The organism is Pseudomonas sp. UV AK001 (assembly GCF_046097675.1).
Taxonomy (GTDB): domain Bacteria; phylum Pseudomonadota; class Gammaproteobacteria; order Pseudomonadales; family Pseudomonadaceae; genus Aquipseudomonas; species Aquipseudomonas kribbensis.
The window spans coordinates 226,814-283,801 of sequence record NZ_JBJUVZ010000006.1 but is presented as its reverse complement, the minus strand read 5'-3'; the positions used below and the strand labels follow the sequence as shown (position 1 = coordinate 283,801).

General features: G+C 60.4%; 50 protein-coding genes and 1 pseudogene (2 of these 51 only partly in view). 22 read left to right on the top strand and 29 right to left on the bottom strand.

The features are described from left to right. From ACKLNA_RS18485 to ACKLNA_RS18460, 6 genes are all read left to right on the top strand, one after another. Positions 1 to 835, top strand: the 3' portion of a protein-coding gene (locus tag ACKLNA_RS18485) for an alginate O-acetyltransferase (protein ID WP_134825555.1). 341 nt of this gene lie to the left of the window's left edge; the window shows 835 of its 1,176 coding nt (coding positions 342-1,176); the start codon falls outside the window, past its left edge; it ends in the stop codon at positions 833 to 835. A 14-nt stretch (positions 836 to 849) separates the two neighbouring features. Next, the gene (locus ACKLNA_RS18480) at positions 850 to 1,506 is read left to right on the top strand and encodes an alginate O-acetyltransferase AlgF (RefSeq protein WP_085711707.1); all 657 of its coding nucleotides are present in this window, start codon (positions 850 to 852) and stop codon (positions 1,504 to 1,506) included. A gap of 105 nt (positions 1,507 to 1,611) precedes the next feature. After that, on the top strand, positions 1,612 to 3,063 hold the full coding sequence (locus tag ACKLNA_RS18475; RefSeq protein ID WP_408986682.1) for a mannose-1-phosphate guanylyltransferase/mannose-6-phosphate isomerase: 1,452 nt from the start codon (positions 1,612 to 1,614) through the stop codon (positions 3,061 to 3,063). A gap of 420 nt (positions 3,064 to 3,483) precedes the next feature. Continuing rightward, positions 3,484 to 4,116: a hypothetical protein gene (locus ACKLNA_RS18470; RefSeq protein WP_408986681.1), complete on the top strand. Its 633-nt coding sequence runs from the start codon at positions 3,484 to 3,486 to the stop codon at positions 4,114 to 4,116. A 239-nt stretch (positions 4,117 to 4,355) separates the two neighbouring features. Beyond that, complete coding sequence (locus ACKLNA_RS18465) at positions 4,356 to 4,820, top strand: multidrug transporter (protein WP_408986680.1); 465 nt, start codon at positions 4,356 to 4,358, stop codon at positions 4,818 to 4,820. 35 nt (positions 4,821 to 4,855) lie between these two features. Next, entirely contained in the window at positions 4,856 to 5,680 is an 825-nt protein-coding gene (locus ACKLNA_RS18460; RefSeq protein ID WP_408986679.1) for an SDR family oxidoreductase, read from the top strand. An 81-nt stretch (positions 5,681 to 5,761) separates the two neighbouring features. On the opposite strand, the gene ACKLNA_RS18455 is transcribed toward ACKLNA_RS18460, so the two are convergent. Genes ACKLNA_RS18455 through ACKLNA_RS18440 form a run of 4 tightly spaced genes read right to left on the bottom strand, consistent with a single transcriptional unit; the run spans position 5,762 to position 10,543 of the window. After that, positions 5,762 to 6,628, bottom strand: coding sequence for an HlyD family secretion protein (locus ACKLNA_RS18455; RefSeq protein ID WP_085698530.1), 867 nt, complete (start codon positions 6,626 to 6,628; stop codon positions 5,762 to 5,764). A 10-nt stretch (positions 6,629 to 6,638) separates the two neighbouring features. Beyond that, positions 6,639 to 6,839, bottom strand: coding sequence for a DUF1656 domain-containing protein (locus ACKLNA_RS18450; RefSeq protein WP_003221811.1), 201 nt, complete (start codon positions 6,837 to 6,839; stop codon positions 6,639 to 6,641). Next, entirely contained in the window at positions 6,829 to 9,021 is a 2,193-nt protein-coding gene (locus tag ACKLNA_RS18445) for an FUSC family protein (RefSeq protein WP_408986678.1), read from the bottom strand. The genes ACKLNA_RS18450 and ACKLNA_RS18445 overlap by 11 nt, the downstream gene beginning before the upstream one ends. A gap of 10 nt (positions 9,022 to 9,031) precedes the next feature. Further along, the gene (locus ACKLNA_RS18440; RefSeq protein ID WP_408986677.1) at positions 9,032 to 10,543 is read right to left on the bottom strand and encodes an efflux transporter outer membrane subunit; all 1,512 of its coding nucleotides are present in this window, start codon (positions 10,541 to 10,543) and stop codon (positions 9,032 to 9,034) included. Between the two features lie 182 nt (positions 10,544 to 10,725). Here ACKLNA_RS18440 and ACKLNA_RS18435 point away from each other — a divergent pair, with 182 nt between their 5' ends. The 3 genes from ACKLNA_RS18435 (at position 10,726) to ACKLNA_RS18425 (ending at position 13,903) form a co-directional block, all read left to right on the top strand. After that, positions 10,726 to 11,694, top strand: coding sequence for a LysR family transcriptional regulator (locus ACKLNA_RS18435; protein WP_085711718.1), 969 nt, complete (start codon positions 10,726 to 10,728; stop codon positions 11,692 to 11,694). A 588-nt stretch (positions 11,695 to 12,282) separates the two neighbouring features. Continuing rightward, complete coding sequence (locus ACKLNA_RS18430; protein WP_408986676.1) at positions 12,283 to 13,257, top strand: 2-hydroxyacid dehydrogenase; 975 nt, start codon at positions 12,283 to 12,285, stop codon at positions 13,255 to 13,257. Positions 13,258 to 13,393: 136 nt separating this feature from the next. Further along, complete coding sequence (locus tag ACKLNA_RS18425) at positions 13,394 to 13,903, top strand: DUF2165 family protein (protein WP_408986675.1); 510 nt, start codon at positions 13,394 to 13,396, stop codon at positions 13,901 to 13,903. A gap of 20 nt (positions 13,904 to 13,923) precedes the next feature. On the opposite strand, the gene ACKLNA_RS18420 is transcribed toward ACKLNA_RS18425, so the two are convergent. Then, entirely contained in the window at positions 13,924 to 14,826 is a 903-nt protein-coding gene (locus ACKLNA_RS18420; protein ID WP_408986674.1) for a DMT family transporter, read from the bottom strand. Positions 14,827 to 14,969: 143 nt separating this feature from the next. On the opposite strand from ACKLNA_RS18420, the gene ACKLNA_RS18415 reads away from it, so the two are divergent. Further along, positions 14,970 to 15,845 (top strand): AraC family transcriptional regulator, encoded by an 876-nt coding sequence (locus tag ACKLNA_RS18415; protein ID WP_265815071.1) that lies wholly within the window; start codon positions 14,970 to 14,972, stop codon positions 15,843 to 15,845. Here the strand turns inward: ACKLNA_RS18415 and ACKLNA_RS18410 are convergent, their stop codons facing one another. The 6 genes from ACKLNA_RS18410 to ACKLNA_RS18385 form a co-directional block, all read right to left on the bottom strand. After that, on the bottom strand, positions 15,846 to 18,275 hold the full coding sequence (locus ACKLNA_RS18410; RefSeq protein ID WP_408986673.1) for a TonB-dependent siderophore receptor: 2,430 nt from the start codon (positions 18,273 to 18,275) through the stop codon (positions 15,846 to 15,848). It lies immediately after the preceding gene. Between the two features lie 104 nt (positions 18,276 to 18,379). Continuing rightward, on the bottom strand, positions 18,380 to 19,369 hold the full coding sequence (locus tag ACKLNA_RS18405; protein ID WP_408986672.1) for a FecR family protein: 990 nt from the start codon (positions 19,367 to 19,369) through the stop codon (positions 18,380 to 18,382). Beyond that, positions 19,366 to 19,932, bottom strand: coding sequence for an RNA polymerase sigma factor (locus ACKLNA_RS18400; RefSeq protein ID WP_119426751.1), 567 nt, complete (start codon positions 19,930 to 19,932; stop codon positions 19,366 to 19,368). Before ACKLNA_RS18400 ends, ACKLNA_RS18405 begins: the two co-directional genes overlap by 4 nt. A gap of 1 nt (position 19,933) precedes the next feature. Beyond that, complete coding sequence (locus ACKLNA_RS18395; RefSeq protein ID WP_408986671.1) at positions 19,934 to 20,260, bottom strand: DUF3325 domain-containing protein; 327 nt, start codon at positions 20,258 to 20,260, stop codon at positions 19,934 to 19,936. Continuing rightward, positions 20,261 to 21,850, bottom strand: coding sequence for a PepSY-associated TM helix domain-containing protein (locus ACKLNA_RS18390; protein ID WP_408986670.1), 1,590 nt, complete (start codon positions 21,848 to 21,850; stop codon positions 20,261 to 20,263). Beyond that, positions 21,847 to 22,152, bottom strand: coding sequence for a DUF3649 domain-containing protein (locus tag ACKLNA_RS18385; protein WP_169428931.1), 306 nt, complete (start codon positions 22,150 to 22,152; stop codon positions 21,847 to 21,849). The genes ACKLNA_RS18390 and ACKLNA_RS18385 overlap by 4 nt, the downstream gene beginning before the upstream one ends. 175 nt (positions 22,153 to 22,327) lie before the next feature. On the opposite strand from ACKLNA_RS18385, the gene ACKLNA_RS18380 reads away from it, so the two are divergent. The 3 genes from ACKLNA_RS18380 to fecA all read left to right on the top strand — a co-directional run bounded on the left by ACKLNA_RS18380 (position 22,328) and on the right by fecA (position 26,168). Further along, entirely contained in the window at positions 22,328 to 22,816 is a 489-nt protein-coding gene (locus ACKLNA_RS18380; RefSeq protein WP_085730110.1) for a sigma-70 family RNA polymerase sigma factor, read from the top strand. Next, positions 22,813 to 23,742 carry a DUF4880 domain-containing protein gene (locus tag ACKLNA_RS18375; protein ID WP_408986669.1) on the top strand — a complete coding sequence of 310 codons (930 nt, stop codon included), beginning with the start codon at positions 22,813 to 22,815 and terminating at the stop codon, positions 23,740 to 23,742. Before ACKLNA_RS18380 ends, ACKLNA_RS18375 begins: the two co-directional genes overlap by 4 nt. A gap of 92 nt (positions 23,743 to 23,834) precedes the next feature. Beyond that, positions 23,835 to 26,168, top strand: coding sequence for a TonB-dependent Fe(3+) dicitrate receptor FecA (fecA, locus tag ACKLNA_RS18370; RefSeq protein WP_408986668.1), 2,334 nt, complete (start codon positions 23,835 to 23,837; stop codon positions 26,166 to 26,168). A 116-nt stretch (positions 26,169 to 26,284) separates the two neighbouring features. On the opposite strand, the gene ACKLNA_RS18365 is transcribed toward fecA, so the two are convergent. Beyond that, complete coding sequence (locus tag ACKLNA_RS18365; RefSeq protein WP_085711730.1) at positions 26,285 to 26,692, bottom strand: HPF/RaiA family ribosome-associated protein; 408 nt, start codon at positions 26,690 to 26,692, stop codon at positions 26,285 to 26,287. Between the two features lie 200 nt (positions 26,693 to 26,892). After that, the gene (locus tag ACKLNA_RS18360) at positions 26,893 to 27,840 is read right to left on the bottom strand and encodes a LysR substrate-binding domain-containing protein (RefSeq protein ID WP_408986667.1); all 948 of its coding nucleotides are present in this window, start codon (positions 27,838 to 27,840) and stop codon (positions 26,893 to 26,895) included. A gap of 135 nt (positions 27,841 to 27,975) precedes the next feature. Between ACKLNA_RS18360 and ACKLNA_RS18355 the strand changes: the two genes are divergently transcribed. The 3 genes from ACKLNA_RS18355 (at position 27,976) to ACKLNA_RS18345 (ending at position 31,234) form a co-directional block, all read left to right on the top strand. Beyond that, a complete protein-coding gene (locus ACKLNA_RS18355) occupies positions 27,976 to 29,352 on the top strand; it encodes an L-serine ammonia-lyase (RefSeq protein WP_408986666.1) in 1,377 nt (458 codons plus the stop codon). A 63-nt stretch (positions 29,353 to 29,415) separates the two neighbouring features. Continuing rightward, positions 29,416 to 30,717 (top strand): HAAAP family serine/threonine permease, encoded by a 1,302-nt coding sequence (locus ACKLNA_RS18350; RefSeq protein ID WP_408986665.1) that lies wholly within the window; start codon positions 29,416 to 29,418, stop codon positions 30,715 to 30,717. A 199-nt stretch (positions 30,718 to 30,916) separates the two neighbouring features. After that, positions 30,917 to 31,234, top strand: a complete 318-nt coding sequence (locus ACKLNA_RS18345) for a DUF3509 domain-containing protein (protein ID WP_408986664.1) — start codon at positions 30,917 to 30,919, stop codon at positions 31,232 to 31,234. Here the strand turns inward: ACKLNA_RS18345 and ACKLNA_RS18340 are convergent. After that, positions 31,231 to 31,731 carry a phosphate-starvation-inducible protein PsiE gene (locus ACKLNA_RS18340; RefSeq protein ID WP_003221775.1) on the bottom strand — a complete coding sequence of 167 codons (501 nt, stop codon included), beginning with the start codon at positions 31,729 to 31,731 and terminating at the stop codon, positions 31,231 to 31,233. The two genes, ACKLNA_RS18345 and ACKLNA_RS18340, sit on opposite strands and share 4 nt — an antisense overlap. 293 nt (positions 31,732 to 32,024) lie before the next feature. On the opposite strand from ACKLNA_RS18340, the pseudogene ACKLNA_RS18335 reads away from it, so the two are divergent. Continuing rightward, positions 32,025 to 32,282, top strand: a pseudogene (locus tag ACKLNA_RS18335) (YebG family protein); the annotation flags it as partial. Between the two features lie 167 nt (positions 32,283 to 32,449). On the opposite strand, the gene ACKLNA_RS18330 reads toward ACKLNA_RS18335, so the two are convergent. Beyond that, entirely contained in the window at positions 32,450 to 33,469 is a 1,020-nt protein-coding gene (locus tag ACKLNA_RS18330) for a Glu/Leu/Phe/Val dehydrogenase dimerization domain-containing protein (protein WP_085711736.1), read from the bottom strand. A 184-nt stretch (positions 33,470 to 33,653) separates the two neighbouring features. On the opposite strand from ACKLNA_RS18330, the gene ACKLNA_RS18325 reads away from it, so the two are divergent. Continuing rightward, positions 33,654 to 34,457, top strand: coding sequence for a SirB1 family protein (locus tag ACKLNA_RS18325; RefSeq protein ID WP_085711737.1), 804 nt, complete (start codon positions 33,654 to 33,656; stop codon positions 34,455 to 34,457). Here ACKLNA_RS18325 and ACKLNA_RS18320 read toward each other — a convergent pair. The 4 genes from ACKLNA_RS18320 to hmgA all read right to left on the bottom strand — a co-directional run bounded on the left by ACKLNA_RS18320 (position 34,381) and on the right by hmgA (position 39,175). Beyond that, on the bottom strand, positions 34,381 to 35,778 hold the full coding sequence (locus tag ACKLNA_RS18320) for an MFS transporter (RefSeq protein WP_408986663.1): 1,398 nt from the start codon (positions 35,776 to 35,778) through the stop codon (positions 34,381 to 34,383). The two genes, ACKLNA_RS18325 and ACKLNA_RS18320, sit on opposite strands and share 77 nt — an antisense overlap. Positions 35,779 to 35,923: 145 nt before the next feature. After that, entirely contained in the window at positions 35,924 to 36,559 is a 636-nt protein-coding gene (gene maiA, locus ACKLNA_RS18315; RefSeq protein ID WP_408986662.1) for a maleylacetoacetate isomerase, read from the bottom strand. A gap of 12 nt (positions 36,560 to 36,571) precedes the next feature. Then, on the bottom strand, positions 36,572 to 37,876 hold the full coding sequence (gene fahA, locus ACKLNA_RS18310; RefSeq protein WP_408986661.1) for a fumarylacetoacetase: 1,305 nt from the start codon (positions 37,874 to 37,876) through the stop codon (positions 36,572 to 36,574). Positions 37,877 to 37,879: 3 nt separating this feature from the next. Beyond that, positions 37,880 to 39,175: a homogentisate 1,2-dioxygenase gene (gene hmgA / locus ACKLNA_RS18305; protein ID WP_119426737.1), complete on the bottom strand. Its 1,296-nt coding sequence runs from the start codon at positions 39,173 to 39,175 to the stop codon at positions 37,880 to 37,882. A gap of 163 nt (positions 39,176 to 39,338) precedes the next feature. On the opposite strand from hmgA, the gene ACKLNA_RS18300 reads away from it, so the two are divergent. Next, entirely contained in the window at positions 39,339 to 40,124 is a 786-nt protein-coding gene (locus ACKLNA_RS18300; protein WP_408986660.1) for an IclR family transcriptional regulator, read from the top strand. Positions 40,125 to 40,147: 23 nt separating this feature from the next. Here ACKLNA_RS18300 and ACKLNA_RS18295 read toward each other — a convergent pair whose 3' ends face one another. From ACKLNA_RS18295 to ACKLNA_RS18280, 4 genes are all read right to left on the bottom strand, one after another. Further along, positions 40,148 to 43,579, bottom strand: coding sequence for a hypothetical protein (locus tag ACKLNA_RS18295; RefSeq protein ID WP_408986659.1), 3,432 nt, complete (start codon positions 43,577 to 43,579; stop codon positions 40,148 to 40,150). 143 nt (positions 43,580 to 43,722) lie between these two features. After that, on the bottom strand, positions 43,723 to 46,275 hold the full coding sequence (locus ACKLNA_RS18290) for a LuxR C-terminal-related transcriptional regulator (RefSeq protein ID WP_408986658.1): 2,553 nt from the start codon (positions 46,273 to 46,275) through the stop codon (positions 43,723 to 43,725). Positions 46,276 to 46,414: 139 nt separating this feature from the next. Then, positions 46,415 to 47,782 carry a DUF1329 domain-containing protein gene (locus ACKLNA_RS18285; protein WP_085711744.1) on the bottom strand — a complete coding sequence of 456 codons (1,368 nt, stop codon included), beginning with the start codon at positions 47,780 to 47,782 and terminating at the stop codon, positions 46,415 to 46,417. Positions 47,783 to 47,805: 23 nt separating this feature from the next. Next, the gene (locus ACKLNA_RS18280) at positions 47,806 to 49,599 is read right to left on the bottom strand and encodes a DUF1302 domain-containing protein (RefSeq protein ID WP_408986657.1); all 1,794 of its coding nucleotides are present in this window, start codon (positions 49,597 to 49,599) and stop codon (positions 47,806 to 47,808) included. 645 nt (positions 49,600 to 50,244) lie between these two features. Between ACKLNA_RS18280 and ACKLNA_RS18275 the strand changes: the two genes are divergently transcribed. Further along, a complete protein-coding gene (locus tag ACKLNA_RS18275; protein WP_408986656.1) occupies positions 50,245 to 51,012 on the top strand; it encodes an N-acetylmuramoyl-L-alanine amidase in 768 nt (255 codons plus the stop codon). A gap of 45 nt (positions 51,013 to 51,057) precedes the next feature. Here ACKLNA_RS18275 and ACKLNA_RS18270 read toward each other — a convergent pair whose 3' ends face one another. The 5 genes from ACKLNA_RS18270 to ACKLNA_RS18250 all read right to left on the bottom strand — a co-directional run bounded on the left by ACKLNA_RS18270 (position 51,058) and on the right by ACKLNA_RS18250 (position 55,000). After that, positions 51,058 to 51,969 (bottom strand): SDR family oxidoreductase, encoded by a 912-nt coding sequence (locus tag ACKLNA_RS18270; RefSeq protein WP_011332507.1) that lies wholly within the window; start codon positions 51,967 to 51,969, stop codon positions 51,058 to 51,060. A gap of 152 nt (positions 51,970 to 52,121) precedes the next feature. Next, a complete protein-coding gene (locus tag ACKLNA_RS18265; protein WP_408986655.1) occupies positions 52,122 to 53,024 on the bottom strand; it encodes an alpha/beta fold hydrolase in 903 nt (300 codons plus the stop codon). Then, the gene (locus tag ACKLNA_RS18260; protein WP_408986654.1) at positions 53,024 to 53,806 is read right to left on the bottom strand and encodes a class II aldolase/adducin family protein; all 783 of its coding nucleotides are present in this window, start codon (positions 53,804 to 53,806) and stop codon (positions 53,024 to 53,026) included. The genes ACKLNA_RS18265 and ACKLNA_RS18260 overlap by 1 nt, the downstream gene beginning before the upstream one ends. A gap of 131 nt (positions 53,807 to 53,937) precedes the next feature. Further along, complete coding sequence (locus ACKLNA_RS18255) at positions 53,938 to 54,624, bottom strand: LrgB family protein (protein ID WP_119426728.1); 687 nt, start codon at positions 54,622 to 54,624, stop codon at positions 53,938 to 53,940. After that, entirely contained in the window at positions 54,614 to 55,000 is a 387-nt protein-coding gene (locus ACKLNA_RS18250; RefSeq protein ID WP_265812297.1) for a CidA/LrgA family protein, read from the bottom strand. The genes ACKLNA_RS18255 and ACKLNA_RS18250 overlap by 11 nt, the downstream gene beginning before the upstream one ends. A 95-nt stretch (positions 55,001 to 55,095) precedes the next feature. Here ACKLNA_RS18250 and ACKLNA_RS18245 point away from each other — a divergent pair, with 95 nt between their 5' ends. Next, on the top strand, positions 55,096 to 55,983 hold the full coding sequence (locus tag ACKLNA_RS18245) for a LysR family transcriptional regulator (RefSeq protein WP_408986653.1): 888 nt from the start codon (positions 55,096 to 55,098) through the stop codon (positions 55,981 to 55,983). Here ACKLNA_RS18245 and ACKLNA_RS18240 read toward each other — a convergent pair. Further along, on the bottom strand, positions 55,973 to 56,428 hold the full coding sequence (locus ACKLNA_RS18240; RefSeq protein WP_408986652.1) for a flavodoxin: 456 nt from the start codon (positions 56,426 to 56,428) through the stop codon (positions 55,973 to 55,975). The genes ACKLNA_RS18245 and ACKLNA_RS18240 overlap by 11 nt on opposite strands. A gap of 150 nt (positions 56,429 to 56,578) precedes the next feature. Between ACKLNA_RS18240 and ACKLNA_RS18235 the strand changes: the two genes are divergently transcribed. Continuing rightward, a protein-coding gene (locus tag ACKLNA_RS18235; RefSeq protein ID WP_408986651.1) for a PAS domain-containing protein crosses the window boundary here: on the top strand, positions 56,579 to 56,988 show its 5' portion. The gene runs 67 nt beyond the window's last position; only the first 410 of its 477 coding nucleotides appear in the window; its start codon is at positions 56,579 to 56,581; its stop codon lies beyond the right edge, outside the window.

Below are 56,988 nucleotides of genomic sequence, written 5' to 3'. Positions count from 1 at the left end.
CGTGCGCCAGACCCTGAAAGAGAAAGGCGTGAAACTGGTGATGGCGATCGTGCCGGCCAAGGTTCGCCTGTACCCGGAACACCTGGGTGAAGTGAAACCAGCCAGCATCCACGCCAACCTCTATCAGGACTTCCACGCCCGTGTCGCGGCCGACAAGATTCTCGCCCCCGACCTGCTCGGCCCGCTGCAAAAGGCCAAGCAGAACGGTCAGCAAGTGTTCCTGCGCACCGATACCCACTGGACCCCGGAAGGCGCGGAAATCGCCGCCAACACCCTGGCGAAAACCATCGCCGACAAATTCCCGCTGAGCGGCGAGCCGCAGCGCTTCGTCACAACGCCAGCCGAGAAGGTCACGCACAAGGGCGACCTGCGTCTGTTCCTGCCGCTGGATCCGCTGTTCGAAAACCTGATGCCGGCCAAGGAGCCGCTGCAAAAGCGCAACACCGTGGCCGCCGCCGAGCAGCCTGCCGGTGACGACGCACTGTTCGCCAACAGCGAAGTGCCGGTCGCGCTGATCGGCACCAGCTACAGCGCCAACCCCAACTGGAACTTCGTCGGTGCGCTCAAGCAAGCGCTGCACAGCGACGTCGTGAATTACGCCGAAGACGGCCACGGCCCGATCCTGCCAATGCTCAGCTACCTGAAAAGCGATGACTTCAAGAACAGCCCGCCTCAGGTGCTGATCTGGGAGTTTCCTGAACGATATCTGCCTGTGAACAACGAAATCGGCGACGCCGACCCGCAGTGGGTCGCAGAGCTTAAACAAGCCGGCGCGCGCCAACAAAACGTAGCGGTAAACACTAAATCCGAGACGCCCGATCGGGCGCAAAACTGAAAGAGAGGTACACCATGACTTTCACTACAACTCCTCGTCGTCTCGCCAAACGCATCGCTCTGGTCGCTGGCCTCAGCGTGCTGTCGGTCCAGGCCTTTGCCGGTGGCGACGCCGCGCTGTACGGCCCGACCGCACCCAAAGGCTCAACCTTCGTGCGGGTCTACAACGCCAGCAACGCTGAAGTCAGCGCCACCGTCGGCAGCACCAACCTGAGCGACGTCGCGCCGCTGGCCAGCAGCGACTTCAGTTTCATGCCGGGCGGTGACTACAGCGCCAAGGTCGGCAGCCAGACCCTGCCGGTGAAACTCGCCGGTGACCACTACTACACCCTGGTCAACAACGCTTCCGGTGCGCCGCAACTGATCGAAGAACCGCCGTTCAAGAACAAGCAGAAATCCCTGGTGCGCGTGCAGAACCTCAGCGACAAGCCGCTGACCCTGAAGACTGCCGACGGCAAGACCGACGTGGTGCCGAACGTGGCCGCCAAGGGCCGTGGCGAGCGTGAAATCAACCCGGTGAAAGTCAGCCTGGCGCTGTACGAGGGCGACAAGAAAGTCGGCGACGTGAAACCGGTCGCCCTGGAGCGCGGTGAGGCAGCAGTGCTGTACGTCACCGGCAACGGCAGCAACCTGTCGCCGGTCTGGGTGAAGCGCCCAGTGTCGACCCGCTAAGCACATGAGACCGGGCAGCCGACGCTGCCCGGCACGGAATAACAACAAGAGTGAAACGACACAGGCTCGTGGCTCTAACCCAATCGATTTTATGGAGTAAACAATATGATTCCGGTGATCTTGTCAGGTGGTAGCGGTTCACGTCTTTGGCCGCTTTCGCGCAAGCAGTTTCCCAAGCAGTTCCTCGCCCTGACCGGCGAACACACGCTGTTCCAGCAAACCCTCGAGCGTCTGGTGTTCGAAGGCATGGACACCCCGATCGTGGTCTGCAACAAGGATCACCGCTTCATCGTCAACGAACAGCTGAGCACCCGAAACCTCGAATGCCAGCGCATCCTGATGGAACCGTTCGGTCGCAACACCGCGCCGGCCGTGGCGCTGACCGCGATGATGCTGGTCAATGAAGGTCGCGACGAACTGATGCTGGTGCTGCCGGCCGACCACGTTCTCGAAGACCAGAAAGCCCTGCAACGCGCCCTCGCCCTGGCCACCGTGGCAGCAGAAAACGGCGAGATGGTACTGTTCGGCGTACCGGCCACCAAACCGGAAACCGGTTACGGCTACATCAAATCCACCGGTGATTCATTGCTGCCGGAAGGTGTGAGCCGCGTCTCGCACTTCGTGGAAAAACCCGACGTCAAACGCGCCACCGAGTACGTCGAATCCGGCGGTTACTACTGGAACAGCGGCATGTTCCTGTTCCGCGCCAGCCGCTTCCTCGAAGAGCTGAAAAAGCACGATCCGGACATCTACGACACCTGCCTGCTGACCCTGGAACGCAGCACTCAGGACCCGGACACCATCACCTTCGACGAAGCCACTTTCGCTTGCTGCCCGGACAACTCCATCGACTACTCCGTGATGGAAAAGACCCAGCGCGCCTGCGTGGTGCCGCTGACCGCCGGCTGGAGCGATGTCGGCTGCTGGTCGTCGCTGTGGGAAGTCAACGAGAAGGACGCCAACGGCAACGTCAGCAAGGGCGATGTGGTGATCCAGGACAGCAAGAACTGCATGATCCACGGCAACGGCAAACTGGTGTCGGTGATCGGTCTGGAAAACATCGTGGTGGTCGAAACCAAGGACGCCATGATGATCGCCCACAAGGACAAGGTTCAGGGCGTCAAGCAGATGGTCAACACCCTCAACGAGCAGGGCCGCAGCGAAACCCAGAACCATTGCGAGGTCTACCGTCCGTGGGGTTCCTACGACTCGGTGGACATGGGCGGTCGCTTCCAGGTCAAGCACATCTCGGTCAAACCGGGCGCGTGCCTGTCGCTGCAGATGCACCACCACCGCGCCGAACACTGGATCGTGGTCAGCGGCACGGCTGAAGTGACCTGCGATGAAAACGTGTTCCTGCTCTGCGAGAACCAGTCGACCTACATCCCGATCGCCTCGGTGCATCGCCTGCGCAACCCGGGCAAGATCCCGCTGGAAATCATCGAAGTGCAGTCGGGCTCGTACCTGGGTGAAGACGATATCGAGCGCTTCGAGGATATCTACGGTCGCTCCACCCCGATCGAACGCGGCGTGTCGGTGAAAACCATCGCGCAGTAAGCGTTCCGCAAAACAAGAAGCCCCCGTCCAGCCCACTGCGTCCCCTATCCGCAGCGGGTTGGGCGGGGGCTTTTTTTGGCTGCTTCAAAATTTTTAATCGTGAAATTGTTGCTCCGATCCCAGGCTCCGGCCTCCCTTAACAATCCCACAGAGCACACGAGAACAACGAGCACAGCGAGTACGGGAGGACCAACGAGTACACCAAAAACATTTAACTCATTGAAAAACAACATTTTTAAACAAAAAAACGCGTTATATGGCGCATATTCACCTATTTCCACCTTGGTGATATAGCGCAAATTTAACTGCACAAAAAACGCTTTGACACACCTTTGCTTGCATTAAAACGTGCGTAAAGACGGTTCGTTTTTTCGTTCGGGATGGGCAATAGTTCACCCATCAACGACGGTAGGGCTGATCATGATCAACGTAAAACAGAGCAAAGCCAAGAAAGTGAAAATGGCCGAACGTGCAGCGGCCCAAATGGATATCCACTTCCCCGACTACCCAGAGGTATTGGTGTGGCGAAGGGGCTCTAACAACGGTTTTACCACCCTACCCAGATCTCTCCCCATTGCAATGCAGGCCGTTGATGCTCTAACGAAGGGCAAACCAGCAGGGCATACGCTATTTTGCCTATGGGCGCGCTCGCCAGATCATCCCTTAATAGTGATCGAAAATCAGGCAACTTTTGCTGGAGAAGCTGGCTTTACTGGCGCCCGGGCCGTTGATACATGGCGTCGCAGGATGAAAATCCTAAAACAACATCGGTTTATCGACACAAAACCTGGCACATCTGGAGAGTTCCATTACGTCTTGCTTCTCAACCCCAACGTGGCTGTAGAGAACATGCGTCAGCAGAAAATAATCCAGGATGAGCTTTACGGGCGATTCATTGATCGTGTCGCAGAAATCGGAGCATCTGCGGACTTGAGCTCCGCGAAAGATTATTGGCTTGCGGAGGAAAAGAAAAAGCTTCCTGAAAAGGCGAAAGCTAAAACTAAAAGCCCGGGCGGCTCTGGATCAAAGCCCAAGAAGGTTTCTATTACGTAGTTCTTTCAATTAAAAGCCAGTAAATCAGTTTCGCCAGCAACTCAAGGGGTACTAACTATGTCTCGCTTTATAGCCGACTTTCTAATCGAAGTATTTGTACAAATCTTTGCGAGCTTATTACTTCAGATTCTAGAAAAGATTGCTCCAGGCCCTTGGCTTCACTGACCTAGTTGAGTGTGCTTTGGCCTTTTAACAACGCTTAGGTAGGATACCTTTCTACTCCATCGAGGTTTCGCGACATGTTCATCGGTGTCTTGCTGGTCATCACCTGGCTGATCCTGCTGTTGCGCTACCCGGCAAAAGCGTTGCCGGTGTCCATGGCTGCTGCGGTCGGCCTCGGGCTGGTGGCCATGTGGGTGGTGTGGCTGGACAACCGTGAGGTCAAGCAACTGGCGCGGCTCGAGTTGCGCATCACCTATGCCCCCGGGCAGTGCCCGGCGGACCGTCCGCTGCAATTGAAGATGAACAACGGCAACGACGTGCCGTTGACCGAACTGCGCTGGCGCATCGCGGCCTACGCGCCGGGCGACACGGTGAATCTGGCCGACAATCAATACGCGGCTCCACGTTATCGCGGTCCCGGCGAACTGCAGGCGGGCGGCAATTGGGAAGACTGCTTGCCGCTGCCACCGCTGCGCCCCGGCTATCGCCCGCAAACTCTGGAGTTTCGCGCCGAGCGATTGCAGGGTAGTTTCTCCGACTGAGCCCCTCCCCTCACACTTTGCACAAGGAATGCGCCATGCCCGTTGCGTTGATTACCGGTTGTTCCAGCGGCATCGGCCGCGCCCTCGCCGATGCATTCAAGAGCGCTGGCTACGTGGTCTGGGCCAGCGCGCGCAAGGCTGAAGATGTCGTGGCGCTCAGCGGCGCCGGATTCACCGCTGTGCAGCTCGATGTCAACAACAACGCGGCGCTGGAGCAACTCGCCGAGCGAATCAACCAGCAACACGGCGGCCTCGATGTGCTGATCAACAATGCCGGTTACGGCGCCATGGGGCCGCTGCTCGACGGCGGCGTGGCGGCCATGCAGCGTCAGTTCGAAACCAACGTGTTTTCGATTGTCGGCGTGACCCGCGCCCTGTTCCCTGTGTTGCGAAGGGCGAAGGGACTGGTGGTTAACATCGGTAGTGTTTCCGGGGTTCTGGTCACACCGTTCGCTGGTGCGTATTGCGCGTCAAAAGCGGCGGTGCATGCGTTGAGCGATGCCTTGCGCATGGAGCTGGCACCGTTCGGAATTCGCGTGATGGAGGTGCAGCCGGGGGCGATTCAATCCAGCTTCGCCAAGAATGCCGGGCATGAGGCCGAACAACTGATCAACGAACAATCGCCGTGGTTTCCGTTGCGCGAAGGCATCCGGGCGCGGGCCAAGGCCTCACAAGACAAGCCGACCCCGGCCAGCGAATTTGCCGCCGAGTTGCTCAAGGCCGTGCAGCAAAGCAAGCCGCCGCGGCTGATCCGCATCGGCAATGGCAGCCGGGCGTTGCCGTTGCTGGCGACGTTGTTGCCGAAGGGGTTGCTGGAGTCGACATTGATGAAACGCTTCGGGTTGCGCGGACAGCTTTGAAATACATGTCGTGACGCAGAGCGTCACAGGATGCATTCCCACGCAGAGCGTGGGAACGATCAATGAAGGCGTTGCGGTCCGTCAGTTATCCACAGCGCCCTGCTTCACCACCACCGTGCAGGTAATCCCCGCCGCCAGCAGCACACCCTCAGGCACCTCATCAATGTGAATCCGCACCGGCACCCGTTGCGCCAGGCGCACCCAGTTGAAGGTCGGGTTCACATCGGCGATCAGTTCACGGCTTTCCGGGTTGTCACGGTCGTAGATGCCACGGGAAATGCTTTCCACGTGGCCCTTGAGGACTTCGCCACTCATCAGTTGCATGTCGGCTTTGTCACCGACGCGCACGTGAGGCAGTTTGGTTTCCTCGAAGAAGCCGTAGACCCAGAACGAGTTCATGTCGACCACCGCCATTTTCGCCTCGCCGATGCGCGCGTAGTCGCCGCGATGGACGTTGAGGTTGGTCACATAACCGTCCACCGCCGCCCGCACTTCGGTGCGTTTGAGGTTAAGTTCGGCCGCTTCCAGTTGCGCCTGGGCCTGTTGGTAATCGGCCAGTGCCGAGTCGGCGATGTTGCTGGCGTCGTCGCGGTTTTCCTTGGAGATCACCAGGTTATCCAGATCGGCGCGGCGATGAGCGTTGACCTTGCGCATCTCCCACGTGGCCTTGCGCGAAGCCACCAGCGACTGCGCCTGCTTCACCGCCAGGCGATAGTGCTCGGGGTCGATCTGCATCAGCAGATCACCCTTCTTCACCAATTGGTTGTCACGTACCGGCACGTCGACCACTTCACCGGTGACGTCGGCGGCGACGTTGATGATGTCGGCGCGGACCCGGCCGTCGCGGGTCCACGGGGTGTTCATGTAGTGCTCCCACAACGTGCGGCCGATCCACAGCGCCAGGGCCAGCACCAGCAGGGTCGCGAGCAGGCTGAAAAACTTTTTCATCAGAACGTTCTCAACGGTAGACAGTCAGCGCCATCGCGCCGAACAGACAGGTAAACAGGCTCAGACGCAGCAGCGCCGGGTGCCAGAAGAAGCGATACAGATCGAACCCCGAGAGGAACCGATCCAGCGCCCAGGCCAGTGCCGCAGCAACGAAAAACATCAGGGTCATGGTCGGCATGTACACGCCGTGGAAGGCGATTTCACGAGGCATGGGCAAGTCCTTCGGGCTTGGCGATGGCGTAGGCAGCAAGGGGCGATTGCGGGTCGAGCAACGAGGTGCGGATGAAGTGCAGATAACTTTTCACCCGCCGCAGTGCGGAGGTATCGAAGTGCGGCGCGAACGGCTCGTCGGTGGCGGCGACACGGCTGATCGCGTGATCGACCGCGACCAGTGCGCGTTCCAGATTGCTCGCATTCGGCTGCAGGAACAGCCGCACCAGCGAACGCCCCATGACCCGGATTGCCTGGCGCCATGGCTGGGATTCGGCATACGCCGGGTGCACCGGCAAAATCGCCTGTTCCTTGCGCAGCTCGATGATCGCGTGGCCGACCTCCAGCACGACGAACATCCAGCGCAACAGGTTTTTCTGCACCTGCGGCTGACCGGCCGCCAGACCGTAAGCCTGATGCATCAGGTCGCGGGTACGGCTTTCGAAGCTCGACGCCAGGCCCTTGAGCTTGCCGCTGATCGCGTACACCACTTGCCCGCGCAGGTCCTGCTCCAGGCGCTGCCACAACCAGCGGCTGTTCGGCGGCAGAATGATCGCCCCCGCCGCCGCGCAGACCAGCATGCCCATGACCATGGCGATGTAGTCGTTGATGAAGGTGTAGGGGTTGTAGATCGTCAGGTTGTCCGGTACGGAACCTGTGCTGAAGAAGATCAGCAGGCCGAGACCGACACCAGCGTATTGTGGCCGCGAGGCGAGGAACGAACCGAGCACGATCACCGGCGCGAGCATCACGCACAGCAACGGAAAACCGTCGATCCACGGGAAGATGAAAAACATCTCGACGAAGCCGATCAACGCCCCGAGGAACGTGCCGCAGGCCATCTGGAACGCCATGCGTTTCGGGTTCGGCGTCGCCGCCGACAGGCCCACGGTGGCGGCAGCGATCAGGGTCATGGTCGCACCGCTCGGCCACGCGGTGGCGACCCAGTAACTGCCGAGCACCACCAGGATAAACGCGGCGCGAATCCCCGAAGCCGCTGCCGCCCACCAACTGGTCTGGGGGGTGAACGGCTCGTCCCAGCGCTCGCGTTCGTGGCTGTGATCGGCCAGCGAGGCGTGGGTCTGTGCATAACCGTGCAGGTCTTCGACGAAGCGATAGAGCAGTTCATACGCGGTGTGGAAATCCAGCAACTCGGCGTCGCTCGGATCGCTTTCCTGGAAGGCCGCCCGCAGACTGCGCACCCGTGCCGGCAAACCTTCCTTGTACGCCGTCAGCGCCGTCACCAGACGCGCCGCATCCGGGCTGGTCAGGGCACGGCCACTGAAGCCGTCGAGCACTTCGGCCAGATCCTGCAAACCCGGTTTGATCGCCGCCACGACATGCTCTTCGTCATTGACGCGCAGGCGTTCAAGCAACTGATGCAAGGCGTTGAACCGGGTGGTGATGCCCATGAACTCGCTGTTCAGGCGACTGAGCCGACCGTTACGCCGACGCATGTGCGGGTCTTCGAACACGGTCACGCTGCGCAGCCCTTCCAGCCCCACCGCTTCGGCGATGAAGCGCACGTTGCTGGCCTCGAACGACTCCGGTTTACTGCGCCCGCGCAGACCATCGGTAACGAACAGGGCGAACACACCGAAGCGCTGGTACAAGGCGTTGCGCATCGCCGCGCTGGCGGTCTGCGGCAGGATCGCGGCGCTGACCAGGGTCGAGCAGAGAATCCCCAGCGAAATCTCCAGCACCCGCCATACCGCCGCCATGAACGCACCGTCAGGATGGGCGAGCGCAGGCAGGCCGACCATCGCGGCGGTGTACCCGGCCAGCACAAAACCGTAGGCGCGGAAATTGCGGCAGCGGGCGGCGCCGGCCGAACAGATGCCGACCCAGATCGCCAGCGATCCGAGGAACAGTTCGGTGTTCTGGGCGAACAGCGAAATCAGCGTGACCATCATCGCCGACCCGGCCAGGGTGCCGAGGAATCGATAGAAACTCTTGGCGAACACCTGACCGCTCTGCGGCTGCATGACGATGAACACGGTGATCATCGCCGTGCGCGGTTGCGGCAGTTCCAGGCGCATCGCCAGCCACAGAGTCAGGAACGCGGCGATCAACACCTTGAAGATGTAGACCCAGGTCACGCCGTCGCTGCGCGCCCAGTCGAAGAAACCCCGGCGCCATTCCAGGGAGTAGAGCCAGCGCAAAGGTGCGGGCAAGGGAGTCATTAAGGCTTGCTCAGTGGTCGAGGGCTTGAAGAAGGGCCGGGGTTTTCGGTGCGGCGGTCTGCTCAGCCGTCGGCACGTCTTTACCCGCACCAAGGCCACCGCCCAATGCCGTCACCAGTTCCGCATGGGCGCTCAAGCGCGCTGCCTGCACCTGCTGCTGAACCTGCTGCTGTTTGAACAGCAGGGTCTGGGCGTTGAGCACGTTGAGGTAATCGGTGAGGCCGCGCTGGTAGGCGATCATCGCGATGTCGTAGGTCTTCTGCGCGGTGGCCACGGACTCGGCGGCGAACGTCTGCTGCTTGTCCATCGACTCGCGGCGGATCAACTGGTCGGAGATGTTCTTCAGCGCATTGACCAGGGTCTGGTTGTAATGCGCGACGGCGATGTCATAACCCGCCGACGCTTCACCGAGTTCGGCGCGCAGTCGCCCGCCGTCGAAGATCGGCAGGGAGATCGCCGGCCCGACGTTGTAGTTGAGCTTCTTGCCGGTCAGAAACTCCAGCGCCCCACCGCCGGTGGCCATGTAGCCGAGGCTGCCGACCAGATCGACGTTCGGGTAGAACCCGGCATGCGCGACATCGATCCCGCGCGCCTGGGCCGCCACTTGCCAGCGACTGGCGACCACGTCCGGGCGCTGGCCGAGCAGTTCGGCGGGCAGTGCCGACGGCAATTTCAATGGCGCACCGAGGGACAGGGTCGGACGCTGCAACTGCGCACCAGCGCCCGGGCCTTTGCCGGCCAGTGCAGCGATCTGGTTGCGGCTCAGGGCGATTTCTTCGTCCAGCGCATCCAGTTGCCGATGGGTTTCCGGCAGCGGGGTTTCGGCCTGGCTGACTTCGAAATGCGTGCCGATCCCGCCGTTGAGGCGCTTCTGCGCCAGCTCGAGAATCTGTTGTTGCTGCTTGAGCGTCGCCGCCACGATGTCGCGCTGGGCGTAATGTAACGACAACTCGATGTAGGCGCGCACGATGTTGTTCTGCAACTCGAGCTGCGCCTGGCGCGCCTCGGCAGCGCTCATGTGCGCAAGGTCTACCGCACGTTCGGTGCTGTTGCTTTCACGGCCCCAGAGGTCGAGGGCGTAACTGAAACCCAGTGCGGCGTTGTTGTCCCAGGTGGTGCTGTTGGCCAGCTCGCCGGGGCCGTAGAACTGGTCGGTGGGCCAGTTGTGGCGCTTGAGGGTCGACTCGCCATTGATCTGCAACGACTCGGCGGCTTCGGCGACACCGGCCATGGACCGGGCCTGACGCACTCGCGCGGCGGCCATGGCCATGGTCGGGCTGCCCTGCACGGCCAGGTCGATCCAGTGATTGAGTTGCGGGTCGCCGTAGGCTTGCCACCACTGCGCGGTGGGCCAGTTTGCGTCACGGGCGGCGTGGGCGATGGCCTCGTCGGTGGCCAGTTCATTGGCCTCCAGAGCCTTGCCCTGCGGGGCAATCCCTCCAGTTCCGATGCAGCCGCTGAGACCTAACGAAATAGCCAGAACACTGAGCGGCAAAAGCGCTCTGTTGATGCGACGCGGCACTGCTGCGAATTCCTGAGGTGGGGGATGTTTCGAGGTGGGCGCAATTCTAGGGGGCGCCCTGAACGGCGATAAGCTGGGTTTTCTGCGAATCTTTGTTACGGTTAACGAGATAATCCCTTGGTCGGGGGTCTCAGCCCCCGAAACTTCGTGTCACAATTTGCCATCTCCCTTGAGAGCACCCCATGGACACTTTGCAAAACATGCGCGCCTTCAGTTGTGTGGCCGAAGCCGGCAGCTTCACCGCTGCCGCCGTGCAACTCGACACCACCACTGCCAACGTCTCGCGCGCGGTCTCCAACCTTGAGGCTCACCTGCAAACCCGTCTGCTGAACCGCACGACCCGGCGCATTGCGCTCACCGAGGCCGGCAAGCGCTACTTGCTGCGCTGCGAGCAGATCCTCGCCTACGTCGAAGAGGCGGAAGCCGAAGCCAGCGAAGCCCACGCCCGCCCGGCCGGTCAGTTGAAAGTGCACACCATGACCGGCATCGGTCAGCACTTCGTGATCGACGCCATCGCCCGCTACCGCAAGACCCACCCGGACGTGACCTTCGACCTGACCATGGCCAACCGCGTGCCGGACCTGCTCGACGAAGGCTACGACGTGTCCATCGTCCTCGCCCGCGAACTGCCGGACTCGGGCTTCGTCTCGCAACGCCTGGGCATCACCTACAGCATCGTCTGCGCCTCCCCGGCCTACGTGAAAGCCAACGGCTGCGCACAGAAACCCAGCGACCTGCTGAACCACGCCTGCCTGCGCCTGGTGAGCCCGGTGATCCCCCTGGAAAAATGGGCCTTCGACGGCCCGGAAGGCCAGGAAATGGTCACCATCAACAGCTCACCCTTTTTGGTGAACTCCGCCGACGCGATGAAAACCGCGATCACCAGCGGGATGGGTGTCGGCGTATTGCCGGTGTACGCCGCGATCGAAGGCTTGCGCAATGGCTCGCTGGTGCGGGTAATGCCGAACTACCGCTCGCAGGAACTGAACCTGTATGCGATCTATCCGTCGCGGCAGTATCTGGATGCGAAGATCAAGACCTGGGTCGAGTACCTGCGTGGGTCTTTGCCGGAGATTCTGGCGGGGCATCAGGCGGAACTGGCGGCTTATGAGATGAGTGGGAGTCTGGCGGGGGTTCGGGTGGCGAATTGAGTTGGTCCTCCTGAAATTGGTGTGATGTTGAGGGCGCCAACCCCTCACCCTAACCCTCTCCCAGAGGGAGAGGGGACCGACCGAGTTGTTTGGGAGAAGTACGCCGACGTGAGATACCGAATCGAACTCGAGTTAAAAGAACCACATCTCGCTTCTGCTTTGGCTTCCCACCACTCAACACAATGAGCGTTAGCTCGAGTACCGCTTTTGACGTGCTGGCCCCTTCGGCAGGCTGAGTGGAGGGATTCATCCGGGGGTGGGCGCGTAGCGCCGTTCGACGAAGTCGAACACATCGAGAGGAGGTGCAGCGAAGCAAACCGTAGGCGATGCCCCCGGATGAATCCCGGAGCGAAGGAACACCGAGCCACAGCGAGGTGCCGAACGCCGGGGCCCAGCGTTTTTGGTTACTTTTTAGGCGCTTGTAAAAAGTGACTCGCCGTAAGGGCGAAACCGCCAGCCGCAACACCCGCAAAAACGGATATTCACCCAAAACCCCAAAAGCCTGGTCGGCCCAGAGGCCGCCAAGACAACCCAAAACAGAAATGTTAGCTTGCTTGGCAATAAAGCCCCGAAGCCGAGCCCATAGCGATGAAAAAAACAGTCCTGGCCTTCAGCCGCATTACCCCACCCATGATCGAACGCCTGCAACAGGACTTCGACGTCATCGTCCCCAACCCGAAAAACGGCGACATCAACGCCCAGTTCAACGAAGCCCTGCCCCACGCCCACGGCCTGATCGGCGTCGGTCGCAAACTCGGCAAGGCCCAACTGGAAAACGCCGCAAAACTTGAAGTGGTCTCCAGCGTCTCCGTCGGCTACGACAACTACGACCTCGCCTACTTCAACGAACGTGGGATCATGCTCACCAACACTCCGGACGTCCTGACTGAAAGCACTGCCGACCTGGCCTTCGCCCTGATCATGAGCAGCGCCCGCCGCGTCGCCGAACTGGACGCCTGGACCAAGGCCGGCCAATGGCAGGCCAGCGTCGGCGCACCACTGTTCGGCTGCGACGTGCACGGCAAGACCCTGGGCATCGTCGGCATGGGCAACATCGGCGCCGCCGTCGCCCGTCGCGGGCGCTTCGGGTTCAACATGCCAATCCTCTACAGCGGCAACAGCCGCAAGACCGGACTGGAACAGGAGCTCGGCGCGCAGTTCCGCAGCCTTGACCAACTGCTGGCCGAAGCGGATTTCGTCTGCCTGGTGGTGCCGCTCAGCGACAAGACCCATCACCTGATCAGCCATCGCGAACTGGCGCTGATGAAGCCGAGCGCGATTCTGGTGAATATCTCCCGAGGCCCGGTGGTCGACGAACCCGCATTGATCGAAGCGTTGCAGAACAACCGCATTCGCGGCGCCGGTCTCGACGTCTATGAGAAAGAACCGCTGGCCGAATCGCCGCTGTTCCAGCTGAAAAACGCAGTGACCTTGCCGCATATTGGCTCGGCCACGAATGAAACCCGTGAGGCCATGGCCAATCGGGCGCTGTCCAATCTGCGCAGCGCCCTGCTTGGCGAGCGGCCGCAGGATCTGGTCAATCCGCAAGTCTGGCGCGGATAAAAAATTGGGCAAGTGCTGTGTAGCACTTGCCCGATTACTTAGATGACACACACAACTTGCAATTGAACTGAATAACGAAACACGCACTGCCGCTATAGACTTTCCAGAAATTAAAACTTTCTGGAGAACATCGACCTTGAAAAGCCTGACCACCGATCAACTTGTCCGTTACAGCAAAGTCATGCTAATGGCTTATATAAGCTTCTTTGGCCTTCTTGTGATGTACAGCAACTTCACCGATTACCCATCTAACTATGAGTATGTCGGGCACATCCTCAGCATGGACACCACCCAGATCAACGAAAACATACAGTATCGGGCTATCACCTCACCCATGCTGCACCACCGCATCTACTGGCTGATCATTACACTGGAGGTGATTTACACCGTTTGCTGCCTGCTGGGCACTTATCACCTCTATCGAAAAATCAACGACTCAGCCGAAGCTTTCCACGAAGCAAAGAAACTTTCGATCGTCGGTCTGATGATCGCCATGTTCGTTTATTACGTCTGCCTGCAAACCATCGGCGTTGAATGGTTCGACATGGATACTTCACAGACATGGAATGCCAAGGACTGGGCCCGACACATTGTCGACTTCATATTTCCGTTAATGATCTACATTGTTATTAAAACCGAGCGCTGAACACTCAGCGCTCGTTTATTTCAAGCCAGTTTGCCTTGAGTTGGCAGTATCGGTGCGCGGGGTTTGCGAAACACCAGCACATTGCCCAACATCACCAGCACCAACCCCGTCAGCGCCGGCGCCGTCCATTGATAACCTTCGGCAAACGCCGAAACGTTCAACGCCACCACCGGGAACAACACCGTGCAATAAGCTGCGCGCTCCGGCCCCATGCGACCGACCAGGGTCAGGTACGCGGTGAAACCGATCACCGAACCGGGGATAACCAGGTACAGCAGAGCGCCGATGTAGCGCGAGGTCCATTCCATTTCGAACGGAATACCTTTGACCAGGCACCACACCGACAGCATCGCCGCGCCGTAGGCCATGCCCCAGGCGTTGGTGGTCAGCGGCTTGAGGCCGGCCTTCTGTTGCAGGCTCGACAACATGTTGCCCGCCGAGAAACACAGGGTGCCGCAAAGTGCCAGGCCAAGGCCGAGCAGGGTTTGCGGACTGGCGTGATGCCCGGCCAGCTCCGCCCAGAACAACAGGCCCAGGCCAAACAGCCCCAGCGCCCCGCCCATCAGCACATTGCGCGCGATGCGCTGGCCGAAGAACACCCGTGCATTCAGCGCGTTCCATAACGTCGCGGTGGAAAATACCACCGCCACCAGACCGCTGGGAATCCACTGGCTGGCGGTCAGGAAACACATGAAGTTGACGCAGAACAGGCACAAACCCTGCGCCACGCAGATCAGATGGCCGCGCCGGTTCATCGGTTGCAGACGGCGGCTGAGCAGCAACAGCGCGAACAACACCAGCGCGGCAAGGCCGAAGCGATAGACGATCGACACAGGAATCGCGACCACGCCCAGTTGCCACTTAAGGGCGATCCAGGTGGTGCCCCAGATCAGTACAGTCAACAAATACAACGACAGGTTCATGGCAGACACTCCTTGATTGGGTTTCAGTGTCCGCCCCTGCCATCTTCCAGCGCTTGCATAAACTTGCGCTTTTGTCGGGCCGCAGGCTGGCAGCGGAAAATCTACGGAGTAGGATGCAAGGCGTTGAAGTGAACCGACTGACTATGGCCGCCATCGATACCCTGCAAGTCTTTCAAGCGTTGAACAGCTCGCCGAACGCACGTCTTGTGCACAGCGCCGAGCTGGGTGACGGCTTGTCTGCCGCTTTGTGGACCAACCACCACGATGCGCAGGATTATGAAGCGCCGAGCCATCACACCCTGTCTTGCTACATCGCCGGCGGCACCGGCACATTCCGTCGCGATCAACCCGGGCAGAAAGGCGGGCCGGACAAGCTCTGTATTCTGCCGGCCGATCACGAGTCGGGCTGGGTGATCAACGGCGATATCCGGCTGGCGCATCTGTATTTCAGTGCCGAACAATTTGCCCTGGGGTGCGTCACGCTGCTGGATCGCGAGCCCCGGGAAATGCAGTTGCGCGAACAGACTTTTCTCGAAGATCCGCAACAGGCCCAGCGGTTTCGCCAGTTGCTCACCCTCAATTGGGATGAGCCTGGCGAGCGTCTGCTGACCAGCAGCCTGGCCCATGAATTGATCAGCCACACCTTGCTCAGCCAGGTCGGCGTGCGTGAGGGTTTGCGTCTCAAGGGTGGACTGGCGCCGCATCAGCGCCGGCAACTGGTGGAGTTCATCGACAGTCAACTGGCCGAGCCGATCAGCCTCGGGCAACTGGCGGGGTTGTGTGCGTTGTCGGAATACCACTTTGCGCGGATGTTCCGGGTGAGCTTCGGCCTGCCGCCGCATCAGTATGTGCTGGCGCGGCGCCTGAGCCGGGCACGGGAGTTGTTGCGCGGGACAGCGTTGCCATTGGGGGAAATTGCCCTGGCGTGCGGGTTTGCCAGTGCCAGTCACTTCACCAACCGCTTTCGCCAGGTGCTGGGTGGAACGCCCGGCGAGTATCGCCAGGCGTTTTTGCGCTGATCAGAACTCCAGCGTGCTCGACAACGAAATCTGCCGCGAATCGCCCATCGACACGAAGAACCGGCTGGCCGCCGAGGTGTAATAGGTACGATCGAACAGGTTCTTCACGTTGAGCTGGAACTTGACCTTCTGCCCTTCCACCTTGGTGTCGTACGTGGCGAACGCATCGGCCACGGTGTAGCTCGGCAGCTCGAAATCATTCACTGCGTTACCCGCTCGCTCACCGACATACCGCGCACCGGCGCCGACCCGCAGTTGATCGCCGCCGATCACGCTGCCGAAGTCGTAGACCGCCGACAGCGAGCCGGTGTTCTTCGCCACGTTCTGCAGTTTGTTGCCTTTGTAATCCGGATCTTCCGTGACCTCGGCGTCGGTGTAGGCGTAGCTGCCGATCATGCTCCAGCGGTCGCTGAGCTGGCCGGTCAGGTCCAATTCCAGACCACGGGAACGCACTTCACCGGCGGCACTGTAAATCGTGGTCGGGCCTTCGGCATTGGCCACCAGCACGTTGCGTTTCTTGATGTCGAACAAAGCGATGTTGCCGGTAACGCGGCCCGGAATATCGAGGCGCGCACCCAGCTCCCAGGACTTGGCTTCTTCGGGCGCGATGCTGCCGTCGAGCACGGTACTGCTGCCGCTCAACGGGGCGATGGTCGAGTTCGGCTTGAACGACTCGGTGTAGCTGCCGTAGAACGACAACGCGTCGGTGTAGCGATACACGAGACCGGCGCGCGGCACCCATTTCTGCCCGTTGCTGTCGGTGTTGGCCTTGAACGGTACGCCTTTGCCGGCGTACTGGTCGTACTCCTGGAAGCGCCCGCCGGCCACCAGAATCCACTGGTCGTTGAGGTGGATCGAGTCCTGCAGGAATACCGAATCGCTGCGCAGCAGATCGGTCTGCGCACTGTCCGCCGGGCTGACGGTGGAGCCGGCAACTTCACGACCGTACACCGGATTGACGTAACTGAAGGTGCTCAGGCTTTTCTGGCGGATCAGGTCCGCGCGGTAGATCTTGCGGTACTCGTCGTCGACGCCGAACACCAGGTCATGTTGCATGCCCAGCACGTTGACCTTGCCTTCGAGACTGGCGGTGGTGAAACGGTCGGTGCTGATCGCGCCCTGAGTGCCGTCCATGCTGCGGGTCAGGGTGCCTTTTTTGGTGTCGATCGCAGTCACGCGGACCTGGCTGGCGTCGTAGGTCTCGCGGTTCCAGCTGTAGCCGAAATGGGCTTTCCAGTCGTCGTTGAGTTCGTGGTCGGCCTCGAAGTGGTAGAGATCCGAACGGCCTTCCATGTCGTTGAATTTTTCGTCCAGACGCTCGTTGCGCGAGATATCCAGCGGATGGTTGGTGCGCGGATCAATCAGCGTGCCACGGTCGAACGGCGTCAGGAATTCCCGATGCTCATACGCAAACAACAGCTTCGTCCGCTCGCCGTACCAGGCCAGCGACGGTGCGATCAGCGATTCACGGTGGGTACCGAAGTTGCGCCAGTAATCTTCGTCTTCATGATCCAGCACCATGCGATAGGCCAGGCCTGAATCACCCAACGCCCCCGTGCTGTCGAACGAGCCGCCGCTGCCATTCTTGCCGTCGCCGTAGGTCGAGCCGCGCAGGGTCAGCGCGTTGTACTGGGTCAGTTCGGGTTTCTTGCTGACCATGTTGACCACGCCGCCCGGGTCCTGAATCCCGTACAGCAGCGAGGCCGGGCCCTTGAGCACTTCGACGCGATCCACGGTGGCGTTCATGCCACGGCCCTGCACGACCGGCATGCCGTCGCGCATGATCGAGCCATTGCGGTTGTCGCCGAAGCCGCGAGTCATCACCGAATCCTGGGTGCTGCCCAGCGTGTTGCCCTGGGTGATGCCGCTGACGTTGGCCAGTGCATCATCGAGATTGCGCGGCGCCTGGTCGCGAATGACCTGGGCCGGGATCACGTTGACGGTCTGCGGGATTTCCTGGAGCGAGGCCGAGGAGCGCATCACCGAACTGTTTTCCGGCGGCTGGTAACTCAGCGGCTGATTTTCCATCGAGGTGATGGTGGTCGCACCGAGGTTCAGTGCGCCCTCGATGGGCTGCGGTTCGAGCATCAAGGTATGGCTGTCGGTGCGGCGGAAGGTCAAACCGGAACCGCTGAGCAATCGTTGCAGTGCCTGTTCGGCGCTCATCTGCCCGTTGACCGCCGGTGCGTTGAGGCCGTAAGGCGCTTCGACGGTGTAGACCACGCTCTGGCCGGTCACGCGACTGAAATCGCTCAAGGCCTGCGGCAGCGGTTTGGCAGCCAGGGAAAAACCGAACTGTTTCTGTGGCTGGCTGCTGTTGCTTTCAGCGGCCTGCGCCACGCTCATCGGCAGCAACGCCAACGCCGCAAAACTCAGCGCCGAGGCGCCGAACCACTGTTTGACCGAACCCGATTTTGCCCTGGACTTCATTGCTCATGACCTGTGTAGAACCGCAACGGATGCGAATGACTCGCAGTTTCAGTCACTACACGGATGGCGTCGGGATTTACCTCACCACAATTTTGAAAATATTTTCAGCGCAGGATAATCAGCTTGCCCAGCACCTGATGCTGCTCGAATCCCAGAACCCCCTGCAGGGAATTCAACACCGCTTGCGGATCCTTGCTCGGAAAGCTTCCGCTGACCTTGCGCGCGCCCAGTTCGTCATTGAGCAGCACGATCCGCCCCGGGTAATACCGCCGCAGATCCTGCACCACATCGGCCAGTGTCGACTTGTAGTAAGTCAGCCAGCCCTGACGCCAGGCCAGTTGCGCCTCGCTGTCCACGGCGTGCAGTTTTTGCGCTGAACCTTCGCCATACGCCACCTGCTGACCGGCGGTGAGAATCTGCTGTTGATCATCACGGGATGCCGTCACGCCGACGCGCCCGGACAGCACAGTGACTTGTGCGCCGTGTGGCTGCAGGCGCACTTCGAACTGCGTGCCGAGCACCCGCGCCTGGCCCTTCTCGGCCTCGACCACGAACGGCTCGCCGGTGTGGGTCACGCTGAAAAATCCGGCTCCTCGACGCAGCTGAACATGCCGCTCGCCATGACTGAAATCCACGGCGATGGCGCTGTCGGCATCCAGTGTGACCCGGGACTGATCGGCCAAGGTCACGGTGCGGACTTCACCCGGCGCCGAAACGTAATCGGCGCCCAGATCGTCGATCCAGCGTTGCGGCTGCCATCCCGTACCAAGGCTGATCATCAACATCAGACAGGCCGCCATCGCCAGCGCCCCGGCCCAACGTCGAATCTGCGGACGGCGCGGCCGGTCCATCGCATTCAGATAGCCCTGCAAGGCGAACGCCTCTTCATCGGCCAGTGTGCGGGCAGGTCCTTCGCTCAATTCCCAGATGACTTGCGCCTGGGCGTAAGCCTCGGCGTGGGCGGGATCGGCATGCAGCCATTGGCTGAAGGTCAGTTGATCGCCGGTGCTCGGGCGGTCGTGCAACAGGCTCAGCCAGGCAAAAGCCGCCTGTTCCTGAGCAGGCGTCGGCGTGACGCGGTCGGTGTGATTCACGGTGCTTTCCCTGGCAGGCGTGGCGCGGGTTCGCGCAGGCTGGCCTTGCAGGCCTCGAGGGCGCGCATCATATGTTTTTCCACGGCGCTTTGGGACAGGCCCATGGCTTTGGCGATCTCGGCGTACTTGCGCCCGTGGATGCGATTGAGCAAAAAGATCTGCCGCGTGCGCTCGGGCAAGGCTCGCAACGCCGCCTCGACGTGGCGCAGATCGTTGCCCGCTTCGAGCGCAGCTTGCGGTTCGCTGGCACTGCTGTCCGGTTCATCCGGCTGCCAGCCTTCGTTGACCCGCACCCGCGTGCCTTCACTGCGCAAATGATCGATGGCGATGTTGCCGGCGCAACGCAACAGGTAGGTGCTGAGTTCTTCGACCTGCACCAGCGGCCGGCGCCAGAAACGCAAGAACAGATCCTGCACCAGGTCCGCCGCGGTTGCCCGACAGCCGACGCGGCGGTTCACCAGGGCTTCCATTTGCGAACGCTGGGACAGAAACACCTGCAGAAAGTGCGCGCGGGCGCCGTGGGGTTCGTCGTCGCGGGATTCGGGCGGATGGCTGATCAGCATGTCAGTTCAACGCCCAGGCCGCGACCGGGCTCGTCAGCAGGCTCAACCCGGCCAACGTCAATGCCAGACGTGGGCAATAGGGCAACAATAGAACCAGTGCCAATGCGCTGAGCATCAAAACGGCGAACCAGTCGACCAGACCGAAATTCCAGCCATGGCCGGCCACCGCAGCCCACAGCGACAGTCCGAGCAAAAACCATCCGCCAAGGCTCAGTCCGCGACGACACCGTACCGAAGGTTTGCCACCGAGCAATTCGTCATGGTGCCGGGGCATCGCCAGGCACAGCGCCGTGAAACCGGAATAACAAAGCATAAGCGCCAACAGCATTCAGTTCGCCCCTTGCTCAAGGGTGATCGGCCGGGGGGAATCGCGGCGTGACTTTTTCACAGCGACAGCCTGTCCACCCTGCCGCATTTTCCATGCAGCCCAGGCGAGGAACAATCCGGTCGCCAGACACGTCAGGTCAAACCCGGCCATGGCCCAGTCCTGCTGGATCAGTGTCGCACCGAGGTGGTGCGAGGTGGTCAGTGCATTGAGCACTGGCAGTGCTGCAAACAGTATTGTTGCCAGCGACAGCTGCTCGATCCAGGCGCTACGTCCCGGACGCAACAGCGCATGCACCACACTCAAACCCCAAACAATGAAAAACCCGTTCACCTCCCAGCCCGCCCGGCCGGCGAGATCGACCGGCAGCAGTCGATTGGCCCAGAAGAATGCCGCCACAGCCGTCACCAGCCCGGCCATGCCGGCAATGTTCAAGACTTCCACCAGCCGCAGTTCAAAGGGCATCACACCGCTCTTCGCATGCTTGAGCTGACGCTTGCCGAGCCAGATCACCAGCCCGGTGCCGATCATCGCCGTGCCCGCCAGACCGCAGATGAAATACAGCCAGCGCAGCACAGGCGTAGCGAACTTGCCCATGTGCAGACCGTAGAAGGCGCCGGCAATTGCCATCGGCAAAGGTTTCTCCGGCGTGCTGCCGAGCAACTGTCCGGTAACGGCGTTGAACGTCATGTCATTGCCGTATTCGTAGACCACCTGATCACCACTGGCCCGGGACAGCACGGCGGACGCATTGGCATCCCCCGGATTGTTCACCGTCACGGAAGCTACATGGCCGCCGGGCCAGTGTTCATCGGCTCGCACCAGCAGCGGCGTCAGAGACGGGAGAATTGCCAGCTGACCGGAGCGTTCAGGAGTGGGGGTTTCGGGAAACACTTCCTCGAAAAACGCGCCGAAGTTGTTGCCGTAAGTCGCCAGAATGCTGGCCGGCATCACCATCGACATGAAGATCACCAGACTGCTGTAGGTGATCATCAGGTGAAACGGCAGCACCAGAACCCCCACCGCGTTATGCCCGTCGAGCCAGGAGCGCTGGCCCTTGCGCGGGCGGAAGGTGAAGAAGTCCTTGAAGATTTTCTTGTGGGTGATGATCCCGGTGATGAGCGCGATGAACATCACCATCGCAGCGGCGGTGGCGAGCCAGCGGCCCCACGGGTAAGGCATTTGCAGCTGGAAGTGGAAACGATAGAAGAACTCGCCGCCCATGCTTTCCCGAGGCTGCACTTCGGCGCCGGTTTGCGCGTCGAGCGTCTTGCGGATGAATTTGCCGCGCTCGCCGGGTTGGGCTGGCGCTTGTTGCCAGCGCACACTCAGACCGGGGTCACGGGCATCGGGCAGTCCGATAACCCAGCGTGTCGCGTCGGGCGCATGTTGTTGCAGATACTGCTGGGCCAGGGTCAGGCTCGCCTCGGCATTCAACGGACGCGATGGTATTTCCGGTTGCATCCAGTGGCTGGTCTCATCCTTGAAATACGCCAGCGTCCCGGTCAGGAAAATCGCGAACAGCAGCCAGCCGAAGACCAGTCCGGTCCAGGTGTGCAGCCAGGCCATCGCCTGGCGGAAGCCCTCTTTCATGCGTAACCCAGACCCCGAGCAGCGCCGGAGATCGTCGCCAGAATCACGCTCGGCACCAGCAAACCGACCCACGCCGCCCAGGCACTACGACAGGCGAAACACCAGAGCACGGCCACCAGATAGACCAGGAATGAAACGGTCATGCCGGTGACCACCGCTTCGGCGCGGTTCAGCGGCAACCACAGGGTCAGCGTGACACTGGCCAGCGCCGCGACCAGATAGCCGCCAAACACCGCCGCGAGCACCCGCGAAGTGACGGCCAGACGATAGGACATGGGGAGTGCGGCGAGTTTGGCTTTCATGTTTCGACCCTGAAACGGTTAACGCCCGGCCAACATACCGAGGCAACAGGGAAGTGATATTAATGATAAATATTCTCATACGCAAAAGAGTCTGATTGCCGGCGTGCATTCGCAGCCCTACAATGCGAACCATTCTTGTTCTCTAACGCATCCGCATGCGCCCGGAGTGATGCCGTTGTCGTCCGCCCATCCCGTCGAATCGCTGTATCAGGCCCATCACAGCTGGCTCACCGGCTGGTTACGGAGAAAACTCGGCTGCCCGGACAGCGCCGCCGATCTGGCCCAGGACACCTTCATCCGGGTACTGACCGCCCGCGAGCCGCCGGTGATCATCGAACCCCGGGCTTTCCTCACCACCCTGGCCAAGCGCGTACTGTTCAACCATTACCGCCGCCAGGATCTGGAGCGCGCCTACCTCGACACCCTCGCGCAGATGCCGGAAGTGGTCGCGCCTTCGGAAGAAGAGAAAGCGATCATCCTGCAAACCCTGATGGAGCTGGACCAGTTGCTCGACGGTCTGCCGCGCGCGGTCAAACGTGCCTTTCTGCTGGCTCAGGTCGATGGGCTGACCTATCCGCAGATCGCCGCTGAATTGGGCATTTCCGTGGCCACGGTCAAACGTCATCTGAATAAAGCGGCGATGCGCTGCTACTTCGCCCTGTGAACCCGCCGATGGACTTTTCCGCGCAGGTCGCCGAGCAAGCGGTGCACTGGCTGCTGGAAATGCAGCAAGGCCCGCTGAATCCGCGCCAGCAACAAGCCTGGCAACAATGGATCGACGCCCACAGCGAACATCGCCGTGCCTGGGAACACATTCAGCGGGTCAATTCGCGGTTGCGTGGATTGTCGTCGCCACTGGCCCACGCCGCGTTGAATGCGCCGAAGTCCGCCAGCCGGCGTCAGGCGCTGAAGTTGTTGCTGATTCTCGGCGCTGGTTCTGCGGTCACCTGGGGGATGCGCGAGCACAATCCGTTGCCATCGCTGCTGGCCGATTACCGCAGCCCGGTCGGTCAGCGGCGCAAGATATCGCTCGGTGCCGGCGGCCAATTGCAGCTCAACACCGCCAGTGCGGCGGATGTACGGGGCGATGGCCTGATCCGTCTGCTCGAAGGTGAGATGCTGCTGACTGCCACTCAATCCTTCGAAGTGCAAACCGCCCAAGGCCTGCTGAAAACTCAAGGCGCACGGATCAACGTGCGGCAGTTTGCCGACCGCACGCAGGTTGCGTTGTTTGAAGGTCGGGTCGAGTTGAGCACACAGGGTCGCGCACCGATGTTGCTGCCGGTCGCACGGCAATTGAGTTTCAGCACCACCTCTGTCGGCGAAGCCAAACCGCTGGACGCCAACAGCGGCGCCTGGGCCGACGGCATGCTGGTGGCCGCTCACATGCGCCTGGGTGATTTCCTCGACGAACTCGGCCGCTATCGTCGCGGGCAACTCCATTGCGATGCGAAAGTGGCTGACCTGCTGATCTCCGGGACTTATCCACTGGACGACAGCGAGCGGATTCTCGATCTGCTGGAAATCAGCCTGCCGGTGAAAGTGAAGCGGTTTACCCGCTACTGGGTGACGGTCGAAGCCAAGGTTTGATCCACTGCAAAAAATAAATGAGCCGTTTTTCAGATCTGGCGTGACAGAGAAGGAAAGCCCCCCTTGATTCAACCTTCTCAGGACCGTCTTCCATGCACTCCACCCGCCTCACGCCGCTGGCCCGAACCCTGCGCAACCTCGTCCTCGGCGCCAGCCTGAGCTTCAGCGCCCTGCCCCTTGCGCAGGCCGCCGAGACCAAGGCTTACCACATCGCCCCATCGTCGCTGGAAAACGCCCTCAACCAGTTCGGCCGTGAGGCTGGTGTGCTGATCTCGTTCGGCTCGCAGGTCACCAGCGGTGTTCAGAGCCGTGGCCTCGAAGGCAGCTACACAGCGGAACAAGGTCTGAACGCGCTTCTCGAAGGCACAGGCCTGCAGGCCCGGGCCGAAGGCGGCAACGCTTTCAGCCTGCAACCGTCGAGCGATACGGCGCTGGAGCTGGATACTTCGAAAGTGGTTGGCGACTGGCTCGGTGAAGCCGAACAGGTCAACGTTTTCGAACATCCCGGTGCCCGTGACGTGATCCGCCGCGAAGAATTCGAACGCCAGGGCGCGACTCAGGCCCGCGATGTGCTCAACCGCATTCCCGGCGTAAACGCGCCGGAAAACAACGGCACCGGCAGCCACGACATGGCGCTGAACTTCGGCATTCGCGGCCTCAACCCGCGCCTGGCCGCGCGCTCGACCGTTTTGATGGACGGCATTCCGGTACCGTTCGCGCCTTATGGCCAGCCGCAGTTGTCCTTCGCGCCGATCAGCATGGGCAACATGGACGCGGTGGATGTGGTGCGAGGCGGCGGTGCCGTGCGTTACGGCCCGCAGAACGTCGGGGGTGTGGTCAACTTCGTGACCCGGGCGATTCCGGACGAACCGACCGTCAAGGGCGGTTTCCAGACTGAAACCAGCCCATCGTCGAGCCACGACGGCTTCAAGACCAGCGCCAACCTGCTGGCCGGCGGCACCAACGACAATGGCCTTGGCGGTGCGCTGCTGTACTCCGGCACGCGCGGTGGCGACTGGCGCGAACACAGCGACACGGAAATCGACGACCTGATCCTCAAGGGCAAATACCAGCTCGACGAAGCCAACAGCTTCAACGCCATGGCCCAGTATTACGAAGGCAAGGCCGACATGCCCGGCGGTCTGAATGTCGCTGACTACGATGCCGATCCGTATCAGTCGACTCGACCGAAAGACCAGTTCTGGGGTCGTCGCACCATGTTCAATTTCGGTTACCGCTATCAGGAAGATCGCCGCGAATTCACCGCCAACACCTTCTTCACCAAGACCCTGCGCAGCGGTTATCTGGATCAGGGCACGTTCCTGTCGCTGTCGCCGCGCGAATACTGGGTTCGCGGTCTGGAAACCCGACTCGCTCAAGGCTTCGACCTCGGCCCGACCAGCCATGAAGTCGGCGTCGGCTATCGCTACATCAATGAAGCCGGCCACGAGTTGCGCTATCGCACCCCGATTGCCAGCAACGAATACCCGACCACCAACAGCCGCAACGACCGCGACACCCGTGGCGGCACCGAGGCCAATGCGTTCTTCGTCGATGACCGGATCGACATCGGCAAGTGGACGATCACGCCGGGCGTGCGCTACGAGATGATCGAGTCGCAACAGACCAACAATCTGACCAACGTCAAATACAAGGGCGACTACAACACCGCCCTGCCGGCGTTGAACGTGCTGTATCACCTGACCGACAGCTGGAATCTGTACGCCAACACCGAGGGCTCATTCGGCAGCGTGCAATACAGCCAGATGCCCAACCGCGTGAGCAGCGGCGAAGTGAAACCGGAGAAAGCCCGCACCTGGGAACTCGGCACCCGCTACGACAACGGTGCGCTGCGCGCGGAAATCGGCGCGTTCCTGATCAACTTCGACAACCAGTACGAAAGTAACCAGACCAACGATTCGGTGATCGCCCGTGGCGAGACCCGGCATCAGGGTATCGAGACCAGCGTCAATTACGCCCTTGATGGCTTGAGCCCGGCGCTGGCCGGCTTCGATGTCTACGCCACTTACGCCTTTGTCGACGCGACCATCCGCGAAGACGGTCCGAACAAGGGCAATCGTGTGCCGTTCTCGTCGAAACACAAAGGCACGATCGGCGTCGGTTACACCGAAGGGCCGTGGAAGCTGAACCTGGACAGCAGCTTCCAGAGCGATCAGTTCGCCGACAATGCCAACACCTCGAAAGAAAGCGCCGACGGCAGCACCGGCAAGATCCCGGGCTACATGCTGTTCAGCAGCCGTGCCGGCTATGATTTCGGCCCGCAACTGTCGGACTTGAACGTGGCCGTGGGGGTGAAGAACATCTTCAATACCCAGTATTTCACCCGCTCGTTCGATGACAACAACAAGGGCAAGTATGTCGGTGAGCCGCGCACGGTGTATGTGCAGACCTCCGTTGCCTTTTGATAACAACATGCACCTTGCCCTCTCCCCAAGGGAGAGGGGTTTCAAACCCGCCACAAACAAAAACGGGCCTGCAATAGCAGGCCCGTTCTCATTGGGTGACTTATAAAATCAGCGCATCAACTGTTGATCGCTGCCTGTTCGTTTTCCAGAAACTCTTCCTCCAGCAACCGGTCATTCGCCTTTCTTTCGAACGGCACCACAGCGGCTCGCGGTTTGCCCCGCAGTTTGCCAAACAGGTGCTCCAGCGCGTGCTCCAGTTTTTCGGCTGCACCATCGATCGCCTGTTCCAGCGAATCGGCTTTGTGGGTGACGGAAATCGGTTGATGACCTTTTGGCCGCGCTTCCAGCTGGCAGCGCAAATCATGGGGACCCGGTTTGTCACCGTTCTCGTCGCTCAGATGGACTTCGACACGGGTCAGGTCTTCCTCATAACGGTCGAGCGTGCTCTCAATTGTGGTTCGTACCCACTCCTCCAGTCGTTTGCTGCTTTGAATATGGTTGTCGCTGTTGACTTGGATTTGCATAGTTCATCCCTTATTTCAGCTAGCTCGCAAGAGGCCTTGAACAGGATTTCGTGACCTCTTGATTACAACAATCGGCCCGCTTGACGAACATTTCAACCCCTGAAAAAAGATAAATATTCATACGCAAAAAAAGCCGGACAACCGAGTGAAGCGCTGGTAAGGTCGGGAGTTGGGTCGCCCCGCCACCCTGAAAAATCTGCTCACAATTGGCCATCACCCAACGGGTGCAGGCCACGAAAAGTCTCCGCCTCTTCCACCAGCCAGTCATGCACCGCGCGCACGCCCGGATGGCTCAGCGCCCCCGGCGCATAGAGCAATACATAGCGCTTGTGATTGGGCACCGAAATCCCGAACGGTACGATCAACGTCCCCCGCTCCAGTTCGTCGTTGAGCAGCGTACGCCGGGCAATCGCCACGCCCATGCCGGCAATCGCCGCTTCGATGGTCAGGTGATTGCGGTTGAACGTGTGCCCACGCCGCACATCGGCGCCCTCGAAACCGACAGCATTGAGATAGAACTCCCACTCCGCGTACTCATAACTGCCGCGCCACGCCGTGATGTCGTGCAGCAGCGGGAAATGCACCAGATCCGCCGGCCCGTGCAGCGGCGGTCGTCCGCGCAGCAGGCCCGGTGCGCACACCGGGAAAATCTGCTCGTCGAGCAGGGCTGTGGATAACAGGCCCGGATAACTGCCATCGTTCAAGTCGATGGCCAGATCGAAGTCCCCTTCATGCAACGGCACACTGCTGTCCTCGGCCACCAGCCGCAGCTGGATGTCCGGGTAGCGCTGTTGCAGGCGCGGCAGACGCGGGGTCAGCCATTTGCTGAGAAACGATGGAATCGAACGCACCCGCAGAATCCCGCTGATCATCCCCGCATCGAGACGACGCAATTCCGCATCGATGCTGCCGTAAGCCTCGTTGACCGTGATCGCCAGCCGCTGCCCTTCCGCACTCAGCTCCACACCCCGCGCGCGACGGTGAAACAGGCGAAAGCCCAGACGCTCTTCCAGTTGTCGGATTTGTTGGCTGACCGCCCCCGGCGTGATGTGCAGTTCTTCGGCACAACGGGTGAACGACAGGTGCCGCGCGGCACAGGAAAACACCTGCAGCCAGACGTAAGTCTGGGCATGCAATTGACGGCTCATGGTTTAGTCCTGCTAAAGGCTTACTTAGGAAGTTTCGTTAGTCACGTTGAAGCGAGGTAGGCAGTATCGCCGACATTGCGCTTGTCCTACAAAAAATGGCAGCGATTCCTACTCCATTGCTTGTAAGGGTTTAGCATGGCTATCAGTGTTTTCGATCTATTCAAAGTCGGCATCGGCCCGTCCAGTTCCCACACCGTCGGCCCGATGCGCGCCGCCGCGACCTTCGCCCAGGCCCTGATCGACGAGCATTTGCTGCTGGATGTGAAGCGGGTGGAAATCCGTTTGTATGGCTCGCTCTCGGCCACAGGCGTCGGTCACGCCACCGACCGCGCAACGGTCATGGGCCTGATGGGCGAATGGCCGGACAGCATCGATCCGTCGACCATCGACCCGCGCATCCAGCAACTGCGGGAAACCGGCCAACTCTGTCTGGCCGGGCAGCGAAACATTGCCTTCAACTGGCAACACGATCTGCTGCTGCTGGACGAGAGCCTGCCCTACCACCCCAACGCCATGTCGCTGACAGCCTTTGGCGAATCTGCCGAGCTGTTCACGCAAACGTACTACTCGGTCGGCGGCGGTTTCATCATCGAAGCGGCCGAAGCCGAATCCGGCGTAGCACCGGCCGGCGACGTCGAGTTGCCCTACGATTTTTCCAGCGCCGTCGAACTGCTGGCGCTGTGCAAGCAGCACAACCTGCGGGTCTCCGAACTGATGATGGCCAACGAACGGGCCTGGCGCAGCGACGCCGAGATCCGTCAGGGCCTGCTGCATATCTGGTCGGTGATGCGCGAATGCGTCGAGCAAGGTTTGCGTCACGAAGGCGTGCTGCCTGGTGGTCTGAATGTTCCGCGCCGTGCGGCGAAATTGCACCGCAGCCTGCTGGAAATCGGCAAACCGAACGTCATCAGTTCGACCCTGTCGGCGATGGAATGGGTCAACCTGTTCGCCCTCGCCGTCAACGAAGAAAACGCCGCCGGCGGGCGCATGGTCACCGCGCCGACCAACGGTGCTGCCGGGATCATTCCGGCCGTCCTGCACTACTACATGAAATTCAATCCGGACGCGTCGGACGATGACGTGGTCGCATTCTTTCTGGGCGCGGCCGCCGTCGGCATCCTGTGCAAGAAAAACGCCTCGATCTCCGGCGCCGAAGTCGGCTGCCAGGGCGAAGTCGGCTCCGCTTGTGCGATGGCCGCTGCGGGCCTCGCCGATGTTCTGGGAGCCACGCCGGAGCAACTGGAAAACGCCGCCGAAATCGGCCTGGAACACAACCTCGGCCTGACCTGCGATCCGGTCGGCGGCCTCGTGCAGGTGCCCTGCATCGAGCGCAACGCCATCGCTGCGGTGAAGGCGATCAACGCTACGCAAATGGCTCTGCGCGGTGATGGCAAACACTTCATTTCCCTCGACCGGGTGATCCGCACCATGCGCGATACCGGCGCCGACATGCATGACAAATACAAAGAGACTTCACGGGGTGGCCTGGCCGTGAGCTGGGTGGAGTGCTGAGGAGCGCTCCCTGACCGCCTGTAACACGTGAGCCCGAGCAAGAATAATAACGAGGCAAAAACGATGACCGATGTACGTACACCTGCTGCCGAAAGTCCTGCTGTAGACCGCACACGCAATAACGAAACCGCCCACAAGGGCTGGAGCAAATTCGACACCACCTGGATGCTCGGCCTGTACGGCACGGCCATCGGTGCCGGTACGCTGTTCCTGCCGATCAACGCCGGTGTCGGCGGCTTCTGGCCGTTGCTGATCCTGGCGCTGCTCGCATTCCCGATGACCTTCTTTGCGCACCGGGGCCTGACCCGCTTCGTGCTGTCGGGCCGCTCCGGTGACATCACCGAAGTGGTGGAAGAACACTTCGGCATTGGCGCCGGCAAACTGATCACGCTGCTGTATTTCTTCGCGATCTTCCCGATCCTGCTGGTGTACAGCGTGGCGCTGACCAACACCCTGAGCAGCTTCCTCGAACATCAACTGCACATCGCCCCGCCTCCGCGCGCGGTGCTGTCGCTGGCCCTGATCCTCGGTCTGATGGCCATTGTGCGTTGCGGTCAAAGCGTCATCGTCAAAGCCATGAGCGTGCTGGTGTATCCGTTCGTCGCCGCGTTGTTGTTGCTCGGCATCAGCCTGATTCCGAACTGGAACGGCGCATTCTTCGCCAGCGCCCAAGAACCGATGGAAATGTCGGTATTCCTCAAGACCCTGTGGCTGGCGATCCCGGTGATGGTGTTCTCGTTCAACCACTCGCCGATCATTTCCGCCTTCGCCGTCGAGCAGAAACAACGCTACGGCGACCAGGCCGAACGCAAGAGCAGCGGCATCCTCGCCATGGCCCACGGCATGATGGTGGTGACGGTGATGTTCTTCTGCTTCAGCTGCGTGCTGGCACTGTCGCCGGCGGATCTGGCAGCGGCCAAGGCGCAGAACATTTCGATCCTGTCGTACCTGGCCAACCACTTCCAGACTCCGGTCATCGCCTACGCCGCGCCGCTGATTGCGCTGGTGGCGATCACCAAATCCTTCCTCGGCCACTACATCGGCGCCAGCGAAGGCTTCCAGGGCATGATCGTCAAAAGCCTGCGCGGCCGTGGCCGGGTGATGTCGGCCAGCTGGCTGAACCGCGCCACTGCGCTGTTCATGATCCTCAGTTGCTGGGCCGTGGCGACTTTCAACCCGAGCATCCTCGGCATGATCGAAACCCTCGGCGGGCCGGTGATTGCCTGCCTGTTGTTCCTGATGCCGATGTACGCGATCCGCCGCGTGCCAGCCTTGCGCCAGTATTCGGGCCAGGTATCCAACGTGTTCGTGGTGCTGATCGGCCTGATTGCACTGTCGGCGATCATCTACTCGGTTCTGCCCTGAAACGGGCCGCAAACGAAGAAGGCGAGCCATGGGCTCGCCTTCTTTTTGGCCGGTTCTGTTGTTCGACAATATTCCCGGCATGTCCCTTGCTACATCGCTGAAGGAGACAGGACCACGGAATGGCCGACGGTCAGGTTTGGCGAACCAACCCGATCAAGGCCGGTCAACAACTGCACGTTCAATCAGGCGGTGACGCATCATGGACAATCCTTTTCAGATCATTACCGATGCTTTCGCGCCGGACTATCAGATCAACCTGAGCATTCAGGGCCTCGACGGCAGCATCATGCTGACCCTTTCCGACGGCGGCCGGATTGTCGCCAAACGGATGATCAGCGCCGACCAGCGCAATGACCCAAAACGCCTCAAACGCTTGGTGCAAAGCATTCAATTCGGCATCGCCATCGAACAGGGCCACAGCGCCATGGCGATCCTCGAAGCCATGACCCGTGGCGACGGGCTCACCCCGCCACCGCGGCAGATCAAGGGCCAGCATCGACCCTCGATCGGTCTTTAGAGCTCGCCCTTCTCGATCTCGGGGTGTTCACCGGAGCCCGCACCGAGCTTGCGCTGCGGCTTCTCGATTTTCACCGAAGGGAATTGCGACGAAGCGTAACGCACCACCAGGATCGAGAACGCCAGCAGCAGAATCCCACCGCACAGGTAGATGATGCCCATGTCCGGCGGGTTGTGGTGCGAGACGTTGGAGATCAGCAGGCGCGTCAAAGCGGTGATCGCCACATAGATCAGGAAGCGCACCGGCATGTGGTTGGTCTTGAAGTAAATCCCGACCATCGCCCCCAGTTCCAGATAGATGAACAGCAACAGAATGTCATCGATCTTGATGTGCCCTTCCTCGAGCATCCCGAGAAATTCCATCACCGCCGCCCAGGCGGTCACCGCACCGATGGCGAACAGCGCCAGGTAGTGGAAGGTCTCGACGAACAGGTTGCCCAGGGACTCGGCCAGTTGATGCACGTTTTGCCGCAGTTTCTCGGCCCAGTTGATTTTCACGATGAAGGTTCCTTAGCCCGGTTCGAGCGGATGTTGCGTGCTGGACGTGACGGTTATTGCGCACGTACGCAGATGCATGCAGAAAAGAGGCCACGCCATCATGGCGAGGCGCCGCGAAACCTGCGCCGTGGCGTTTGGTCGCACCTGTGCGCAGGCGTCAGGCTGACAAACTCCGAATCCGGTCTACATTAAAAAGCCACTACCCAAAGCGCAGGGATTCGCTTATCCTTTTCGCTGTATATAGATACAGTAGTCGCAAAGACAACTTAATGTGAAGGCATGTGAGGTGGTGAATGGCCGTCGAAGTGGTATACCGCAGCAGCCGAGATCTGGAGCGCTTGTTCATGGATAAAGCCGAAGCTGACCGTCATGACAAAATGCTCGAACTGGCCGAACTGTTGGCCGAAGTGCTGGAAAAAGCCGTTCCTTCGTTGAGCGAGCAGCAAGTGGAAGAAGTCGGGATCTACATGGCGAAGAACCGCGATGTGTTTGCCCGGGCGTTCAAGAGCCAGCCTGATGCCCTGTCGGAGCTGATCAATGCACCGGCGGCACCGGTTGTAGCGACCGAGACGGCAGACGCGGCCGAACCGGCAGAAGCCCCGGCCAAACCTGCCAAGGCGGCGAAAGCTGCGAAGTAATCGGCACCTGAATTGAAGCCTCTGAATTGAATAGCCCCTGAGTTGAATGACTCAGGGGCTTTTTCATGTCTGGAAGAACCTCAGCGGTACAACACCTTCTCCGCCAGCTCGTCCGCCACCCTCGCGGGTGAACGCTTTTCCGCCTGGGCATGGGCGAAGACTTCGGTCAGCCGCGAACTGATCTTCGACAGGTGCGCGGTGATGGTCGTCAGCTCTTCGCCTCGATGCTTGAGGGAAACGTAGATCAGGCCGCCGGCATTGATCACGTAGTCCGGTGCATACAGGATGCCCCGCCGCTCCAGTTGATCGGCGACGTCCAGATGCGTCAGTTGATTGTTGGCCGACCCAGCCACCGCCGAACAGCGCAACTGGGTGACCGTGTGGCTGTTGAGCACACCGCCCAGGCCGCACGGTGCGAGGATGTCGCACGGTGTGCTGAGCAAGGCGTCGTTGGCGATCGGATGGGCGTTGAGCTGTTCCATCGCCAGTTGCACCTTGCCGTGGTCGATGTCGCTGACCAGCAGTTCGGCACCGGCGGCGTGCAACTGTTCGGCCAGGGCATAACCAACATTACCCAGCCCCTGAATTGCCACACGCAAGCCTTCGAGGTTGTCGCTGCCCAGCCGCGCCATGGCCGTGGCGCGGATGCCGGTAAATACGCCCATCGCCGCATGCGGCGCGGGGTCGCCGGCCGAGGTGGTGCTGGTGACATGCTGGGTTTGCTGGGCGATGCAGTCCATGTCCGCCACGGAGGTGCCGCTGTCGATGGCCGTGATGTAGCGGCCGTCGAGTTGATCGATGCAACGACCGAAGGCTTCGAACAGCGCGCCACGGTTTTCCACATGGGCCGGCCGCACGATCACGGCCACCCCGCCGCCCTGGGCCAGGCCGGCCAGTGCTGCTTTATAACTCATGCCCTGAGCCAGGCGTATGGCGTCCGCGACAGCAGACTCATCGTTCGGATAGGCAAGATAACGACACCCGCCCAGGGCTGGCCCGAGGCGACTGTTATGGATGGCAATGACCGCCTTCAATCCGGAGACCGGATCAACGCTAAGGTGCAGCGATTCCAGGCGAGTGCTTTGCATGAGAGCGAACATCGGCAGGCTCCCGAATCACTTCTGGTAGTCGCCAGTATAGGCTTGCGCCCAAAAATTGCTGAAGCGCACGGGAATAAGGCCCGACAGCGACCAATGCGTTGCGGCATAACCCGATGGCAGAGCGGCGCGGCACTGGACGAATGTCAGAGACGGGGCTAAAACGAGGCATTCTCCGGAGATTTTGATGAGTCCGCGCCAACGTTTTTTCGAGTGTCTGCACCGTTCACCGCCTGCGCTGCTGGAGGCAGCGTTGTGGATGGCCGCCGAGCACGATAAGCACGTCGATCCCGATGCGCTGTTGCAGGACTTCATCGAGCTGCAACAACGTGTCAGCTTTGGTTTGCCGTTGTTGCCGGTCAGCGAGCTGGCGCAACCGTTGCTGCGGCGCATGGTCGAGCTGGGCTTCGCGCAGGATGACTTTGCGCCAGTACGCCCGCAGGCGGCGCTGCTGAACAAGGTGTTACAGACCCGCCGCGGTCAACCGCTGGCCCTGGCGCTGATTGCTCTGGAACTGGCCCGAGGTCTGGAGATTCCGCTGGTGGGCGTGAACTTCCCCGGGCATTTCCTGCTGAAGGTTCCCGGCGCCGATCACCTGCTTGATCCGTGCGGTGGACGGCGCCTGTATCCGAACGATTGTCGCGAACTGCTGCATCGCCAATACGGTCACCAGATGCAACTCAAGGCCGACCACCTGCTGACCGCCACACCGCTGCAAATGCTGCAACGTCTGTCACGCAATCTGCGTCAGTTGCATTTGACCCACGACGACTACATCGCGGCGCTGATCGATGCCGAACGCGTGCTCGAACTGGGCAATGCCAGCGTCGCCGACTACCTGGCCCGAGCCAGCCTGTATCAGCGTCTGGACTGCCCGAACGCCGAACGCTTCGACCTGGAACACGCGCTACTGCTCAGTGACGACCCGATTCAGCGGCTTCGCCTGACGGAACGGTTGGGGCATCTGCCACCCAATTCGGTGGTGCACTGACTGACGCCGCTGCAGGCGAACGCACCTGAATGATCAACAACGCCGCAATCACTGCCGGAATCGCGCAGAAGAAGAAAATCTGCTCCACCGGAATGTGCATCGCCAGCAGCAGGCTGCCGAACAGCGGCCCGAGAATCGAGCCGAAGCGCCCTACCCCCAGCGCCCAACCGGTGCCGGTGGCACGCACGTGGGCCGGATAGAAATTGCTAGCGAAGGCGTTGAGTGTCAGCTGTCCGCCGATGATGCAGAAGCCCGCCGCGAAAACACAGGCCACCAGATAACGCGGACTGTCGTGATTCAGGCCCAACAGAATCGTGCACAACGCCGCACCGGCCAATACACCGGACAACAACCGCACTTTGCTTTTCAAACGATCGGCGAACCACGCCATGCAGATCGCGCCCAGCGTACCGGCGAACAGGAACATCGACGTCACCAGGTTCGCTTCATTGAGTTTCAGGCCACTTTCCAGCAGCAGTGACGGCAGCCAGCTGATCATGAAATACAGCAGGATCAGGCTGACGAAAAAGGTCGACCAGATCAGCAAGGTCGGGCGTGCGTAACCGTTGCGGAACAATTCCACCACAGTCAGTTTGCTGCCCTGCTCGCGTTCGTTCTGCTCGACCGATGCGGCGGGCGGTTGCCAGTCCGGCAGCATCCGCGCGGTGACTTTGCGCAGGCGTACATAGGGCGGCGCGTCACACAGCAGCCGTGGCAGGGATTCCGGCAACATCCACCAGAGAAACGGAAACAGCAGCAACGGCGTGACACCGCCGGCGAGGAACACTGCTTGCCAGCCGAATCGGTCAATGAAGCCGGCCGCAACAAAACCACCCGCCGCACCGCCGAACGAAAAACCGCAAGCCGCCAGCGTCACCATCAACGTGCGCAGGCGTGGCGGTGAATACTCCGACATCAACGCCATGGCGCTGGGCATCGCCCCGCCCATGCCGATGCCGCAAATGAAGCGCGCGATCATCAGGGTATTCAGGGAATTGGCGAACACCATCAGCACCGTGAGGCTGGCGTAAATCAGTACACAGGCGAGCAGAATCCGCCGCACGCCGAAACGGTCGGCCAGTGGCGTTACGGCGAGCGAGCCAAGGGTCAGACCCAGCAGGTTGGCACTGAACACCGGGCCGAACGCGGACTTCTCCAGACCCCAGTCCTGCGCCAGCGCCGGCACCACGTAACCGAGCACCTGGGCGTCATAGCCGTCGGTGACCAGCAGCAAGGCGAGAAGAATCAGGAGCAACCACTGAAAGCGGGACACAGGACGGGCGTCGAGTGCCGCCCGGAAGCTGGCAATCTGGTTGTGCATCGCAAGGTACCTGTTTTGTTTTTATGATTTTTCGGTCACAGCGCAGATCTATTGTGGGAGCGAGCTTGCTCGCGAAGGCGGTCAGTCAGGCGACATTACTGGCGCTGACGCTCCCTCTTCGCGAGCAAGATCGCTCCCACAGGAGTTACGGGGTATCCGGCTGGTTCGCCGGATGCGCCGCGATGAACGCCGGATGTTCGGCGGCCAATGCAGCCACCCGACGAATCCGTGGGTAGGCCTCAAGCGAAACATTGAAGCGTTCCGCCGCGTACAACTGCGGGATCAGGTACACGTCAGCCACGCACGGCCACTCGCCGAAACAGAAGCCGCTGTCGCCGATCAACTGCTCGACCGTTGCCAACCCCTGACCGATCCAGTGAGCGATCCACTCATTGACCTGCGTTTCGTCATGGCCCAGACCGCGCAGACGATTGAGCACGCTGACGTTGTGCAGCGGATGCACGTCGCAGCCGATCACCGCCGCCACGCCGCGCACCTGGGCACGGGCAACGAGGTCTTCGGGCAGCAACGGCACCTGTGGATAACGTTCCTCCAGGTACTCGATGATGGCCGGCGACTGAATCAGCAACTTGCCGTCGTCAGTACGCAGCGCTGGCACGCGGCCCTGGGGATTGATCGCCAGATACGCCGGTTGTCGATGTTCGCCACCGGGCGGTGCGATCAGGTTGACCGGCAGCGCCTGATAGTCGAGGCCCTTGAGTGCCAGCGCGATCCGCACCCGGTACGACGAGGTGGAACGGTAATAGGTATAGAGATCCATGAGCCGCTCCTGTCAGCGCGCCGCCAGCACGGTGCCACGGCATTCGCCGAAACCGATGGAGGCAAAACCTTCGCGGGCACAGCGGGCGCGCAGGATGATTTCGTCGCCGTCTTCAAGGAATTTGCGCACCTCACCGGACGCCAGTTCGATCGGCTTTTTGCCGCCCTCGGTGATTTCCAGCAGGCTGCCGAACTGGCCGTTTTCAGGGCCGGACAATGTGCCCGAGCCGAACAGGTCACCGGCCTGCAGCTGGCAGCCGTTGACGCTGTGGTGCGCGACCATTTGCGCGACGGTCCAGTACATGTAGCGGGTGTTGCTCAGGGTCAGGCGATGGGCCGGCAGGTTCTGCTCGCGCATCTTCTCGGTGAGCAGCAGCACTTCCAGCTCGATGTCGAAACCACCGCCATCCTGATCGCGCTTGTCGAGCAGGTACGGCAGCGGCTGCGGATCGCCTTGCGGACGCGCCGGTTGCGCGGTGCGGAACGGCGCCAGCGCTTCGGAAGTCACTACCCATGGCGAGACGCTGGTGATGAAGCTCTTGGACAGGAACGGGCCGAGAGGCTGGTATTCCCAGGCCTGGATGTCACGGGCCGACCAGTCGTTGAGCAGGCAGAAACCGGCAATGTGTTCGGCGGCATCACCGATGGCAATCGGTTCGCCCATCTCGTTGCCCTGACCGATCCAGATCCCCAGTTCCAGCTCATAGTCCAGACGCGCACACGGGCCGAAGGTCGGCTCGGTCGCACCGGCCGGCAGGGTCTGGCCTTTCGGACGGCGCACATCGGCACCGGAGGCGCGTACGGTGGAGGCACGACCGTGGTAACCGATCGGCACATGTTTGTAGTTCGGCAGCAGCGGGTTGTCCGGGCGAAACAGTTTGCCGACGTTCTGCGCGTGCTCGATGCCGACGTAGAAGTCGGTGTAATCGCTGATGCGCGCCGGCAGGTGCAGCTGGCAATCGGCGGCCAGCGGCAGCAGTTTTGCGCCCTGGGCTTCGATGTTGCCGCGATGGGTGCTGCCCTCGCTGAACAGTTCCAGCAGACGCTCGCGCAGGGCAACGCGGGCATCGCGGCCGAGTTCGAAGAACGCGTTCAACTGACCGCCGTGCATGGCTTCGACTGCGCTGCGCGCAACGCCGTCGAACAGACCGGCCTCCAGCGCCACTTGCAGATCGAAGATGTGTTCGCCAATCGCCACGCCCGCGCGCGGGGCCGAGCCGTTGAGGCTGAATACACCCAGCGGCAGGTTCTGCAACGGGAAATCGGTGTGGCCGTTGGCCGAAGCGACCCAACTGCGGGTGATGGAATTCTGAGTCATGGGTTATCTCCGGGTCGGGTCGAACGTGGCGGGCAGCGTGGCCCAGCAGGCGTCGTAAGTGGATTGCAGTTGCGGGCAGTCGAGGGCGAAGCGGCTTGGGCGCAGCACCTGGCTGGTCTCGAACATGAAAGCCATGGTGTTGTCGATCTTCGCCGGTTTGAGGTCCGCGTTGATGGCTTTGGTGCAAGTCTCGCCGTCCGGGCCGTGGGCGCTCATGCAGCTGTGCAGCGATGCACCGCCAGGCACGAAACCTTCGGCCTTGGCGTCGTATTCGCCCTGGATCAGGCCCATGAATTCGTTCATCAGGTTGCGGTGGAACCATGGTGGACGGAAGGTGTTCTCGGCCACCATCCAGCGCGGCGGGAAGATCACGAAGTCGAGGTTGGCCAGACCGTGGACGCTGGTCGGCGAGGTCAGCACGGTGAAGATCGACGGATCCGGATGATCGAAACTGACGGTGCCGATGGTGTTGAAGCGGCGCAGGTCATATTTGTAAGGCACGTTGTTGCCGTGCCAGGCCACCACGTTCAGCGGCGAGTGATTGAGTTCGGTGCCCCACAACTGGCCGAGGAATTTCTGTACCAGAGTGGTCGGTTGTTGCAGGTTTTCGTAAGCGGCGACCGGAGTCAGAAAGTCCCGCGGGTTGGCCAGGCCATTGCTGCCGATCGGTCCCAGATCCGGCAGGCGCAGCGGCGCGCCGTGGTTCTCGGCGATATAGCCGCGCGCCTGCGCATCGAGCAATTCGACGCGGAATTTCAGGCCCCGTGGCAGCACGGCGATTTCCAGCGGCGCCACTTCCAGCACACCCAGTTCGGTGGCGATGCGCAGACGTCCCAGTTGCGGCACCAGCAGCAGTTCGCCGTCGGCGTTGAAGAACACCCGCTCCATCGAACGGTTGGCGCAGTAGTGGTAGATGCTGATGCCGGCCGGTTTTTCGGCAGCGGAGTTGGCCGCCATGCTCACCAGTCCGTCGATGAAATCGGTCGGTTCGGACGGGATCTCCAGCGGGTTCCAGCGCAGGCGATTGGGGGTCACTTCACCCAACGGGCCGCCCGCCAGTTGTCGTTCCAGTTTGACGAATGCCGGGTGATTGGCCGACGGCTGGATCCGGTACATCCAGGTGCGCCGCGCCTCGCTGCGGGTCATGGTGAACGCGGTGCCGGAGAACAGTTCGGTGTACAGACCGTACGGGGCTTTCTGCGGGGAGTTCTGGCCGACGGGCAGTGCGCCGGGCAACGCTTCGGAGCTGAATTCGTTGCCGAAACCGGACTGGTAAGCCAGGGCTGAATCGAGGTTCATGGAGCCTCCTGAACAGGGAGTCGGCATGGCCGGACGCTCTGGATCGGAGGTCTTGGCACGCCGGGGTTATTTTTATCGTAATTCAATTACGCATAACGTAATTTGCTCGCTATCCAGCGTCAAGCTATAAAGACGCCCATTCGTTCCGGGACACGGCAGCACCATGGAAAAAACCAGCGACAGCAACGGCAAACAGAAAGTCCGCTCCGCCGAAGTCGGCACCGACATCCTCAAGGCTCTGGCCGAGTTGTCGCCGTCCACTTCGCTGTCGCGCCTGGCCGAACACGTGCAGATGCCCGCAAGTAAGGTGCACCGTTATCTGCAGGCGTTGATCGCCAGCGGTTTCGCCGAACAGAACACCGCCACCAACCATTACGGCCTCGGCCGTGAAGCGCTGCGCGTGGGCCTGGCCGCTCTCAACAGTATGGACGTGCTGAAAGTCGCCGCCCTGCCGCTGGCCGAACTGCGCGACGAACTCAACGAAACCTGTTTCCTGGCGGTGTGGGGCAATCAGGGGGCGACCGTGGTGCACATCGAACCGGCGGTGCGCGCGGTGACGGTGGTGACGCAACTGGGCTCGGTGCTGCCGCTGCTCAGTTCTTCGACAGGTCTGGTGTTCGGCGCGTACCTGCCGCACCGGGAAACCGACGAATTGCGCGAACAGGAAATCGCCAGCGGCGGCCATCCGCTGGCAGACGAAAAAGCCTATGCGGCGTTGTGCGAACAGATCCGCGAACGCGGTCTGCACCATGTCCACGGCTTGCTGATGCCCGGTGTCGACGCCTTGTCGGCACCGGTGTTCAACGCCCTCGGGCAGATCGCGGCAGTGTTGACCATCGTCGGCCCGACGTCGCTGTTCCACGCCGACGAAAACGGCCCGGCGGCGCAGCGGTTGCTGGCGGCGACGCGGGCCGTGAGCTGGCGCATGGGCCATGAGCCTCAAGCCTGAACGCTTGAGGCTCGACTGCCTGATCAGTGCACCGTGGTCTGGCTACTGCGGCTCTGATTTTCCTTCATCATTTGTTCGATGATTTCGATCAGACGCTTTTCTCCCAGCTTCTGCCCCGTGGCCTGGGACATCCAGCCCACCACAGTCCTGGCATCCTTGCCCAGGTCAAACAAAGTCTTCTGAGCAGGCGTTACCTTGACCGGATTGCCGGCTTTAGCTGCTTTTCCGAGACTCACCAGTCCGATCAACGCGGATTTTCCATGGCCAAGGGCGGCAGAGTAATCACCCCGCTCATACGCCTTGGCACCGTCATAAAGGCTCTTGAAAGTCTCCACGGCCGTGACGGCTACACCGACCGGAGGAATCACCAGACTGATAATGTTGGCGGCAAAAATCACGTTGTCATACACCAGACCGGCGATCACCTCATTCAGACTCGTGGTCCGTGCGTCGATGTCGCTGAGAACACGATAGATCCTGTCGTCATGAAGCGCAGAGAAGTCCGATATCCGTACAGCACCTTCCGGCTGGGGCGGAGCGACGGTGTTGGTCGTGGCAACCAGGTTGTCGAAGTAATCATTCACAACCTTAAGGTCATCGATCTTCACCCGCTTCGTGTAGTAATCCCGGAACGGCCCGAAGCGGTAACGAATGGAACCGACAAACTCGTCGACCGAGCGGAAAGCCACCTCGTCAGGCGCGTTGGGCGTGTAAAGATAGTCAAGGAATTTCCCATTGATGGAAATCCGAAAAATATAGACACCTTCGACAATTCGACGGCTCGGCAGGAGGAACCTGTAGATTCCCTCGTTTGTATTCGATGGAAATGCAGAAGTGTCATTGCCTGCGGTCTTACTCAGGCTGTCGACCAGGCGTTGAATCCCTCTGAAGACTTCCATGGAAAGTTGCCCGGAGAAATACTGATGACAGGCGTTGTAGTGCATCTCGCAGCGGATTTTCGCGGCATGCACATCCCGTTTGAACTCATAAGCCGGGTGTCTCGGATCCAGGTAATCATTTCGCAAGAACCGGTTGTAGTGATCCCCGGGACGCAGGGTTTTCGACCAACTGGAAAGATCCCTGATATCCAGTTTTTCAATCGACGGATGCCCACCCGTCACGTAGAACTTCGGATTTTCATCAATCGACCGGCCTGGCGTCGCCGGGACTTCAAAGTGGCGTTCCTCAATCAGTACAGTGGTCAGATCCAGATGGAAATCGTCGGTCTGAATCATGATTTTGTCGGGATCGACCTGAACCTTCTGGCCGCGAGTCAACAACACTTCTTCAATCCGCTGCTTGATCAGATCACGGGAAAACTGCTCGAAAGTCGGATAACCGTTCTCCCGGGAATCCACCATCGACAATGCTTTGAGTTCAGTGTTGAGGCGGGCGTAGCGTTGCCGCGCCTGCGCTCCGGCATAGACGTAGGCAGCCGGCCCCAACGCTCGGACACGAGCGGCCTGCCCCTTATAAGCCACTTCACTATGGCTGAACAACGGTTCACCGGCATTCAACGCCATGAATTCCGGCTCCGAATCCAATTGATAAATGTAGTGTAACGGGGTAGATCCTCCCCCCCTCAAAACACCGGCATCGGCCAGATCATCAGGCCGGATCAACGACTCGGCATAAGCACGATTATCGGACAGCATGGACTCCATCCAACGATGGAACTGGTAGATATCGGCGAATTTCACATAGTCGAATTGACCGTCGGGCATCTTCATCAGCGCATAACGAGTTGTCGCTGTACGCGGTACGAACAGCAGCACGTCTTGTAATACCAAGGGCCGGTATTTCAACTTCACTCCCCGTATTTCCACGGAGCGATCACCATTCAAGGTGCGCTGGATCAACGCAACGTCTGCTTCATTGAAACGTGCAGAGTGTTGGGCAACGAACAGCGCGAACTCCGCCTGACTACGCAGATAGTTGAAATAAGCCTCGCGAAACACCTGCGGAGTACTGGAAGGCAGGGATCTGCTGAAATCCACACGCAGTTCCTGATTGGCCAACCAACCTTCGAGTTTGGCAACGGTCAATCCGCTGTCCGCCGGAGCGCCTTCGATACGCAGGGTCGCGCGATTGCCGGCATCATGCAGACCGATAACGATGAACTCGGTTAACGTGCAGTTATCTTCCTGTTTAATCGTTCGTCCACCGACTTTTATCTCGTACAGGCTTTGGACCCTGATTGCATCCGGGTCAAGCCGCATTCCCAAAGCGCTGTCACACCAGAGACCGAAGCGCTCTACGGCGTAGTCGTGTAGCGAAAACAGCCCATCGCATACCTGGGCATATTCGAACTCGTATCCCTCTTTCGAAGTTTCAAGGGATTCGTAGGCATCGCGTACCGACTCACTGGCCGATTTCAACCAGTCTGGCCACCCCAGGCGTTTGACCAGTATGCGCAGCGCCTTGATCCGCCGGGACAGGTCAGAATGCATCGCAAAAACCTGATGAATATTTTCCAGCTCGCGGACAAAGCCCTCTTTGCGTGGCTCTGCGGATCTGATTCGCGCCGAAAATTGTGCCTCCTGATCCTTGAGCCGGCTGTCCACGCAGTGCGAGAACAGGTTGACCGACAATGCCGGATACCTGATTGCATCAGATGCAACTGCCAGTCGGCTGCACATTGCTGCATGCAGCTCGGCAGAGCTGGAGAAGTATTCGAAACCGCTGTCGGGCGTGTAAAGGAACCAGCCGTAAGCATCGCTGGACAACTCGATTTCGGAAGTTTCGATATTCGAATAAGGCATGACAAATGCGGATACGAGATCCCGCGCATTGCCAGATGCCGTGCGGAAACTGATTTTGTATGCCCTGGACAACTTCGACTTCAGCAACTCGGTAGCGCGCTGGGCCTGGAAGTTTTTAAGCGAACCAGCCGCGCCGGTCAGGACCAGCTCGGCCTTCAGCGCTTCAGCAAAAGCAGCTTCCAGCAGTGCCTTTTGAGTTGTCGGCTCCCCGGATTGGCTGCGAGCCGGACTGTTCCAATACTGGCGAAGTGCATTTGCCTGAGCAGTTGTCATCTGTAGCAAAGCCTTCACCAATACAGCCTCGACCTCTGTAATTTTGATGTCCTCGACTCTCAAGCGTGCATCCGTCGTGCCCGGACGCAAATAGACAAAGTCAAAATTCTGTATATAAGACGGATAAATTCCACGCTCCAGACATTCAAAAAAAACATCGACTATCGAACCTGATGGTCTGCTCTCAATTTGATACTGGTCATCCCCTGAATTAATGTAAACGGCTTCCGGATCAATATTCTTCCCCAGTCGCTCGAACCGTTCAGAAAGGTCTTTACTTAAACCCACTCTTAATATTGGAGAAGCCTCCAGCATTGCCCTCAACTTATCCCCGGCACGCTGCAGATTATCCAGTAGCATCTGACCATCCGGTGTTTCAAGAACAGCGTCAACCATTGAATTTTTAAACATCATTCCCATTGGACACATCCTGTATTTTCATCAAACTGGAAACAACTTAATGCCACTTCCATCACAGGACAAAAGATCACTCATCTGATTTAAAACCGAAAGACATCGGTTATTTCAACATATCTACGCGGCAACACTTGGCCTTGAATCGCTCAACACAATTTCAGCAACTTTGCCCGAGCCACTGCCTGAGTTCGGCGTTCGACTCCCAACTTCCCATGTATGCGCCGGACATGAGTTTTCACCGTATGCAATGAAATGAACAACTTCTCGGCAATTTGCTGATTGGAATCACCGAAGGCAATCAACTCCAGAACTTTAAGCTCTCGCTGACTAAGGGGATTGAGCGGCGTACTTTGTTGTTCCACATTCACCGCTGTTTCAACAACGCGCCAGAGCAAGGGAATCTCCGCACACCGGGCATATAGCTCGACCAGCATTTGCTGCAGGTTGCAACGCTTGATGATCTGGCAGCCCTGTTCGAAGAACTTTCTGGCTTGGGCCGGCTCACCGAGGAGCAACGCCACTTCGGTCAGCGTCAATAGCAACTCGGCTTCCAGTCTGGTCAACCCGCGAGCCTGAGCCGACTCCAGCAAGGCGCCCAACCGGGTCAGAGGCGTTTGAATCTGATCCAGTCGGGTCTCGGCCAGAACCAGCAGACATTCGATGCGTGGAATCAGCTCCAGGGTCGCCGGCGGTGCCTGCCGTGCATGGGAGCCACGATAATGTCTGAGCACCCGGCTCAACGCCTCGTGAGCCAGTTCGGGTCGCCCTTGTTGCAACCAGAGTTCGCTGCTGACCTGCAACAGGACGCCGCGATAAACCGTGTCCGGAATCTGTCGCTGTTGCATCAACCGTTCGGCGTCCCGCAGTCGCATAAAGGCTTGAGCGTAATCGCCCTGATTGGCGGCCAGTTGCGCCTGACCGAGAAAGCCGTAAAGCACTCGCTTGTCAAAGCTGCGCAGACAGTCGTCGAGCCCCTGCCGGAAAAATTCGGCCGCCCGGCCTGATTGCCCCATGCTCAATGCCAGCCGCCCCCTGCGCAGGGCGATACGCCCCAGCAGCGGCGTCGGTCGCTCGACGGACGAACCGAGCATTTCGCAAAGGCCGGCCAGCAGTTCTTCGGCTCTGGCCGATGCCCCTCGTTGCTCCAGCAACTGGGCATGATCAAGCTCCAGCAATGCCTCGAACAGCAATGAACCTTCAGCCCGGGCCAGGCAAAGTGCTTCACGATTGATCGAATGAGCCAGATCCAGATCCCCGCACAACAACGCCTGCTGAGTACGCCCCGACAGGCACAGCAAGCGCGCCGTCCAGGCTTTCGGCGACAGATCGTTCAAGGCTTGCTCAAAGTGATCACGCGCCTCGTCCATCCGTCCTTGCAGGTGCAACAGCCAGCCTTGCTGCGCCTGCCAGCGGGCGATCAATTGCCGTTGCTGGCCAGCCGACGGCGGCGGCAAAAAACGCGACAGTTGCCCGATGCAATCCGCCGCCTGGGCAAAGCGCCCGGCGAACAGCAACGCAGCCGTAATCAACCCGACCAGTTGCGCCGAACCCAACAGCAGTTCCTCGCCGCGTTGTTCATAAAGACGCAGCAACAGCACGACCGTCTGTTCCTCGAACAGATGCTCGAAACTGAAGTGCTGCAACAGACTCACCGAAACCTCGTACTCCTCGGCCAGCAATGCCTGCTCGAAGGCGCACTTCCAATGCTGCCCGGCAGCAAACCACTGACAGGCCCGGCGATGCCAGGAACGCCCGGCAGGCCACGGGTCGTCACGCATCAGGCGCGACAGTGGAGCACACACCTGCAACCAGTCCGGTGATCCTTGCCAGGGTTCGATAAAGCATCCCAGCGTTTGCAGACTGCGCATCCATTGTGCCCCGTCCCCGGCACCGAACAGGTGATCGCAAAGGCTGGCATTGAAGCGCGGCAAATGCGCCAGTACCCGCCAGGCTTCGGCCAGCTCCGGGCTCAGACCGCTGAACAGTTCGTGTTGCAGATAGTCGAGCAAGGTGTCCATGCGTTGCTGCGGCAAGGTCTTTTGCGACCAGTCGCATTTTTGCATCATCAGCATCCGTACCCCGGCGCACCAGCCGCCGCTACGCTGATGAATACGAGCCGCCACGCTGCCGGCCTGGGCCGGCGGCAAGTGACGCAACACCTGGGTGATTTCGTCCCGGGTCAGCGCCAGCATCGCGCCTTCGCATTCGTACAAGGCATCATCGAGCAACAGGCGCGGCCAGTTGCAGGGTGGACGGCGGCGCGTACCGATCCACCATGTCAAAGCAGGGCTGCTGACCGACAGCAGCCGGTCGAGCAATGCGTCCAGCGCCGGCTGTGGATTCCGGCAGTAATCGTCGATCAACACCCAGGTTACCGAGGACCGCCGCGCCAGTTCATAAAGCAGCGAAGCCTCGTCCGAGGCCGTCAGTCCCATCGCACGCGCAAGCCGTTCGCAAAATTCGCCGACGCTCAAGGACGCCCCTGCCAGTGGCAACCAGCAGACGGTGCAATTGGCCGGGGCTTGCAGCAGGCACTCGGTGAGCAGCGCGGTTTTACCGCTGCCGGCCGGCGCACAGATCAGTTTGACCCGGGCCGTCGAATCGAACAGTGCCTCGCAAAGGCGCGGACGTGGCAGATGATGGGGAGACTGTCGCGGGAGAAATTCCGGTCGGTCCAGACAGGGTGTCATGGCGGTCATCGGGTGCGCCTTTTTATCGTTGTACGCTCACCCTAGCCCTCTCCCCGACGCTTGTTGACGAGTATTCAGTACGCTGATTGCAGCCCATAAAAAAGGCGACCGCCCGGTCGCCTTTTGTCTTGCCGGTGTATCGAAAACCCTAGCGCACACCCTCGGCACGCAAGGCTGAAGGGGTGAAGTCGGCGACCTTGGCTTCGAAGCCGAATTCGAAACTGTGCTTCTCCTCGTTCTTCATCCCGAGAGCGATGTAGCGACCGGCGATGATGTCGTAGAGCGCTTCAAGCGTGTAGGCCTGAGCCTGATGATCGTAGTAGTACTGGGCATGCCCTTCGGCGACCCGCCACAGCTGCCCGCGACCATCGTAGTGATCGACCAGTGCCACTTGCCAGCTGTCCTCGTCGATGTACATGTGGCGCTTGGCGTAGATGTGCCGTTCGCTCGGCTTGACCGTGCCGATCACCTCCCAGACCCGGTGCAATTCATAACGGGTCAGATCCTGATTGATGTGCCCGGCCTTGACGATGTCGTCGTACTTGAGCTTCGGCGAATCGAGTTTGTAGCTGTTGTATGGAATGTACATTTCCTTCTTGCCGACCAGCTTCCAGTCGTAACGATCCGGCGCGCCGGAGAACATGTCGAAGTTGTCCGAAGTCCGCAGGCCATCGGCGGCAGTGCCCGGCCCGTCATACGCCACCTGCGGTGCACGGCGAACCCGACGCTGCCCGGCGTTGTAGATCCAGGCCAGGCGCGGCTCCTTCACCTGATCGAGGGTTTCGTGCACCAGCAACACGTTGCCGGCCAGGCGCGCCGGCGCGGTCACCGACTGCTTGAAAAAGGTCAGTACGTTGGCCGCCTGCTGCGGGTCCAGATCCTTCATCAACTGCGGCACGGCAATCTCTTCTTCGAAGCGGATCGGCGTGTAGCTGCCGTTGGTCTGCGGTGTCACCTGAGTGATGATCCGCCGCAGATTGCCGCCGTGATAACGGGTGATGTGGTTCCACAACACCTCGACGCCGTTTTTCGGAATCGGGAAGGCGTAGTAGCGATTGCCGGTGAAATTGGCCAGGCCGTTGCCGTCGTTGATCGTGGTCACGTTCAACGCGCTGCGCTTGGCCGACTCGTAGATTTCCGGCGGCACGGCGACGGTGCGGTGGGTCGGGTAGACCGGAATTTTGTAAGTTTCCGGGTAGCGCTTGAACATCGCCACCTGCCCCTCGGAGAGTTTGGCCTTGTACTGGTCGACGTTGGCGGCGGTGATGGTGAACAGTGGTTTTTCATTGGCGAACGGGTCGGCAAGAAAGCCCTTGCTGTCCACCGCTCCGGCGTTTTTCGGAATACCGCCGGTCCAGGCCGGAATCGAACCGTCGGCGTTACCGGCCTTCTCGGCGCCGAGCGGCGTCAGGCTGGTGCCGAGCTTGTCGGCCTCTTGCGGCGACACCGCCGCGATCACGTTGGCAGCCAGCAGGCTCAGGGCCAGGACACCGCATTGCAGAATCATCTTGCGCATGGATTTCATCCTTCTCGGGCAGATCAGAAGTTCACGCCGAAGCTCAGGGCCACGAAGTCACGGTCGGTGAGGACGTTGTAATCGCCGCCAAAAAAATCGGTGTAACTGAGGCTGGCGGTGTAGGTGTTGCGGTAGTCGGCATCGACGCCGACGCTGATGGCCTTGGCGCCTTCGTTGAACAACCCGTTGGGGCCGTAACCCGAGACGTCGTGGGACCAGGACAGGTTGGGCTTGAGGTTTATCCCGCCGATCACGTTGGCGTAATCGAGGATGGCCCGGGCGCGATAGCCCCAGGAAGTCGAAGTGACGAAACCGCCGGTGTCGCCACCGAAACCGTACTGGCCGTAAACCGAATCGCGGCCGTAACGCAGCTTGCTGCGCGACTCCAGACCACCGACCCGCACCACCGCTGCCTCACCGACCACCGTCAGGCGTTCGGCACCCAGCACCTGATCGAAAAAGTGCGTGAGGGTGCTCTGCAGTTGCGTCACTTCCTTGCGCCGGTAGCCTTTGTTGTCGGCGCCCGGCGACGTCGTCAGCGGCGACGCCGTACCGCCGGCAATCGGGTTCAGCAGCGCCAGCGTCAGATCGTTGGTGTTGACCTGCACCGGGGCATTGGGCCGGTAGCTGAGCTCGCCGGTCCATGCAGTGCCGGTGGGCAGGGTGGTGGCGAAACTTGCGCCATACAGGCGGATGTCTTCCGGGTATTCGAGGTAATACTGACCACGCCCGAGCATCACGCTTTGCGCCAGCCCGGAACCGCTGCCGGGGGCCAGGCGGTTGGCGGTACTGACCATCCCCGGCAGTGCCGACAGGGTCGACAGCCCGGCGGTGGTGGTGCCGACCGTGGGTGTGCGGCTGTGGTAATTCATGAAGTACAGGCCATATTCGGTATCGTCGCCGAGCCAGCGCAACGCCGTCCCCCACTGCCCGGAATCCCGCGCATCCCGGTCGCCGCCACGGGGCACGACTACACCTTCGCGAGTGACCTGGATGGGTTGTCCAAAGGCAGCGGCCAATGGTGCCAGCGGCGCGATCGCCGGGCTGCCGACGGTGTAACCGTTGTTGCAACCGTCCGCCGCCACGTCGACACCGAAGAAGGTCCCGCAGTTGTCGAGAACGGTCTGGTCCCATTCCAGTTGATAGAAACCCTCGACCGACAGTTTGTCCGTCAGGCTCTGGGAGCCGAACAGCATGTTCACCGGAATCAGGCCTTCCTTGATCTCGGCACCGGGCCGGCGAAACGCCGAGACGTCGATCGGGTTGATGCTGTTGATCGAGTTGCCAATGAAAGTACTTTCGCCCCAGCTCACCACCTGCTTGCCGGCGCGCACGGTGCCCGGAAGGTCGGCAATGGAATAGTTGTGATAGACGAACGCATCGAGAATCTGCCCGCCGGAAGACTTGGCGCCCTCCTTGCGACCCTTGTCGCTGATCGGCTTGAACTCGCGGTCTTCGTCCTTGAGTTCGAAGTCGTACCAGTACTTGCCGCGCACGAACACACCGGTGTCGCCGTACTTCAATTCAAGGTCGTGGATGCCCTTGAAGATCTTGGAAAAGGTCTCGCCCTTCTTGAAGTTCAAGCGCCCGTCATCACCGGTCGAAGATTGGCCCGTACCACCATTGACCGTGCCGACCAGCGACTTGTCCGCATCGCGCATGCCCCAGCTCGCGCCAACCGACAGCGACGAGTCGAACGTGCCTTCGATTTCTCCAATATTGAAATCGACCGCTTGGGCCTGGGCACAGCAACCCAAGGCGACCGCAGCGGCCAGCGCCTGCGGTTTGAAGATGGCGCGCATTGTTGTTTTTGTCATGCGTCTTCCCCGGTGAGTGACAGAAGGCCCCACCCTACTGCCGCCACACGGGGACGATAAGCGCACCAAGGAGGTATTCGCGCTGTCGCTCGAAAGGATGAATCGCCGCCTGGGACGGGGCTTGCCGCAGAGCATGAATCAGCTGGATAACCCTTGATCAACGCAACGGATGATGCACACCACTGTTACATGCCCCGTAACAGTGCATGTCCGGAATCGCTATTTTTCCTTTGGCGTCAGGCGCTTATTCTGAGCGGGCTTTCACGGCAGCCACGCCACGAAGCAAAAAGTCCGCGACCGAGTCGTCGGCAACCGATTTCTGATGGACCGAAGCGTTTTTCGCTCCATCGCCCAGGTGTTCACTGACGTTGATTTGTAGCTCCTTGATCCAACGTCTTACCTTGGCCGCTGCGTTTGCAGCGGCCTTTTTTATGGGCGGAATTCGCCGAGCACCGAAGGCATGAAGGCCACATCTTCCCCTCGCAGGGTGAACGCTCTACAGGTCATCGAACTACAGGATTTCCCGAATTCGGCTACAAGTTACTGTAACTTCGCGAAGCCACCTCTCAATTAAGATCAAAGCCAGGCCAGCCAACAACTCCAGTGGCTGATTTTGACTTTATCCATTATTGGAAGGACTACTCGTTGAAGAGCATAAATTACAACAAATATCGCGCCGTTCAGAGTTTCAATGGCCGGATACGGTTTCTTGTCTTCCATTACACCGCCGGCAACTTCGCGAGCTCGATTTCAGCGCTGACCGGCGCGAACGTAAGTGCGCATTATCTGGTGCCGGACATCACTGACCCGAGCTATCAGCAGTCCGGCCATACCACACAGGAAGTGTTCGGACTGGTGGATGAAACTCAGCGTGCCTGGCATGCCGGGGTCAGTCAGTGGGGCAATCGCAACAACCTTAACGACACCTCCATCGGTGTGGAAATCGTCAACCTGGCGACATTCGATGACGGTGTCTTCAACTTTCCGCCCTACCATTCTGAACAAATTTGTGCGGTCGAAGAATTGGCGTTGAACATTCTCGCGCGTTATCCGGATATCGGACCGACTCAGGTACTCGGCCATTCGGATATTGCAATCGGCCGCAAGAGTGATCCCGGACCGATGTTTCCCTGGCACGCGTTATATCTGAAGGGAGTTGGTGCATGGTATGACGACATGGTTCGGGATGAATTTTTTCAGCAATACCAGACATCCGGTATTCCTCCCCGGGCGGAACTGCTGAAGCTATTCAAGAAATACGGCTACGACACATCAAAAGCCTCTGACGACGTGGGTTACCGGAACCTGGTTCGCGCGTTTCAGTTGCACTTTCGCCCGGAAAATTACAACGGCGAAATGGATGCCCGGACAGCGGCAAACCTGGCGGCGCTGGTGTCCAGGTATTTTCCCTGAAGACTATGGGACCAGGTCAGGTACCTGACCTGGTCACGTGAAGTTTCAGAGTGAATACTTCTGCAGGTTTCCCATCATTTCTTTCAGCGCTTCGATATTGTCCTTCGGATGTGCGGCGCCCTCGAAATCACAAATCTGCTGCCAGTGGGCCGCCACATCTTCCGGCGAAAACCCTACGCGAGGATCGAACCCGGCGCCCAGGCTGCGTTCCCAGCGCACTTTGCCCATCCAGCCGCCGCCGACCTCGAACAGGCCCGAGGTTTCCTGGCATTGCTCGCTGGCCAGGTACACCACCAGCGGGCTGACCAGCTCCGGTTTGAGTTGTTCGAACACTTGCGGCGGGATCAGGCCTTCGGTCATGCGTGTGCCGCCGGTGGGGGCAATGGCGTTGACCAGGATGTTGTTCTTGCGACCTTCGATGGCCAGGGTGCGAGTCAGGCCGTAGAGGCCAAGTTTGGCCATGCCATAGTTGGACTGGCCGAAGTTGCCGTAGATGCCCGAGGTCGATGCGGTGAAGATCACACGGCCATAATTCTGCTCGCGCAAGTGCGGCCATGCGGCGCGGGTCACTTTGTAGGCGCCTTCGACGTGAACGCGGTAGACCAGATCCCAGTCAGCGTCCTCCATCTTGTGGAAAGTCTTGTCCCGCAGGATGCCGGCGTTGTTGACCACCACATCGACGCGACCGAATACATCGAGGGCGTTCTGCACCAGTTTGTCGCCGTCGGTCACCGAGTCATGGTTGGCTTCGGCAATGCCGCCGGCCTCGCGGATTTCCGCCACCACGCGGTCGGCGGCCGAAGCGTTGGCGCCTTCGCCCTGAGTCGAGCCGCCGAGATCGTTGACCAGCACTTTGGCGCCCTGTTTGGCGAACAGCAAAGCATGAGCGCGCCCCAGGCCACCACCGGCTCCGGTGACGATCACGACTTTATCTTCAAAACGCACAGACTCATTCATCGAGGCAACTCCAGCAGGCCTGAGGGACAGTGTCCCTGAGTGTCAGGCACAGAGCGTGCGGTCACAACGAACACGGCTGAGGCTGAATGGTGCGCGATAAGGCTGGGGGATGATGAAACCGTGCAGAGGCGCAACGCGCCTCTGCCCGTCGATCAGGAGCACGCCACCTTGCGCGGCGGCAACACGAAGTGATCGCGAAATTCCAGGTAATGCTTGAGCACCTGCACCGGTGCTTCGCTTTGCGGGTAATGACCGATGCCCGGCAGCAGTACAGTGTCCGCGTCGGGTATCAACTCGCGATAACGTTCGACCATGTGCGCGCCGGAGATCGGATCGACTTCGCCGTCGATCACCCGCAACGGCACCTCGCCGCGCTGCATTGCCGCGACCCAACGATCACGCTGCACCCGGCGTTCCGGAATGTAGGTGATCAGCTTGTGCATGATGCGCGGCCCGCGATTGCATTCGACCAGGCTCCAGAAGTCGTCCATTTCACTTTCGCTGGGCCGTGTGTCCAGACCGAAGATCTGCCGGAAGCTTTTCACCAGCGCATCGCGGGTAAACGCGCGGCCGATCATCCAGCCCAGCGGGCTGAGCAGCAGTTTTTGCGCCAGCAGCGGACGATGGGTTTCCGGGAACAGACCACCGTTGAGGAACACACAACTGGCGACTTCGATCTTCTCTTCGTAATGCCGGGCCAGCAGTTCCTGGGCAACGCTGTCGCCATAGTCATGGGCAAGGATGTGCACCGGTTGCTCGACCTGAAGGTGAGTGAGCAACGCCTGTTGCAGATCCGCCTGTTCCAGCAGGCTATAGGTGTGGTTCAGCGGTTTGGCCGAGTCGCCGAAGCCAAGCATGTCGCAGGCGATCACCCGAAAGCGCTGGGCCAGCGGCTGCCACAGGTAATGCCAGTCCCAGCTGGCCGTCGGGAAGCCGTGGATCAGCAGCAGCGGTTCACCCTGCCCGGCCGTCCAGTAACGGATCGGCTGGCCACGGAAGACAAACGACTGGCTGCGTTTGCGCCAGGCACTCAGAGGAATCTCGGCGAGAGGCATTAGAGTTTATACCCCGGGTCTTGTTTATCGAGTTTGCGCAGCAGCGCCGGCCAGGCCAGCGCACCGCCCATGCCTTGAGCACTTTTGGTGACGCCGGCAATCATCGCCTTGGCGCCCGCCAGAATCTGCGGTTCGATGGCGATCAGTTCGGCACCGCCGGTCTGCGCCATGACCTGGATGTCGCAGGCGCGCTGGAAGGTAAACATCATCAGGAACGTGTCAGCGATGGTGCCGCCACAGGTCAGCAGACCGTGGTTGTGCAGCATCAGGAAATTGTTGTCGCCGAGGTCGGCCTGCAGCCGGGCCTTCTCTTCGTGATTGAGCGCCACGCCTTCATAAGCGTGAAAGGCCAGGCTCGACAGCACGAACAACGATTGCTGACTGATCGGCAGCACGCCCTGCTTCTGCGCCGATACGGCGACACCGGAAGCGGTGTGGGTGTGCAGCACGCAGGCCACATCATGGCGCACTTCGTGGACGGCGCTGTGAATGGTGTAGCCGGCAGGATTGATTTCGTAGGGGCTGTCCATGAGTTTGTTGCCGGCCTGGTCGACCTTCACCAGGCTGGACGCGGTGATCTCATGGAACATCATCCCGAACGGGTTGATCAGGAAATCTTCGGTGCCGGGCACCTTGGCCGAGATGTGGGTGAAGATCAGATCGTCCCAGCCATGCAGGGCGACCAGTCGATAGCAGGCGGCGAGATCGACCCGGGTCTGCCACTCCGCGGCGCTGACCTGATCTTGGATATTCAAGGAAGAAGGGACGGGGGCTACGCTCACTGTATGCACCTCTGTTTTTGTTTTTTTCGGCAGGTGTCAGCAGTCTAGTCAGCCCCGGGGTTTCGCGTAGTTGCATTGGCAGCCAGCTTGATGACTGAGCGAGTCAGCTGCGCAAACCGCTTGGATCCATGTCAAAGCAACGACGCCAACAAAGGTGCGGCGAACAGATTGAGCAGCCCGGTGAGCACCATCACCAGCCCCGCCACCGAGCCCTCTTCACCCCCCACTTCATGAGCGCGACTGACGCCCGCACCATGGGCGCCGACGCCAAACAACGCGCCACGCGCCAGGGCACTGCGCAATGGCAGCCACTTGAGCAACACGCCACCCAGCATCGCGCCGAAGACCCCGGTGAACATCACGAACACCGCCGTCAATTCGGGCACCCCGCCGAGATCCTGCGCCAGTGGCATGGCAAACGGCGTGGTGATCGAGCGCGGCACCAGCGACAGCGTCACTGAACTGTCCAGCGCCAAAGCTCTGGCCAGACCGAACGAGGTGGCAATCGATGCGGCACTGCCGGCCAGCATGCCCAGCAACAACGCCGACCAGTGCCGCACCAGCAAACGTCGCTGTTGCCAGATCGGCACCGCAAACGCGACGGTGACCGGGCCGAGCACCAGCATCAGCCAGTGGGTGTTGCTCGAGTATTCGGCGTATGCGGTATGCAGCGGCACCGCAAGCGCCAGCAGCAACGCGGGGACCAGAATAAGCGGCGACAGCAGGTAACGCCCGGTACGGCGATACAGCCAGCGACTGAACAGGTAGGCCAGCAAGGTGAACGCCAGCCAGAACATCGGCATCAGTTCAAGCTTCATGGGACCGCCTCAGGCGCACGGCCAGTTCCACGGTGAACGCCGTCACCAGCATCACCATCAGCGTGCTCGCCGCGATCACCAGCAGAATCCGCCAGCCGTCGTCACGCAACAAGGCGCCGTAATCCAGCAGGCTCATCAGCGCCGGAATGAAGAACAGCAGCATCTCGGCCATCAACAGTCCCGCGCCCATTTGCAACGCCGCCGGCTTGACCCAGCCGAATGCAAACGCCAGCAGCAGCAATGCCATGCCGATCACCCCGCCGGGGATCGGCCAGGCCAGCCACGTCGCCAATTGGCAGCCGAGCAGATAGAGACCGAGCAGCACGGCCAGTTCGGCCAGCAGGCGAGAGAGGTATTTGAGGGTCGAGGCTTTCATCGGGGGGCTCCTTTCAGGGGCCTATTTTACGAAGCCGACTGCCATCTCCGAAGCGAATTGTTAGACTCAAAGCCATTCCAATCCGGAATCAGGCCATGGAATTCAAACAGCTCAAAAGCTTCGTCGAAGTCATGCGTCAGGGCGGTTTCACTCAGGCGGCGAAAACCCTGCACATCAGTCAATCCGCCGTGAGCAAGCAGATCGCCCAGCTCGAACAGAGCCTCGGCACCCCGCTGCTCGATCGCCTGGGTTCGCAATTGCGCCTGACCGCCGCCGGCAGCGTGGTGCTGCAACGGGCCGAAGGCATGCTGCGCCTGCGCGATGAATTGCTCACGGAACTGGATGATCTCAGTCATCTGGCGCGCGGCGAGTTGCGCCTCGGTTTGCCCTTGCTGGGCAGCGATGCGCTGTTCGCTGGGTTGTTCGCCGAATACCGACGGCGTTACCCGAACATCAGCGTGCAACTGCTCGAAGGCGGCAGTCGCAGTATTGAACAGGCAGTGTTGAGCGGTGAACTGGAGCTGGGCGGCAGTCTGCTGCCGAAAGATCCGCAGTTCGACTTCCAGCCGTTCTGCGATGAGCCGCTCGATGCGCTGCTGCCGGTGGATCACCCGTTGGCGACGAAAGGTGAAATCGGTCTGGAGGAACTGGCCGACACGCCGTTCCTGCTGTATCAGCGCAGTTTCGTGCTCAATGACCGTTTGCTTCAGGCGTGCCAGCAGCTGGGCTTCACCCCGAAGGAAGGTGGCCGTAGCGGTCAGGCGGATTTTCTCGCGGCACTGGTGGCCGCCGGGCAAGGTGTGGTGCTGCTGCCCAGCGTGGTGGCCCGTGGGCTGGTGCGGCCAGGCGTGGTGCGCCTGACCTTGAACGCACCGGATTACCTGCGCTGGGACATCGCCTTCATCTGGCGCCGGGGCGCCTATCTGTCGAAGGCGGCACAGGCCTGGCTCGCACTGCTGCGCGAACGCGGGATCAGCCCTTGAGCGTGGCGATCAACTGTTCCAGCCAAGGCTCTGCGTCGGTTTCCGGAGTGACGCTTTCGCTGGCATCGATGCGCAGCATGTCCTGCACTTCACGCACGCCCAGCTCACCGAACAATTCACGCATCTGCTCACCACCGCCGCAGAACGTGTCGCCGTAACTGGCGTCGCCCAAGGCGATCACCGCGCCAGGCAAACCACGCCAGGCCGCCGGCAACTGATCGCGAATGCTCGAGTACAGCGGTTGCAGGTTGTCCGGCAACTCGCCCATGCCGGTGGTCGAAGTCACGGCGAGCAAGGCCTCGGGGGCAAAGGCCTGGAGGTCGGCGAGGCTGGCGCGCGAGTTGTAGAAGGTTTCAAAACCGGCGGCTTTCAGCAGGCTCTGCGCGTGGCGAGCGACTTCTTCGGCCGTGCCGTACACCGAGCCGGAGAGGATGGCGACTTTCATCAATCTGATCCTGAAACTGAAAAAAAGAGCGGCGATAGTAACAGCCACCGACACAATGTTGCGATTGGCTCTCGATAAGCGCTGATGGCCAGTAGACAGCGCCGATTGATCTTCTAGAATGCCAGCCACCGAAGCTGAAAGGGTTCACTGATGATCAATGCCAATCTTCTGCAGATGGTGATCAATGCGTCGAACGAAGGAATCGTGGTCGCGGAAAAGGAAGGTGATCAGGACAACATTCTGATCTATGTGAATCCGGCGTTCGAAAAAATGACCGGCTATACCAGCGAAGAGATTCTTTATCAGGATTGCCGTTTCCTGCAGGCCGGTGATCGCGATCAGGCCAGCCTGGCGCTGATTCGCGATGCACTGAAAAAGGGTGGATCCTGTCGCGAAGTGCTGCGCAATTACCGCAAGGACGGCACGCCATTCTGGAACGAACTGTCATTGTCGACAGTAAAAAACGCTGATGATGGGCAGACTTACTTCATCGGCGTGCAAAAGGACGTGACCGTTCAGGTCAAGGCGCAGCAGCGGGTAGCACAACTGGAAGCCCGGAT

What these genes read in the sequence shown, in the direction of transcription:
- ACKLNA_RS18450 (WP_003221811.1), bottom strand. Translation starts at nt 6,839, where the DNA reads ATGCCTCGTGAAATCGCCTTCCACGGCGTGTACATGCCGACCATGACC.
- ACKLNA_RS18270 (WP_011332507.1), bottom strand. Translation starts at nt 51,969, where the DNA reads ATGAATGAGTCTGTGCGTTTTGAAGATAAAGTCGTGATCGTCACCGGA.
- ACKLNA_RS18365 (WP_085711730.1), bottom strand. Translation starts at nt 26,692, where the DNA reads ATGCAAATCCAAGTCAACAGCGACAACCATATTCAAAGCAGCAAACGA.
- ACKLNA_RS18345 (WP_408986664.1), top strand. Translation starts at nt 30,917, where the DNA reads ATGGACAATCCTTTTCAGATCATTACCGATGCTTTCGCGCCGGACTAT.
- ACKLNA_RS18330 (WP_085711736.1), bottom strand. Translation starts at nt 33,469, where the DNA reads ATGTTCGCTCTCATGCAAAGCACTCGCCTGGAATCGCTGCACCTTAGC.
- ACKLNA_RS18475 (WP_408986682.1), top strand. Translation starts at nt 1,612, where the DNA reads ATGATTCCGGTGATCTTGTCAGGTGGTAGCGGTTCACGTCTTTGGCCG.
- ACKLNA_RS18350 (WP_408986665.1), top strand. Translation starts at nt 29,416, where the DNA reads ATGACCGATGTACGTACACCTGCTGCCGAAAGTCCTGCTGTAGACCGC.
- ACKLNA_RS18300 (WP_408986660.1), top strand. Translation starts at nt 39,339, where the DNA reads ATGGAAAAAACCAGCGACAGCAACGGCAAACAGAAAGTCCGCTCCGCC.
- ACKLNA_RS18480 (WP_085711707.1), top strand. Translation starts at nt 850, where the DNA reads ATGACTTTCACTACAACTCCTCGTCGTCTCGCCAAACGCATCGCTCTG.
- ACKLNA_RS18460 (WP_408986679.1), top strand. Translation starts at nt 4,856, where the DNA reads ATGCCCGTTGCGTTGATTACCGGTTGTTCCAGCGGCATCGGCCGCGCC.
- ACKLNA_RS18465 (WP_408986680.1), top strand. Translation starts at nt 4,356, where the DNA reads ATGTTCATCGGTGTCTTGCTGGTCATCACCTGGCTGATCCTGCTGTTG.
- ACKLNA_RS18420 (WP_408986674.1), bottom strand. Translation starts at nt 14,826, where the DNA reads ATGAACCTGTCGTTGTATTTGTTGACTGTACTGATCTGGGGCACCACC.
- ACKLNA_RS18280 (WP_408986657.1), bottom strand. Translation starts at nt 49,599, where the DNA reads ATGACAAAAACAACAATGCGCGCCATCTTCAAACCGCAGGCGCTGGCC.
- ACKLNA_RS18355 (WP_408986666.1), top strand. Translation starts at nt 27,976, where the DNA reads ATGGCTATCAGTGTTTTCGATCTATTCAAAGTCGGCATCGGCCCGTCC.
- fahA (WP_408986661.1), bottom strand. Translation starts at nt 37,876, where the DNA reads ATGACTCAGAATTCCATCACCCGCAGTTGGGTCGCTTCGGCCAACGGC.
- ACKLNA_RS18470 (WP_408986681.1), top strand. Translation starts at nt 3,484, where the DNA reads ATGATCAACGTAAAACAGAGCAAAGCCAAGAAAGTGAAAATGGCCGAA.
- fecA (WP_408986668.1), top strand. Translation starts at nt 23,835, where the DNA reads ATGCACTCCACCCGCCTCACGCCGCTGGCCCGAACCCTGCGCAACCTC.
- hmgA (WP_119426737.1), bottom strand. Translation starts at nt 39,175, where the DNA reads ATGAACCTCGATTCAGCCCTGGCTTACCAGTCCGGTTTCGGCAACGAA.
- ACKLNA_RS18265 (WP_408986655.1), bottom strand. Translation starts at nt 53,024, where the DNA reads ATGCCTCTCGCCGAGATTCCTCTGAGTGCCTGGCGCAAACGCAGCCAG.
- ACKLNA_RS18410 (WP_408986673.1), bottom strand. Translation starts at nt 18,275, where the DNA reads ATGAAGTCCAGGGCAAAATCGGGTTCGGTCAAACAGTGGTTCGGCGCC.
- ACKLNA_RS18325 (WP_085711737.1), top strand. Translation starts at nt 33,654, where the DNA reads ATGAGTCCGCGCCAACGTTTTTTCGAGTGTCTGCACCGTTCACCGCCT.
- ACKLNA_RS18285 (WP_085711744.1), bottom strand. Translation starts at nt 47,782, where the DNA reads ATGCGCAAGATGATTCTGCAATGCGGTGTCCTGGCCCTGAGCCTGCTG.
- ACKLNA_RS18245 (WP_408986653.1), top strand. Translation starts at nt 55,096, where the DNA reads ATGGAATTCAAACAGCTCAAAAGCTTCGTCGAAGTCATGCGTCAGGGC.
- ACKLNA_RS18415 (WP_265815071.1), top strand. Translation starts at nt 14,970, where the DNA reads ATGGCCGCCATCGATACCCTGCAAGTCTTTCAAGCGTTGAACAGCTCG.
- ACKLNA_RS18385 (WP_169428931.1), bottom strand. Translation starts at nt 22,152, where the DNA reads ATGAAAGCCAAACTCGCCGCACTCCCCATGTCCTATCGTCTGGCCGTC.
- ACKLNA_RS18455 (WP_085698530.1), bottom strand. Translation starts at nt 6,628, where the DNA reads ATGAAAAAGTTTTTCAGCCTGCTCGCGACCCTGCTGGTGCTGGCCCTG.
- ACKLNA_RS18255 (WP_119426728.1), bottom strand. Translation starts at nt 54,624, where the DNA reads ATGAAGCTTGAACTGATGCCGATGTTCTGGCTGGCGTTCACCTTGCTG.
- ACKLNA_RS18360 (WP_408986667.1), bottom strand. Translation starts at nt 27,840, where the DNA reads ATGAGCCGTCAATTGCATGCCCAGACTTACGTCTGGCTGCAGGTGTTT.
- ACKLNA_RS18295 (WP_408986659.1), bottom strand. Translation starts at nt 43,579, where the DNA reads ATGGGAATGATGTTTAAAAATTCAATGGTTGACGCTGTTCTTGAAACA.
- ACKLNA_RS18320 (WP_408986663.1), bottom strand. Translation starts at nt 35,778, where the DNA reads ATGCACAACCAGATTGCCAGCTTCCGGGCGGCACTCGACGCCCGTCCT.
- ACKLNA_RS18290 (WP_408986658.1), bottom strand. Translation starts at nt 46,275, where the DNA reads ATGACCGCCATGACACCCTGTCTGGACCGACCGGAATTTCTCCCGCGA.
- ACKLNA_RS18390 (WP_408986670.1), bottom strand. Translation starts at nt 21,850, where the DNA reads ATGAAAGAGGGCTTCCGCCAGGCGATGGCCTGGCTGCACACCTGGACC.
- ACKLNA_RS18430 (WP_408986676.1), top strand. Translation starts at nt 12,283, where the DNA reads ATGAAAAAAACAGTCCTGGCCTTCAGCCGCATTACCCCACCCATGATC.
- ACKLNA_RS18445 (WP_408986678.1), bottom strand. Translation starts at nt 9,021, where the DNA reads ATGACTCCCTTGCCCGCACCTTTGCGCTGGCTCTACTCCCTGGAATGG.
- ACKLNA_RS18400 (WP_119426751.1), bottom strand. Translation starts at nt 19,932, where the DNA reads ATGCTGATCAGCCATCCGCCCGAATCCCGCGACGACGAACCCCACGGC.
- ACKLNA_RS18250 (WP_265812297.1), bottom strand. Translation starts at nt 55,000, where the DNA reads ATGAAAGCCTCGACCCTCAAATACCTCTCTCGCCTGCTGGCCGAACTG.
- ACKLNA_RS18395 (WP_408986671.1), bottom strand. Translation starts at nt 20,260, where the DNA reads ATGCTGTTGGCGCTTATGCTTTGTTATTCCGGTTTCACGGCGCTGTGC.
- maiA (WP_408986662.1), bottom strand. Translation starts at nt 36,559, where the DNA reads ATGGATCTCTATACCTATTACCGTTCCACCTCGTCGTACCGGGTGCGG.
- ACKLNA_RS18240 (WP_408986652.1), bottom strand. Translation starts at nt 56,428, where the DNA reads ATGAAAGTCGCCATCCTCTCCGGCTCGGTGTACGGCACGGCCGAAGAA.
- ACKLNA_RS18435 (WP_085711718.1), top strand. Translation starts at nt 10,726, where the DNA reads ATGGACACTTTGCAAAACATGCGCGCCTTCAGTTGTGTGGCCGAAGCC.